The following is a 56,465-nucleotide window of genomic DNA, read 5'->3' on the forward strand; positions in this document are numbered from 1 at the left end:
GGAATATGAAGAAAGGCAGGTAATGATACTGCATAACCAAACCAAACAGCAGCAAGCCAACCAACTAACAATTGTCCTTCTACCCCGATATTAAATAAACCGGTACGAAACGCAAATGCTACCGATAATCCCGCTAGAATAAGCGGAATCATTGTACGAATTGTCTCTCCAATTGCACTAGGGCTTCCGAACATACCAGTCCAAAGTGCACCATATCCAACAATTGGATCATATCCACTAACTAACATAACAATGGCACCAACAAGCAAACCAAATATAACGGATAATACAGGAACTAAAATATTAATCGTTCGCTCCGTTAAAAACTTTTTAGCCATTTGTACTCACCTTCTCTTCCCCTGTTCCACCAGCCATTAAAAGACCTAATTGTTTTTCATTTGTCTCTTTTGTATTAACAATCGCAACAATTTTCCCTTCATAAATAACAGCAACGCGGTCACTCACATTTAAAATTTCATCGAGTTCTAAAGAAAGAAGAAGCACCGCTTTTCCCTTATCTCTCTGTTCAATTAATTTCTTATGAATAAATTCAATCGCACCTACATCTAAACCACGTGTCGGCTGCGCTGCAATTAATAAATCAGGATCACGATCTACTTCACGTGCAATAATTGCCTTTTGCTGGTTCCCGCCAGATAATGCACGAGCTAATGTTTGCTCGCTAGGTGTACGTACATCAAACTGCTCAATCAGGTCTTTTGCTTTTTTCTTTATTTTACTAAAATTTAAAATCCCCTTATTTGAAAATGGTTTTTTATAATATGTTTGTAAAACCATATTATCTCTAACAGAAAAATCAAGAACGAGTCCATGTTTATGACGGTCTTCTGGAATATGACCGATTCCTTCTTCCGTAATCCGTCTAACAGGCCAGTTTGTGATTTCTTTCCCATTAATTGCAATAGAACCTGACTCAACTTTTCGTAAACCAGTAATTGCCTCTATTAATTCACTTTGTCCATTCCCATCAATCCCTGCAATACCGACAATTTCTCCTGCACGAACAGTTAAGTCAAGGCCTTTTACAGCAGGTAATTGGCGTGCATCATGAACAACAAGATTTGCAATAGAAAGTACATCTTCCTTAGGCTTGGCATCTAATTTTTCTGTTTTAAAATTCACTTGACGTCCGACCATTAGTTCTGCAAGTTTATGTTCATCTGTATTTGCAACGTCAACCGTTCCGATTCCCTTTCCTTTACGAATAATCGTACAACGATCACAAACTTCCATAATTTCTTTTAACTTATGTGTAATAAGAATGATAGATTTTCCTTCTTGCACAAGCTTTTTCATAATTTGAATAAGCTCATGAATTTCTTGAGGAGTTAATACTGCCGTCGGTTCATCAAATATTAAAATTTCTGCTCCGCGATACAGCGTTTTTAAAATTTCAACACGTTGCTGCATACCAACCGAAATATCTTCAATTTTCGCATACGGATCTACAGCTAAACCATATTGTTCTGATAATTGTTGAATCTCTTTTGCAGCTTCATCAATAGCAATTTTCCCTTTTCTCTTCGGTTCATTTCCAAGAATAATATTCTCTGTAACTGTAAAATTATGAACAAGCATAAAGTGTTGATGAACCATACCAATCCCGAAGTCATTTGCAATATTAGGGTTTGTAATTTTTACAGGTTTCCCTTTAATTTTAATTTCTCCTTGTTCTGGCTGATATAATCCAAAAAGAACGTTCATTAACGTTGACTTCCCTGCACCATTTTCTCCGAGTAAAGCATGTATTTCTCCCTGTTTTACTTGCAGCGTAATATTATCGTTCGCTACAATGCCTGGGAATACTTTTGTAATATTATTCATCTCAATTACGTATTCCATTTTGTTCCTCCTTTTAGCAGGGAACAGTCCCCAATTACACTCTATTAAAAGTAATTTTATATATACAAAGGTTAGTTCTAAGAACTAACCTTTTCTATTTCTCTATTATTTCTTAAGAGCAGCTTCGTATTCTTTGTACTCTTTATCAGTAGCAGGCACCTTAATTTCACCAGCAGTAATTTTCTTTTCAAACTCTTCTACTTTTGGTAAAATTTCTGGATTTACTTTTTTCACATTATCAGTTGTTTTCGCAATGCCAACACCTTCATCTTTTAAACCAAACGCTTCTACTTTTCCGCCTTCTAACTTACCATCTTTTGCTTCTTGTGCTACTTTTTCAACCGCAACATCAACGCGTTTTACCATAGAAGTTAGCGTTACGTTTTCAGGCATACCTTCTTGATTTTGGTCACGGTCAACACCGATTACCCAAACATTTTCACCTTTCTTCTTACGGTTTTTCGCTTCAGTAAACACGCCGTTACCAGTACCACCAGCAGCATGATAAATTACGTCTACTCCTTGTCCGTACATTGCTGATGCAAGTGCAGCACCTTTTTCAGGCTTATCAAATGCTTCTGCATATTCAGATACAATCTCAATATTTGGGTTAACAGCTTTAGCGCCAGCTTTAAATCCATTCTCAAACTTACTAATTAAATCACTCTTCATTCCACCAACAAACCCAACTTTATTTGTTTTTGTTGACATCGCTGCTACTGCACCTACAAGGAATGATCCTTCATGATCCTTAAATGTAATACTTGTTACGTTCGGTTGTTTTACTACAGTATCTACAATTGCAAACTGTTGTTTTGGATTTTCTTTCGCAACCTCTTCAATTGCTTTTTCTAATTTATAACCAATACCAAAAGATAAATCATATTTATCTTTTGCAAATTTCTTTAAGTTTGGAATATAATCTGCTTCTTTTTCAGACTGAAGGTAACGATAGTTCGTCTTCTCTTTTAGCCCATTATCTTTACCGAATTTTTGTAAACCTTCCCAAGAAGATTGGTTAAATGATTTATCATCAACGCCCCCAACGTCTGTAACCAGACCTACTTTAATGCTCTTTTCATCTTTTTTATCTCCACTTGCTTTATCCGAGTTACCACATGCACCTAACACTGTACTCGCTACTAACGTTAATGATAATAAAAGACCTGCTTTTTTCTTCATACTAGAAACCCCTCCTAAAATGATATATAATTCATGCGCTGCTGTCCCTTTCTTCTTGCTGTCACCTCCCTAAAAAGGAACTTTATTACATACGTTTTCTTAATACGTGGAAGCTAAATTTATCTGCTCTGAAATAATTAATAGAATATAAGATTGGTTCATCATTTTGATCATAGTGCATTTGCTTTAAAATGAGCAGTGCTGTTTCTGGCTCACATTGTAAGATTGGCGATATTTTCGGATGATAACCAATTGGTTCAATATGAGCGACCGCATATGTAATGCGTTTGTGCGTGTTATTATGTATTACAGTAAGCAGCGATTCCTCATTGTAATCCGATAAATCAGGCAATATTTCTTTTGCCAATTTGTCAATACAATATACAACAGGTTCCCCATCTGCTGTACGAACACGCTCAATCATCACTGCTTCAAAGTCTTCTTCACTATTAAACTTTTCTTTTTCCTCTTCTGTTAAACTCGTAGTAGATGATGATAAAAAGACTGTTCCCGGTGTTTTCCCCACACTGGAAATCATATCTGTAATACTAGAAAGCTGTTCAATTCCTGAAGAAAATAACGGTTTCGCATTCACAAACGTACCCACACCATGTCTACGAATCACAACATTTTCTTCCTCTAAAATACGCAATGCTTCACGCAAAGTCGCTCTACTTACGCCGAGTTCTTTCGCTAAATCAAACTCTGAAGGCAACTTTTGTTTCTCTTTGTATGCCCCGCTTTTGATTTTCTCTTTAATATGATCGATCACCTGTAAATATAAGTGTCGACTATCGGATTTAACTGACATAAGACTCCCCCGCATTTCAATTATTCGACCTCTGATGTAAGACTTCTTTTCTCTCTTTTCAACCTACACACAGTTCAAATTTTGCAATACTAAAATAAATGAAACTTGCCGAATAAATGTTAATAATTTTTCAAGATGAAATTTTCTATCTTTATTTCATAAAAAAAACTTTGTACCACAAACATTTCTCATATAGAGAAAAAGTTCGGCACAAAGATCCCTCTTACATCCTTTGTTACACACTTTTCCCCTCATAGTCTAGCAATTCATGGTTGCCAGGTAGAAACTTATGGACCTTATCTCCAAGATTATATGAGGCAGTGATTCTTTTCGAAGTAATCTTACCACTTGCTCCCATATGTGTCAACATAATTCAACACTTTTCTACAACGAATATCGAACGTTTTCAAAAACAACATTAAAAGCATTCGTATTCTAAAGAACCACTCGGGATGTAAGCCCTTTCTTTACTGGTGACTATAGTATATAACAAAAACGTCATATAAAAAAGCCTAATTGCAAACAATTAGGCTTTTTTTATTAAGAACTTTTTTCTTGTATATCTTTAATCAACACTACTCTCGGTTTACTACCCTCATAAGGTCCAACTACACCATTCATCTCCATTGCATCAATTAGACGCGCCGCGCGTGTATATCCTACTCTAAATCTGCGTTGCAACATAGAAACAGAGGCTGTTTGCATTTCTACAACAAGTTGAACCGCTTCATCATACAATTCATCTTCAACTTCTTGTTTTGTTTCTGGCACATCTTGTGGAATCATATCTTCTTGATATTGTGCTTTTTGTTGCGCAACAACATATTCTACAACTCTTTCTACTTCATCATCTGATAAAAATGCACCTTGTACACGGACTGGTTTCGATGCACCAATTGGTATGAATAACATATCCCCTCGCCCTAATAACTTCTCAGCTCCACCGCCATCAAGAATTGTCCGAGAATCAGTTTGTGAAGAAACCGCAAACGCAATACGTGATGGAATATTTGCTTTAATAACACCTGTAATAACATCAACAGATGGACGCTGCGTTGCAATAATTAAATGAATACCAGCAGCACGCGCCATCTGCGCTAAACGCATAATTGCATCTTCTACGTCTGAAGAAGCAACCATCATTAAATCAGCTAACTCGTCCACAATTACAACAATGTATGGAAGTTCTGGTTGCTTAGCTTCAGATTGGTCATTATGCTGTCTAATATACTCATTATACCCTTCAATGTTACGTGTTCCGCTATGAGCGAACAATTCATACCGACGTTCCATTTCACTCACAACTTTTTTCAATGCTTGTGAGGCTTTTTTCGGGTCTGTTACCACAGGTGTTAATAAATGCGGAACACCATTATATACATTTAACTCTACCATCTTCGGATCAATCATCATTAATTTTACTTCATGTGGTTTTGCACGCATTAAAATACTAACAATAATCCCATTAATACATACACTTTTCCCACTGCCAGTCGCTCCAGCTACTAATAGATGGGGCATCTTATTTAAACGTGCTAACACGGCTTCACCAGTAATATCACGTCCAAGACCAATTAATAATTTTTCTTCTGGATGGTTGTTCGCTTTTGAATCAAGTACTTCTCTAAGCGTCACCATAGAAACCTCTGAATTTGGAACTTCAATTCCTACTGCTGATTTCCCGGGAATTGGTGCTTCAATTCGAATATCCTTGGCCGCTAAAGCCAGTGCCAAATCATCACTCAAACTAACAATTTTACTTACTTTCACTCCCATATCCGGATACACTTCATACTTTGTAACCGCCGGACCTCTATGTACTTTTGTTACTTTCGCTTTCACACCAAAGCTTTGGAATGTGCGTTCCAATTTACGAGCATTCTCATAAATTTCCGCATTTTCATTCGTAACTTGCTTATTCTTTGGAAATTTCAATATATCAAGAGAAGGAAGCTGATAATCTTTATTTTCCACATTGGAAAATTGCATTGGAGGCGCCTTTGTTTCCCCCTCTAAAGATTCAACTATCTTTTCGCCCCGTTTCTTTTTCGATTGTTCTTGTGGTTGAGATGGAATTTCTTCTTCAACAAACGGCGAAGTAATTAAATCGTTTGGTCTTTCTTCTTCACTGCGTTTATCCTGCTCCTCACTTACCGGATAATTCTCTGTGAAGTTTGAAATAATTGGCGGTCCGATTTCTATTTCTTCTACCGGATCGGCAATCTCTTCTTGGGTATCAAGACGTTCACTCCGCGTATGCCTTGACGTTTTTTTCTTTTCCGTTTGTTCAGCTGCACGCTTAGATTTCCAATCTTTGTAGTCCCCTTGCATCACTTGAAACTGACTTCTAAGTATTCTTCCTACCGGAGCAAGTACTTCTCCAATATGTTTATTTGTAATACAGAGCACACCAAGAACAACTAAAATAATCCCAATAATATAGGCTCCTACTTCATCAAATAAAAAATAACATGTCGCAAACATAAGAGCTCCAAACATGCCGCCACCTAAATGGACAGTATCTGGACTCTTTTTCATTTCTAAAAAGAACAAATCTTTTGTACTAACAATCACAGATGTATTTTCTACCGCTCCGTCTTTTGTAAGCAGGTTGAATAATGTGATATGACTAAACATTAATATCGCTGATACAATTAAATAAACACCTATTAACCGTTTGTTTAAAAGATTAGGCCATCCACGTTTTATCACAAATGCAATTGACAAAGCAATCACACCTAATACGCCAATTATGTACCATTCACCAAAGAAAAAGCGAAAAAATAACACAAACGATTTTCCTACAACACCTAGCTGTAAAATTGTAATGATTGAAAGTGCAAAAAGAGTCAACCCGACGATTTCGTAATACAAAGTCGGCTTTATCGTACGTCTTGCTTTTGCTTTCGTCCCTCTTTGCTTTTGTTTTGCCATTTCTTCACCCCGTGTTCTAAAATTAAATAAAACTTTCATTTACAAAATGATTTATTTATAAACCATTCCTTATATTCAGGTCTCGTTATCTTCTATTTTTACACTTCTTGTAAAATGCTAAATAAACAGAAGAAAGCAGCCTACTCATGGCTGCTCAACCGTCTTGTTTTTTATATTATACCATAGCTTTTAAACAAAATCCTGCTTTTTACTAAAAGGTTATTTTCTGTCCAGGCTCATATTGTAAGTAATGGGATGGATCCGTACTTAGCACGCGCACTATGGAATAGGATTGATTATTTTCTTCAGAAACAACCATCTCTACACCATTTACATTCACTATTTTTTGACTTTCACACTGCGAATAATCCGCTGGATAAATCACTTGTTCCGGCATAATTGTATATAAAATCATTGCAACAACTTCCCATCTTGTTTTCCATCCGCTTTCCTATCTATTAATTCATTCAATTTTCGAATTGCATCTCCAATACCACCAACATCATCTATTAAACCATATTTCACTGCGTCTCCACCAATTACATTTGTTCCAATATCTCGCGTTAAATTCCCTTTTGCAAACATAAGCTCCTTAAAACGATCTTCCGTCACTTTTGAATGCTTTGTTACAAATCGTATAACCCGTTCCTGCATCTTATCTAGATACTCAAATGTTTGCGGAACACCAATGACAAGACCAGTTAAACGAATTGGATGAATCGTCATTGTTGCAGTTTCCGCAATATATGAATAATTCGTCGATACCGCAATCGGTACACCTATTGAATGCCCTCCACCTAAAACAAGGGATACAGTTGGTTTTGATAGTGAAGCTACCATTTCAGAAATCGCTAGTCCAGCCTCAACATCACCACCTACTGTATTCAACAATAAAAGTAAACCTTCAATTTTCGGATTTTGTTCAATTGCTACAATTTGCGGAATTACATGCTCATATTTCGTCGTCTTATTTTGCGGTGGAAGTTGAACATGCCCTTCTACCTGTCCAACAATTGTTAAACAATGAATACGTGATTCATTCATTTGCGGCACATTCGTTTGACCAAGCTGTTGAATTCTTTCTACTACTGATGCTTCCTTTGAATCCTCTTTCGGATCAGCTTCTTTTTCTTCATTTGTATAACGATCACGCTCTGTCATATCGCATCCCCTTTCACTCGTATACAACTATTATTTCTTAAGTTATAAATTTCATTCGATAGGGATAAAAAAGAAAAAACCACCTATAAAGGTGGCTTTCTTATACTTCCATAATAATTGGTAAAATCATTGGCTTTCTCTTTGTTTCTTCATATAGGAATTGTCCTAATAATTCACGAATATTTTGTTTTAACATAGACCATTCAATAGAATATTCTTTAATTGATTGTTCAACAATTGTACGTACAATATCTGTAGATCTTTCAATTAATGCTTCTGATTCACGAACATATACAAAACCACGTGAAATAATTTCTGGACCAGAGATTATTTTTTTCTCATCTTTCCCAAGTGTTACAACAACAACTAAAATTCCATCTTGCGATAACATCTTGCGGTCACGTAGGACAATGTTACCAACATCTCCCACACCTAATCCATCAATGAGAACATTCCCTGCTTGTACTTTACCAGCTAGTTTTGCTTCTTCTCCTTCAAAAGCAATCACATCGCCTTTTTCCACGATGAAAATATTTTCTTTCAAAACACCTACATCTTCTGCTAAATACGCATGTGCTTTTTGCATACGGAATTCACCATGTACGGGTATAAAATATTTCGGCTTCATTAAATTTAACATCAATTTCAATTCTTCTTGACTACCATGACCAGAAACATGAACTTTTCTTTCACCATAATAGACAACTTCTGCACCAGCTCTGAATAGTAAATCAATAATTTTCGATACCGATATTTCATTCCCAGGAATTGGAGAAGCCGCAATGATAACTGTGTCTCCTTTACGGATTGAAATTTGCTTATGAGCTTGCTTCGCCATTCTTGAAAGAGCTGCCATTGGTTCCCCTTGACTACCAGTTGTTAAAATCGCCACCTTCTTCTCGGGGAAGTTATCTACCTCTTGCAATGAAATAATCATGCCATCTGGAACATCTAAATAACCAAGACGTCTTGCTATATCTACTACTTTCACCATACTACGACCTACTACTGCTACTTTACGCCCTGTTTCAACCGCTGCATCGAATACTTGTTGAATACGATGTACATTTGATGCAAAAGAAGCAACAATAATACGGCCTTCTGCACCATAAAATACTTTTGAAATTTCTATTCCAACTTCTTTTTCAGAACCGGTGTAACCAGGACGTTCAGCATTTGTACTATCAGATAATAGGCACAGAACGCCTTCGTTTCCAATTTGCGCCATCTTTCCAAGATCGGCTCCATTGTTACCAATTGGTGTTTGGTCGAATTTAAAATCTCCAGTATATACGATAGCACCTTTTGATGTATGGAAGCACACACCAACAGAATCTGGAATACTATGTGTTGTACCAAAGAATGAAACCGTTGTCGTATTAAATTCCACTGTCGAATTCGCATCAATTGTTTTTAAATCTACACGACCCAGCATTCCTGCTTCACCAAGTTTTTCTTGGATAAGACCTACTGTTAACTTTGTCGCATACACTGGGATTGAAAGTTTACGCAGTACATAAACAATTCCACCAATGTGATCTTCATGACCATGTGTAATAAATAAACCTTTTACTCGCTCTTGATTTTCTACTAAATATGAAATGTCAGGGATGACGATGTCAATTCCAAACATTTCATCTCCCGGAAACATTAAGCCTGCATCTACAATAAAAATTTCGGAATCAATTTCGACACAATACATATTTTTTCCGATTTCACCCACTCCACCAAGAGCAAATACCTTTACAGAATCAATCTCTTTTCTCTTCATGTTGTTGCCTGGTTTAAAAATCTTGCAAACACTGATTTCACTAAAATTGTAGAGACACCAGGGAAACTCTACAACCACCATATATTCACCGTCCGAGACGAATGTCCTTACCGTTATGCGATATCATGTTCTTGTTCACTTTTTAAACCAGGTTTCACCTCTCTTTCATTATATAAATCAAATATCTTATGCGATATGATATGAAAATTCCGTTAAATTATAAATTTTTCCAATTTTGCTAAGCATACCCGTACTAAGCTACTTAGCCATATTATAACTGATACAAGAAATAGAACACAAGTTAAATTATGAGAAAGAGCGAGGAAGCCTACAAATCCGAAACATTGATACAGTCATTTCAACTCAAAAAAAAAAAATGACCTAGTCTTATACTAGGTCATTTTTTCACCCTATGTTAACGAGGAATTGATTGCATTACACCCTGCAATGTTAGTCTTTCTTCTTCTGTTAACGGAAGAAGTGGTAGACGTACAGAGCCTACATCTAATCCAACCATTTGTAACGCTGTTTTTACTGGTGTTGGGCTCGGTGTCATAAATAGCGCATTTGTTACTTTTACAAGTAATTGATGCAATTTCTGTGCTTTTTTGAAATCTCCTGCTTGGAACGCCGTAATCATTTCTTGCATTTCATTTCCAATAACATGAGAGGCAACAGAAATAATACCTTTAGCTCCAACTGCCATAGCTGGTAACGTTAAACCGTCATCACCGCTGTATACAGCAAAGTCGTCCGCTGTTTTTTCAATGATTTCTGTCATTGATAATACATCGCCGCCAGCATCTTTAATTGCAACAATGTTTGGTATTTCTGATAAACGAACAACTGTATCAACGGAGATTTGTACAATAGATCGCCCTGGAACATTGTATAGCATAACCGGAAGTTCAGTACTTTCAGCAATTATTTTAAAATGCTGATACATTCCCTCTTGGCTCGGTTTATTATAATACGGTGCTACTAGCATAATTGCATCAACACCAACTTCTGTTGCCTTTTTCGTTAATTCAATAGAAGCATGTGTATTATTACTACCTGTTCCAGCGATTACGGGCACCCTTTTATCGACAACAGATACGACATGGCGATATAACGCTACTTTTTCTTCTGATGATAATGTAGGAGACTCTCCAGTTGTTCCTCCTACCACGATTGCTGTTGTACCGTTATCAATTAAATAATTTACCAATTTAGTTGTCTTTGCAAAGTCGACATTTCCGTTTTTATCAAACGGTGTTACCATCGCTGTTGCAATTGTCCCAAAATCTATCATGGTCTCACTCCTTATTGTTCCAGTTGCTTTTCTTTAGAAAGCTCAAATGCACTATGTAATGCATTCACAGCTTCCACTAAATCTACTTCTTTCACAAGCACCCAAATTGTCGTATGACTATCGGCAGATTGTAAAATTGTTACACCTTTTTCTGCCAGCGCTGTGACAATTTTCGCTGTAACTCCTGGTATACCTGCCATTCCCGCTCCTACAATGGATACTTTCGCACAATGTTCCGTTACGATTGGTTCATATCCAAGATTACGTAGCACGTCAACTGCAAGGCCCGATACATGATCATTCACTGTATAAGCCACACCTGTAGGCGAAATGTTAATTAAGTCAACGCTAATTCCTTCACTCGCCATTTCTTTAAAAACATGCTGTTGTAGATCATACGATCCTTCTTTTGCATGCACTTTAATTTGTGTCACGTTTGATACATGAGCGATCCCTGTAACAGGTCGCTCTTCTACATCACGGCCCTTTGTAGCACCATCATATGCGGCAATAAGTGTTCCTTCATTATCAGAATACGTAGAACGTACACGAAGTGGTACCTTTGCATGCATAGCGATTTCAACTGCACGCGGATGAACAACTTTTGCACCTTGATAAGCCATGTTACAAATTTCATTATATGTTACGTTTTGAAGATGACGTGCATCTTTTACAATACGTGGATCAGCAGTCATTACACCTTCTACATCGGTGAAAATATCAATATATTCAGCCTGAAGCGCAACACCTAATGCTGAAGCTGAAGTATCACTACCTCCGCGTCCAAGTGTTGTCGTATCGCCTTCTTTCGTTTGCCCTTGAAATCCAGTAACAACAACAACATCTGTGTTTTGTAACTCCTCATGTATACGATCACAATTCATTTCAATAATCTTCGCATTTGTAAAATCAGCATTTGTTACAAAACCAGCTTGTGCACCATTTAAAGCTGCTGCTTTTACTCCGTTTTCATTTAACATATTTGAGAAGACGATTGCCGAGATTAATTCTCCACATGATAATAATAAATCCTGTTCGCGTTTTGAAATACTAGATTTCTCTTGATTCACAAGGTTTAATAATGTATCTGTTGCATATGGTTCACCTTTACGTCCCATAGCTGATACAACCGTAACTACTTTATAACCAGCATCTAATGATTTTTTAATATGGTGAAGTGCATGCTTACGTCCATTTTCATCACGTACAGATGTCCCACCAAATTTTTGAACAATAATTTTCATTTTTTGCACCTTCTCTTAGCCGTTTACACTAATTGTAATTTTACTAATCGCTCTGCAATTTGAACAGAGTTCCATGCAGCACCTTTTAATAAGTTATCAGATACGACCCAAAGATGGAATCCTTTTTCATTATTTAAATCTTTCCGAATTCGTCCAACGAATACTTCATTTTTACCTACTGCAGTAGATGGCATTGGGTATAATTGTTCTGCTGGATCATCTTGCAGTACAACACCTTCTGCATTTGAAAGTAAGTTTTTCATTTCTTCTACTGTAACACCTTCTTTGTCCACTTCAATGTAAACAGACTCAGAGTGTCCTGATACAACTGGTAAACGTACGCATGTCGCTGCAACTTCTAACTCAGGCATATGCATAATTTTTTTCGTTTCATTAATCATTTTCATTTCTTCAAATGTAAATCCATTATCTTGAAACTTATCAATTTGCGGGATAGCATTAAACGCGATTTGGAAATGTTTTTTGTCACCTGATACAGGTAAAACACTCGCTTTTACTTCTTCCCCATTTAAGATTGCTTGTGATTGTTCATGAAGCTCTTCGATTGCGGCAGCACCTGCACCAGACACAGCTTGATATGTGGAAACGATTACTCGTTTTAAACCAAATTGCTGACGAATTGGTTCAAGAGCGACTACCATTTGAATTGTAGAACAGTTTGGATTTGCAATAATGCCATTATGTTCTTTTAAGTCATTTTCATTTACTTCTGGTACAACAAGTGGCACATTTTCTGTCATGCGGAATGCACTTGTATTATCAACAACAATTGCACCGCGTTTTGCTGCTTCTGGCGCTAATTGTTTCGATACAGATCCACCTGCACTAAAAAGTGCAATATCCACTCCCTCAAAGCTTTCAGGCGTTGCTTCTTGAACTGTGAATTCTTCTCCTTTAAATACAAGGTTCTTGCCTGCAGATCGTTTAGATGAAAGTAACGTTAACTTCCCAATTGGAAATTCTCGTTTCTCTAAAGTATTTAACATTTGTTCACCAACTGCGCCGGTTGCTCCAACTACAGCGACATGAAAAGTTTTTTGCTTTTCCATCACTATGCCCCTTTCTAGATACCAATCCTTCTATACTTAGAATTAGAAGGGGTATAAAATACCCCTTCTAATCTTAATAACGTTAATTTTATCATATTCTGCGGTAAGAATGATGGTTTCATAAAAAATTGTCTGTTTTTTTTCGTTTTTTAATTCATATATCTGAATTTTTCTACAACAACTGGTTGTAATTGTTTCCCTTCTAGCGCTTCTATTATTGTATCTTCAAGCAACTCCATGCGAGCTACCATTGAATTCGGCTTTTTCTCCGGTGCATCTTGCCCAAATGGAACAAAATAAATATGTTTGGTAGCGATTAAACGCATGAGGTTTACACCAACAGGGTGATGACGATATAAATGTGTATTTTTATTTCTTCCATTATATAAGATGCATCCCTTCTTTGACTAGAATGTTATGTAGATGTATTCTGTCCCCATCCCCTTAAAGATGTTGTGTACTTTGTATTGTAAATAACTTAATGGATAAGTTTTATTTTGATAGAAATTTCATGGGAGCATAATAATAACTTTAGAAATGGGGAATAAATCGTGAAAACTACTGAAGAAATGTTACAAGCTATAAAAGATTTTCAAAATAACAAAATAGAAGGTGTTACTCTTATGCATAGTGATTAAGAGGCTATGGATTTTTGTATCAAACTAGTTTATGAAATTTATGTGGAACAAAAGCATACTTTCGAATCCAATGTTGATAAATAATACCAATATACCTAAAGTTTGTTATAATAATGGCGTCATTATATCTTAGGTACAGTAGATGAATCTTTAAGTTTTGGCGATTTTAATCTAGTTAAGCAAGAACTTGATATTAGTGATGAAAAGGTATTCATTAAAAACCATACAAAATCATATAAAAAGAATGGGATAATGTATAGACATAAAGGAAGCATTAAAGATAATTGTATTTTACAAGCAGAATTATAAAAAACTAATGAAATTAACATGACTTATGATGAATATGTCAAAATGGATGAATTAGTAAGGAAATGCGTGGATGATTCATTAAAGAAACAACGTGGATTAGAGACTGGTGATATTTATTTTGGAATGGGGCCACATTTAATAGATGATGAAAATCGCATTGTTACTGTGATTAATACTAAAAAACGGAGTTTATCAGTTCAAATAATTAATAAATACGTTGTAAATGTAATTGGAGTTTTGAGAGATATCGATAAAACTAGCGTTTTAAAGGTGAATTTCGAAGAACTTCGACACATATTTACTAAACTATATTTCTTTTTCAACAGAACGGTTGCAAAAGAAAAAAACCAGGCTGTCCCAAAAGGTCATTGAATAATAACTTTTTGGGGCAGCTCCTCTTGTTTTACCTTTATATGGATGAGAAAGTGTGATATTGCATGATTGGAACAATTTTACATCATTCACGTAGGATCCGATTGTTTTATCTGTTTTGCCCTCTGAAAATAGCCTCTACTCCGATGATCGAAGTAGAGGCGTAGGTCGCTTGTTTATTGAACATTTAGTGTTCAATAAACAAGCATACATTCTATAAATATAATTTACATTTGAATATATTGTTATTAATAGTTACGTATTATTACTTTGGCAGTTTCTAGGCACATTAGCTGCGAGTAGGTGGACTTTTGGGAACAATATACTTTCCCCATTTACCCCAAAAAAAAGAGAAGCCTTAACTTGGCTACTCTAGAATAGCCCCTCTACAATTTGTGGCTGAGCAGCGTGTTGAATCGCTGTTGCATCAGTAGTACCCATCAACTTCCGAAGAGCCTCTCCTTGCTGTTTGGCATTACCATCGTCATTTTCATGACTAACATAGAAGCGTGTTGCTGCACTTGACCTTGGTTTAATGTCGTTGATATTAATATTATATCCATGAAAACATAACCTTTCTAGTTCTAATGAACAGCAGGTAATATCTTACTGCATAACATACTGAACTAAAGCACTCTGAACCGTATTTCTCCAAGCAGAAAAAGCTGGATACAAATATTCATTTATAACATTCATTTTTCTACCATAATCATCAAAATTCCCATCTAGCATGAAAGCTGCATCAGCCACATCACTAAAATTCGTGATTGCCTGCTGGAGTGATTCATCATCTGAAAATAACTGTTCAAATAGTAAGTTTGTGTGTGCAATACGGTTTAATGATCGAAAAATTTCAGATAATACTAGATCACCTTCCGTCTTGCTAAAATCAGTAAAACTAGCAATTACATATTCAAAGCCCTCTTCCATTTCACTAATCATATTTAAGTACTGCTGACATAAATCAAAGTTTTCTTCTGTTAGCTGTTTCATTCGGATCCCCTGTCTAATTTTTCACTAAAATTGCCATATAAGGCATTGTTGTAAACTCTTTTGCCTTCAGTAAAGTTAATATATTTTTTAGATAAGCATGGTCATGCTCAATTGCTTTTGCCAAAGATTGGATAAGTTTGATCACTAAATCTGTCGTTAATCCTTTATGAAAGCCTGCCATGCCGATTAAATGAAGTTTTATCATTGAATAGTGAATGACTAACATCACATAATCATCGAAAAAAGTTTTGTTTCCAAATGGGAACAAGTTTTTAAATACATAATTGACTAGATAGTTTTCTAAAATGTACTCATGTTCTGTCATAAATGGGTTATAAAATTCTTCATAGGCCTTTTTATAGTGCTCTGTAACCTCTGCTACAGTTGCTTCTTTTGTAAATTGAATACCTTCTAACATCTCCATTAAACAATCGAGGTATCGTTGACTTGTGATAGATTTGTTAAGATGATAAGCTACTAATTCGTTACACAATGTCATTTGCACAGCTAACTCAGTAGGTATTTTGTCAAGTGACTCTTTCATTCCTTGATTAGACATCCAATTAGTGAAATTAGCAATGACATTTGGAATTTCATGAACATCGCCTTTATCGATTTGCTTCTGTACATTTTGATAGAACATTCCTAAAATGATAAGACGCTCCGCTAACGTATAAGATCGGTCTTGTATAACTTGAATGGAAAAAATACGTAACTCCCAAAAGTATGCTTGTGGTTTATTAGCGATTTTCGGGTCATCTGTTTTTAACTGTTTTACAATGGATCCACGAGTACTAGCCGGTTCTTCCATCTCATCAAAATCAATTCCATTTGGATTCAAAAGGGCTAAACGTGCGGCTTCAGGACATGACATAGTGGCTGATTTTTCAATTACACCGTTAATACTATTAATACAGCGGGGGTAGACTGTACAAGTATTTGACAAATACTCTGCTCCTAGCTTAAATTGAACTTTGCAAAGATTCTCTTCAGATAGGAAGGAACATCTTCTTCCATCATCCATTTTAATTTTAGCGTAAAACATAGAAGAGGAGTTTGAACGTTGTCTTGTTACCTTATTCTTGAAAAGTGGCTTTAATTCTAAATCACGAGATTTTTTGTATTTTTTATAAGTATCTTCATCAACGTCCACTCTCCATCCAATGCAACAAGAATCTTCACACTCTGATCCTATACAAGAGAATTGTTGCATATATTGAGGAACAAGCAGCTTTCTATTTTTTGTGTTTTTAAGTGCCATAGTATGTATCTCCTTAATTAATATTCAATAATTTTTATAATTATATATTAAGAAGTAAATATTATCAATATTGAATTTGAGTTAATATTTTGGATACAAAAAAGGGCGGTTCTTTTTTATTTATATGCAAAAAACGAGGTGGCTCAAACGTTTCACTTTTAGAACAGCCTCGTTTTTGCTGAGTATGGTTTTACATTAAATATAATCCCAATACTAATTTTTAATCTAATCATGTTATAAAGTTTATCTAACAGTAAATCACTCGTATTGATACCACCAGTTTTTAGTATCTAACCATGCTGTAAACTTGTCCAATTCAGAACCAATTCTTCTTTCGGTACGAATACTAAATAATGCATCATTTTTGCCAGAAATAACGAGTGAAGCGCCATAACCTAAAGTATTAAGGAACCCCGCTACTTCTTTCATATGACCGAATCCAATACCACCAGTTGCAACTAGTTTATATCCATTTTCTTTCACGATGAATCCCTCCGTTTTAGTTAATTGAGATTTAAACCACTGAACCCTTCCTTCGTCTAGCATTCTATGAGGGCAATATTTTCCGTTTCTCTCTTGGTGCGTTTTAACTTTAGAGACTGAAATATTATGAGTATCCATCAGTTGACGGATAACCTTAATCGCATTCAATTCGGCTTTTCGGTATCTTTCTCCACCGTATTTTGAATAACAAATCTCAACAGAAATACTATGACGATTACCATGCCCATATGTACCATCACCAGCGTGCCAAGCATTCCGATTGAAAGGGATTAATTGGATTGCTTCTCTATCGTCTACAGCGATGTGAAATGAAGTACCCTGACTGTTATTAGCAACATTATTTCGCTCATTTAGGGCAGAAGCATCATTATAGGTGTTATGGAATGTGATTTCCGTTGGTGTCATTTCATATGGACATAAGGCTGGATAACGACTTTCCGGCACTAACATTTGTTTGATTTCCATTACTCAACATCTCCTTTTTGATTTTCTTCATGATCAGTCCAAATACCTAATGCAATACCAAATAAATAAACAGCTTGCTGTACCTTTTCTAAATTGCCTTCAAATCCTGTGATACCAAATACCGATAAAATCAATCCAAAGCATGAAAAAAGCGCAACCCATGTTTTCCAGTTGCGCAAACGTTTTTTGATATTTTCTTTTGTGAGTTCCATAATTAATTTGTCTCCTTTTCTAAATTATCAAGTCGCTTATGTGCTTGCTTAGTGCTTTCCTCAACTCGTGTGATTCGTTCACCTAGCGTAATCATTTGCTTTTCACTTGCCTTTAAATCAATTCGAATGTCATCCACACCCTTGCGAATATATCCAAGTTCAGATTTCACCTCAGCGCTTTGTTGACCATCGGTTCTAATTGTCTTTGTTTTATTTAATGAATATCCCAAATAACTAATAGCTAATGATAATGCTGCAATAAGTACGCCAACTTCAATCGACACTACCCCATCTCCTTTCAAAATAAAAAGAGACGCTTATTGCGTCTCCTCTTGCTCCATATAAAAGCACCTTTACTTTTTCAAGTTCTTTAGTATATTTCTCTTCTCAGCTTCAAGCCAATAAATACGTAATGCAGACTTTCGCTCTTCAATTCTATCTTTTCCATCTACTTCAAGGGCAAAGCCTCCAACCTTATCCCCCAGTGTATTTTCCATCTCTTTAATTGATGCTTCTAATTCTCTTATTTTTTTCAATACATCAGAATCTGTTACATATTCAACTTGTTTAGGTGAATCATTTAAATAACTCATATAATTATTCCTCCTTTATACTATTTGTCTTTTACAACGTAATTTTATTATATATAAACCCTGAAGAAAATAGATAAAGTACACTACCATGTTCTAGTATTTTGTTTTGTTTTTTAGCAAAATAAAAAAGCCTACTATTCAGCAGCGCCCTCATCTAATTTTTTATATACTTCTTCACGCAAGTTCGATAATTTTGGTACTTGTTCACGTTTGTATCGTCCATCCTTCACAGCTCCGGCCCAAATTGACACAGTAGCAGATCTTTGATTAAACATTTGTCATTCCTCCGATCATTGTAGTAAGTTCCATAATTGCCTCTTCATTTCTAATATTACGTTGTTCTTGTTCTGCTGCTAAGTTAGTCATTTCTAATAGCGATTCTTCTAATGATTTGTTACTTTGCACCAATTGTTCGATCGTTTGCTCTAGTGAAACTGCCTCTGGACGATTTTCTTGAAGGTTAATTTTAATAGCGTTGTATTCTTCTTTTGTAATTTGAATTAGATCACGACTAGTTTTCTTATCTTCTGGATACGCAAGAATACAATAGTTCTCTTTAAGGATGACCTTGTGATGTGGTAATACTTGGCTTCCAGCTACGATTTTATCAATATCCAATCCCCTATAATTGGGATTTCCGTTCTCATCTAATAAATTGTTTATTCTATAGTAAAAGCAATCCATAATATACCTTCTTTCTTTACTATTTTATGGTGTGAAATACAATGTTTTATAGAAGTCTGCCCTTTTTCTTATTTCAGTAATGGCAGTGCTACTGACAGGAGTAAAATCATAATTTAACAACATGTCATAATCACCAGCTCCACAACTTAACGTTTTCGATATATCATTAATCACTCTGATATACTGAATATTAGAAAATACTTTATTTAAAACACCATTTTTCGTATATCTCACCATTCTTGGCCACCCGTTACCCGTCCAAGATGCTGACGCATAATGGTAAATGTATCCGTCGTCGAGTAGTAAATAACAATTTCTGTCTGTTGATTCATCAAGTCCGTAACCAGTTACCTTTTTCTTTAAGGATACTAATGTGCCATTTTTATCATACTCATAATAATCATAATAAGTTTTAGAGTACGGAGGTTCTTTAATCAGTTCTTCATAAGATAAAAACCTTACAGCTCCGTTATCATTCATTTGATAGGGTATATTGGAATCAAAAGCCTTTAACAATACACCTTTATTGTTATATTTAATCACCTTATTTCCAGATTCTACGTAATGGTGTTTAGAATATAGAGCTTTTATTCTCCCGCCATCACCTTTAACCATTACATCGGTGATTTCGTCAATTTTATTAACTAGCGTTTGTAATGGATCATTTCCCGATGCACTTACATCTTTTGCTACTAATTTTTGAGCAAACGAATTTTTGATGTTCTGTGTTTTGCTTTTAAGTTGGGCTGATTTATCTGAAGCTGATAATGGACTGCCAATAACACTCGCCCAGTTCGCCTTCAAGTCATTGGCACTTATAAAAAGCTCATTTATCGCTTTAACAAGTGAATCTTTCTCCGTTGTTAGCAAAGTATTTTTATCCCCCATATTTTTTGCTAACACATATATTTTCTGTAAAATATTTGTTTCTGCATTTTCACTAAGCAGGTCTTGCAGATTAGTAAACCAGTTGAGAAATTCCTGCTGCTGTTCATTTTTCCATGCTGTTAGTTCTGCATCACCTTTTTGCTTTGTTCGCTCAAACCAATCTTGATACTGGTTGAAAATAGCTGTTGTATCGACCTGATCAACAACACCATGTACAATCCCACACAAATCTTTATTCAAGCGTAAATCAGTTATGTTTGCTTGGGTGATGGAGAGAGCGCCCTTTCCAATATAAATATCCGCTAATGCTATCTCATATGCATCTCCGTCACGTTTTAAGACAGGAGCAATGGGAGAACTAGCAAACTGTCCCTTTTTTACAACGGGAACAATTTCTCTATTTAAGTAATTTAATTGGAGAACTACACGGTCAATTCTATTCAAAACACCATCTGCAACATCAATTGCCATTTGATAATCATCAGTGTTTGTTACATAATAACCATGTATCCACGCTTGCCCAGCTTTAAGTGTTACAGTCATATCGCTATTAGATACAACCTTAAATCCGTTTGCAGGATTCGGGAAAACACCATTTCCAATGAACATTGAAAAATAAGATGCAAAATCACGAGCATCATATCTTCTATCGCCATTTACACTATTAAACATTCCACTTTTAATCATTTTGTCACCATCTTTCTTACTTTCTCCGGTAAGGTAGGAACAGATTTACCTACTTTCACAAAAATTTCTTTATGAGTTTGATAAACTTCATCAACTTCCACAACTCTGCTATTCATAATAATTCCTAATTTATCATCACGAATTGTGATTAGATCACCTAAAAAGAAATCTTCATTGTACTTTGTATTTTCTCTAGTTACATCGATCTCGCAATCAAAAGAAATGAATTCCTCATGTTCTAAAAGCTTTTGGAGTCCACGTTGCCTTAATAACAACATATACTCACTTTCTGGTATCGGAATATCTTCTTCACTTCCTCTTTTTGTATCCTGTATATCTCGCGCATCAACAAAAAACTCTCGTCTATCTAGACCATCACCTTGTTCAATAGCGGTTATTTTCCTTGCATTACCTTCGCCAGCACCAGCAATCAAGACTGTATTTTTAAAATCATTGTCTGCCTCTTCAAAATTCCGTCTTACAACATTAGAAAAACTTTTTGATAAAATACATCGAGGATTTTCACTTTGATTTACTGTTCGATCATGCCCTTCATACACTTCATAAAATAGCGATTTCCCATTAAAATTAGTTCTTATTCCGATTTCATACGTATTGCACAATGATTCTACTTGTTCTAATAATTCTTGATATAAAGATTGCATTTTGATAGGTGCTCCCAAATTTTTAGCATCAGCTAACTTAATTTGTGGTATCTTTCGCTCAATTTTACTAGGATTAATACATTCACTGGTAATCATGCTTCTAATTATGTTTTCAGGCGTATCTTCATAATTATATTTGCCCCACAAAATTCTACGGTCTAACCATCGAACAGAAGAAAAGCATTTAATAATTAATTGTTCTTTGCCATCTTCAGTTTCATCAAATCCGCGATAATAGATGAACATTGCTTCGCTATCATCTTTACGAAATAAAATGTGGCCTTTTTTTAATAAATTAATATTATCTATAGTCACATCAACATGTAATTCTGCTTCTCCGTGAGAGCTATAACGCTTGCGCCATAGTAAATAAGAAAACTTACCAACTATACCTAATCTATTAAAGTTTTCGTCACAAACATAAAGCATTTTTACACCCCCACATATTGTGGCGTGAAGTAAATACTAACTTCAAGGTTGTCCACATTTGTTTCAGCATCATATCTTAAAAGATTGTCTCCCGCATCAAGTGATAAATGTGGACTTGATTCTAATGAAAAATAATTGAATATGTTAGAAATCACTCCATTTCTAGTTAAACGAACATATTCATCTCCCCGTTCTGTATTAACCGTGATAACATCACCAGCAATCATTTCTTTTTCTATTAAAATTATTTCTCTTGTTTCCACATTAATGATGCTAGGATTTTTAACAGTCCCTAATGCTCTGAGTTCTAGTCGCAATGGCGCTGGGTTATCACTTGTATTATTAACATTCACAATAAGAGAAGGTTCTCTATAACCTAATTCAATCCCCACTCCCTGTGGTATTTCTAAAGGGAACTCGAACGAACCAATCCATAAAGCAATATCCGTTTTTATTTCTTTTTCATACCACCACGGCTTATGACAAAGAAGCGAAATCATAAAGTTTGGAAACACTTCTTTATTAATCACAGGAGATTTCTCAACTTTACATTTAATAAATCGCTCGATTTCACCATTTGTGTATTTTAATGTAAATGTATGTTTCGGATTAAAAAAGCGAATCATTTTCGAACGATTTATTTCTTTATCCAATCTAATACGTCCTTCAATAACAATATTCCGTGGTTGTATATTTGAACCTATAACAGAAGCGCCATCTTCGTTATAATTTTTAGTTGTATAAAAATCGTTTTCCATTGAATCTAACCCTTCGGCTTTATCCAAGAAAAAAGGGCTTAACACTGAAATTTCAAGTGTTTGCCCTTTATTATTATCGAATATTAATTTTTCCCTACTACTAAATGATTCCATTCAATCACCTCACACTTGTAAAGCTAATTCTCGAAGTGCATTTCTATTTAAACGTGATGTTTCATATGGATCGAGCGCTTTTGGAGAATTAAAAGTCATATTATAATTGTTTTCGATAGTCGTTGTTTGACTAGCAGGTGATATATCAACAGAGCTGACTCCAACGTTTTGAGAAGACACATCTAGCATAGCTTTTCTAACAATAGCTTCTAAATCTTCCAGCGCACCAACAAATTCAGGACGTTTTTCTCCTACACCGATAACTTGTGGACCGTAAAAAACCCCGCCTTTGTCATACCAATCAACATTTAATTTTGGAACTGATGGTGGATTCAAACTAAATTCACCTGAAAATGAAAAACGTGGAAGTTTAGGCATTTTTATCTCTGGAAAACTCCATGATAGATTCTTAAAGAAGCCGGTTATATCTTTAAGTATTCTATCTATGGTACTTTTCACTTCATTCATTTTATTTTCGGCATCTCTTTTCATTTCATCGATTTTTTTACCTGGCCATTTCTTGATTTCTTCCCATTTATTTTCAGTATCTTTTTTCATTTGTTCCCATTTATTCGACGCTATTGTACCAATAATATCCATAGCTTTGCCGAAATCCTTTTTAAAAATTTCCCACTTGGAAAGTACTTCTCCTGTTTCCCAGTTAACTTTATCTACGTGTTCATTTGCTTGTTTTTGTGCCTCACTTACAACTTTTTGGTGCATATCTTCCGCTTTTTTAACAGTTTCATTTTTTTGCCTTTCAGCTTCTTCTATTAACTTCTTCGCCTGATCAGCAGTAATAGTACCAGCTTCATCACGTTGTTTGATAATCTCGGCAATTGTTTTGTTGTATTGGTCATTCGCTTCTTTTACCACGTCATCTTTTTGTTTCACAGAATTTTTAACTACTTCTGCTGCTTGTTTAGCTGTAATTTCAGTAGCTTCAGTTTTTAAACGCTCCAAAATCACTTTTTGTTCACGCTCATTTGTGGACATATGTTCAACAGCCTTTTGAGTCATTTGTTCTTGAATACTATTAATTTCTTGTCGCTCAGCATCTGTAATAGCGCGTTTTTCCTCTTTGGCCGCGTTTAATATTTCTGCAATACGAGCTTTACCATTCGTGATTACGTCCTGTTGTTGCTGTTGATTTGTTTGCATTTTAGCAATAATTTCAGCTTCTTCTTCATCAGTTATGGCCGCACTAGAATCAAAGAATGTTTGTATCGTTGCTAATTGTGCAGCATGGTCTTCTTGCATTGCTGTTAAAACTTGGTCTCCCATTTGCGAAAATGTATTCACAATTCCATTTGCCATTTCTCCAGTTACAGTTTGACCACTCCAAGCTAATTGATTTAAAGCGACTGTAGCTTGATCATTTAATTTTAAGAAGCCGCCTACAGCCTTTTCAGTTGATTCGGAAACCTTACTGCCAAAGAGACCGACCTCAATCGATGATTGTTTAAAATGGTTATATAGGGCAATTCCACCTGCTGTCAATCCTGCAATTGCGGCGATTGCTAAACCAACTGGACCCGTAAGAACGGCTAATGCACCACCAAATACAGCAGCCGCACCGCCAGCTCCTGCTATAGCACCTGACAAGGCTACAAAACCGGGAGCTAATGCGGCTATAGCACCAATTACAATACCCATTGCTATACTTATAGCTGCAATAGTAGATGCAAGTTTAGGATTTTCAGCCGCCCATGTTGCAATAGCACTAATAACATCAGCTATAACTAATAACAATGGTTCGAATGCAGTTTTTAATTCAACCATAGCTTGTTGCATTTTTACAGCTGGAGATTGGTCTAATTTTTTTACTGATTCGTTGAGTTGATCTTGATTATTTTTAAAATCTACCACTTTGTCTTGAGCATTTAACAATGTATCGATAATGTTTTGACCTTGATCTTCATACATTGTGCCAAAAAGCTTTACCCCTATCTCGTTTCGTTTCGTTTCATCTTCAATTTCATTTAACGCTTTAGCGATATCTGTCATAGCGGCAGAACCTTCTTTTCCACCTTTAGCAACAGATTGCCCCCATTTTTCTAACTGTTCAGCAGAAATTTTAGTACCTTCAAGGGCTTCCTTCATAGCCTTATCGACACCTTGACCGAACTCAGCGGCTTTAATTCTTCCTTCTTTTAGACCATCTAATAGGTTGTCTATATTCCATGTACCGGTTTCGACGCCAGCTGCCATAATGGCTTGGACTTCTTCAGCGCTGTATCCAGCTCGCGTTAACTGTCCTCCATATTCAGCAATAATATCCAATTGTTCAGGAGGAAATCCGATTTTTAAAAGAGCGTTTACTAATCCTAAAGCATTGTCATTAGTTATACCTAATTCGTTTGCAATTTCATTTGTTTCTTGAATTAATTCAGTAAAATCTATATCTCCATAAGCTGCGGTAATAGCTGCTGCACCTTTAACAACTGCCGCATTAGCCTCATCGCTAACATTTTTGTTTAATGTCCATTGTCTTCTAACCCCTTCAAGGGCTGCTTCTGCATCAACACCATACGTTTCAACGCCTCGGATAGCTGCTTTTACAGATTGCTTTGATGCCTCTGGTACTTCCATCGAAATTTCGATCTTAGTATTCAAATTCGAAACATCTAAAGCTTGTTCAATTGCAGTTGCAATTCCACCACCTGCTACTAATGCGCCAGCTACATTTTCTAACTCTATACCAAATCCATCTACAGCTTTTTCAGCATTACGAGCTTCACGAGTAATGTCATCTAATTCTCTACTTATTTGATCTAAGTCCGCTCCATCGTGAACGCTTCTCAAAGTTGCTCTGAATCGTTCTAAATCAGCATCGCTTCCTAAAGCTCTGCGACCAATGAGATCTATTGCTTTTCCGAGTTGCTCTGAAGATGCAGTTCCGTTTTTAATGGCTGCTGTTAGTTCAGAACCTAATATATTTGAAAACTCGTCCACACTTCTGCCAGAAGCATCAAATAACACGTTTAACTCACGGGTTGATTTCTCTACCCTGTCTTGTTCTTCCGTCGTTTCCTTCAATTCATTTTGCAATTTCTTCATTGCTTCTTCTAACTGTGCTGATGTGGCTGTACCTTGTCGAATAGCCGCGGTTAATCGACTTCCTAATGCACTTTCGAATTGATCTACACTTGTACCAGTTGCATTAAAAATAGCGTTTAATTCCTGTGTAGCACGCGCGGCTCGTTCTTGTTCATCTCTCATACCTTTTAATTGATTTTGTAAACCGCCTAATGAGCCTTCTGTGTACTCAATCTCACGCCTAAATGCTCGGTATTGCTCTTCTCCAATATCTCCACGTTCAAACTGTGCCTGAACTTGCTGTTCTGCCGCTTTTAATTGGTTCAGCTTTTCAGTTGTAGCTTCAACACGTTGTGTTAATAGTTGCTGCTTTTGTGCCAATGCTTCAACGTTACCAGGATTAAACTTTAAAAGACGTTCAACATCTTTTAACTCCTTTGTTAAGTCATTACTACGCTTATTTACATCTTGTAAAGCGTTCTGTAAGCCAACTGTGTCGCCACCAATTTCAATTGTAATACCTTTAATTCTTCCTCCCGCCATAATTTCACCCCTCTTTCTTAAAAAGCATTAAAGTCTTTTTGAGTCGCTTTTCTCACTGTTTCTTTTTTTGGATTGTTTAATTCTAGAAATGTTTCAATGTAATCCAAACAATTCCCGATTGTCATCATTTCTAAATCTGCATTTGTTAGTTTTACTTTATAACAAAGAGCGAAAAACGTATCAGATGACAACCCTTTTTCACCTTCTGTTTCTCGCTCTTGTTCATTTTTTGTTATTTTTTTTTTGAAGTTTTCAATGACTTCATTATCAAGTCTTGAATATCAATGACGATTTCATAAATAGGAAATTCACCAAACGTATCTAGCCATTTCATTGGATCAGGAATTTCATTATCTGCTGTTTTAGCATAAACCCAGACTAAATTATAAATGACATCAAAATCTAGTTTACTAAAATCTGTTTCACTAGAAATCTCGCCATTAAGTATAGGCATAAAAGCTTGTAAACTAAACATATCAGCAAACATATCTCTTCCAAATTGTGCTTTATAGCGAAATCCCGCTGCTGCTGTGGTTTTTAATCGAACATCCTTACCATCTATTACAATTGTTTTTTCCATCTATTTACGCTCCTTGTGGCGTTGTTGTTTTTACATAAACTTTTTTGTACCAATTATCGTAAATTGCTGGTGTTGTTTTAGAAGTTGTCTTTGTTTTAACCATACGCTTTCCTTTAATATCAATTGGACTAGATACAAATTTAAGTTCATTTGTATTTGGTTCAGCAGAACTTGTTTTTGTTTTAGATGCAATTGTAGGTCGACTTGCTGTACAACTGAACATAACGTGTCGAGTCGCATTAATATCACCATCAAACTCAAACAGTAATGCAAATTGCTTCCCTTTCGCATCAGCTAACTCATTTAATACACCATCTGTTTCATCTAGCTTCTCGCCTAATGCATCAATGGAAAATTGTTCTGGCACAGTAGCAATCGCTATTGTGCCATCGTAACCCTGGTTATTACTTGCAGAATAAAACAACATATCATCCGCATAAAACTCAATTAAATCCCCACGTGGTTCAAATGTTAACTCAACCCCACCTGGCATTGGAATCGGTGTTCCATATGTTACTACACCATCTGTTACTTCGTATGGAGCATAATGAACGTTTTTTAAACCGAAACTTACTTTATTTTCAGCCATCTACATCAACCTCGTTTCATATATTTTTTGGAATAGTTTCTCAGTATCAATAAAAGTCTCAAACGATTCATAAGGTATCTCATGATTGTCTAAGACTTGTTCAAGCTTGGCTTCTGCAACCAAATCTTTTTTAGTTGTATAAAGCTCAATGTTGACATCATTTATTTTTTGATAAACCTTGTTATCAGCCGTCATGTTAGGCGAGCCCTGCACAAGGAAACAAATATAAGGCGGCTTAGGTACTGGGTTATCTGGTGTTGCTGTGAAATGCGAATAAGCCACAGGATAACCTGTAGCATCAAGAAATTTCTTTAATTCACCTAATGTCATTGTCTAATCGCCCTTTCGACACGCTCTAAATAATCATTTATCGCATGTTCTTCAGCCGGAGCAATGTGGACTTGAGCTGGAACCCGTCCGCCATTTGCTTTCGCATGTCCTTTTTCTAACAAGTGTGTAAGTTGTGGCTTTAACACATTATGGACAATGATTGACTTTCCATCCTTCTTTGCGCGCCATCCCTTGCGATAATTACCTGTCTTTTTAGGACTTTTTTGCTTTAACTCGTCCACAAGATTCTTTGCAACTTCTTCTTTAGCAACTTCTAGTTCTTCTTCTACTAAGTTAGAATACCGTTGCATTTCTCTCGCAATCTCGTTTGCAAGATTGTTAATACTAGCCACCAGCTTTCACCTCACAATACAGTTCAATCTTTTCATCATTTCTCTCGTACGTGCGGTAAATGCTATATTCTTTCTCTCGATACTTTACTTTTTGTTCTTCTTGATAATCCAGTGTGTAAACTATTAATGCACATTTAGGCTTAATTCCACTTTGTCCCGCTTGAAAAAATTCAGTTTGTGGAACAGATTTCTTCTTACAGAAGACTTGTTTACTAAAGGTTTCAATTTCTTCTTTTTGTCCTAAATCATCCTCAACAGTTGTAATCTCAGGGAAGAATAGAATATCATTCATTGGTAATCACCTGCTAATGTTAGGTGATTTTTAAGCATGTTATAAGATGATTGAAAACGGTCTACTTCTTTAACATCAGCGATAAAATTAGCTTTAACATACGTAATAACCGCTCTTTTAATTAATGGATCTTCATCATCATTCACTTTAGTTTTTGAAACCCCCGACAACATTAAGTCGTGCCGGGCCGCTTCGATTAAATCTTCAATTTCATCATCAAGTGAATCATGAGAAATACGCAATGATTTTTTTACATCTGTAAGCATCATTCCTCACCTCTTAATGATTTTTCAAATGCAATAGCATCTTCTTTCCCTTGTACCTTTTCACCGTTAGATAATTCATACCAACCGCCACCAGTGTGTTTAGGGACATCAGAATAAGTTTCATTACTTTTTAAAAACCCTTTTTCAACTAAAAAGGCAATACGCTTTGAATCATTCGATTCATACATATCTTCCTTTGAGTATCCAACTTTAGTTTCCTTATCAATGAAAGCTTTCAAAACTGGAAGTTTCATCGAATCACTCCTCCGTTAAGCTGCTGGAGCTTTTTTTAACACAACTAAAGAATTTTTATCTACAACTTTACCATCCACAATCATAATAGCTTTTGTAACAAGATCATCAGTTTCGTTGTCTTCATATTTCTTAACACCCATTTGATAGTTAGTATTAAGAATATAGTCTTTGTAATTAAACAAGAAAGCAAATGGAGTCCCTTCAGTAGCTGTTGCAAAGCTGTCAACATAATTACATAGAACAACTGGACGTCCTAATAAAATACGTTCTGGTTTACCGGAAATTCCATAATTAGTACGTGCAATTGGTTGTCCTGAAGAATCTACCATAGCTGAAAATTCCATAAATGTCTTTTTAGTCATTGTCCAAACAGCACTGGCTTCATACTCAAGGGGTAAAGCAGATTCTGCATCTGTTAAAGTTTTGTAATTGATTTTCGCAACATCTAACGCTTGTCCCTCAATTGATGTTTCTGCTAGAATCCCTTTTGGTTTTCCAGATCCATCACCGCTAACAATAGCTTGTTCAATAGCTTTTGTCATAGCTTCCACAACGTTATTAATTAATGTCGTTTCGAAAACTGCTAGAGACATCGTATCCGTTTCAAGTGAAATTGCTACAGCACAACGTAATTTATGGTAGTTAAAAGTAATGCTTCCAGTAGTCTTCTTCTGCTTGTCACTTCCAGAACTTTCAGCAACCCATGTAGCAACTGGTTTAACCGATGAAGTTGGTACTGTCACGCCCCCCTTAATAGCTGTACGAGTAACTAAAGGTAGAATCATTCCTACGGCTTCAATTTTTTCAACAATCTTATCTAATACTGTTTGTGGGATAACAGAACCAACATCACCTGTTTTTGTAACTGCATTCGCACGAAGTTCAGCCGGAATTTCCTCACCACGCAATACATAATTCATGAAAGCATTACGATATTCAGGAGAATCTGTACCAAGTTCACGTTGCTCGTTTTGTTTATTCGTATTAAAAGTTTCAATCTTATGAGCACCTGTTGCATTACCATCATTAATAGATCGTGCTTCATTTAGAAGTTGTTCACGTTTTTCAATTGCTGCTAACTGTTCGTTAATATCTCGTAATTCTTTTTCGATATCATTTAAATTATCAATAGAGCGAGTTTCATCACCTAGTAATTCGCTGATTTCAGATTTACGTTTTAATAATTGTTCTTTATTCATGTTAATGACCACCTTTTATAATAATGTTTGTAAATATAATCTTTTACGCTTTTCCGAGCGTTTTTTTTCTTCTGTAAAATGCTTATACGGATCATATCCCCTAGCACTTACTTCTGAATCCGGATATGCCGGAAAAGCAACTGCACTAACTTCTAATAATTTCGCTTTTGTAACAGTTCGTAACATAAGATCATCGTCAGGCTCTTCAATTTCTTCGCTTATCATGCTAAATCCAAACGAGACGCCATCCACATCACCGCGTTTAATTGATTTGTAAGTGTCATTACCTAAAGTTGTATCTGGTAAATCTAATTCAAAACGTAAGCCCACAGCATCCTCACTTAAACGCAAAGTATTATTTTTCGTTCTACCTAATACTTTCGATGTATCGTGGGACCATAAAAAACGTTGGTCATCATTTTGCAATGTTTCTGTAAATGCTCCATTTTTGAATTGCTCACGAAACTTACGGTAATATCCCATGACTAAAGATTTCTTTTCCCACTTTACTGCATAGCCTATAAGTGTCCGATTTCCATTGTCATCTTCTCTGATTTCAATCTTCTGCGTTACTATTTCCCTTGTCTCCGTCTTGTCCATTGTCCCCACCTCCTTTATCAGTTACCTTTCCGGCTTTAACTAGTGCTGTATCTAGTCTTCGAATTGGTTTATCTCCACCTTCAATCGGACCCAATGAAAGAATGGAACGCCATTCATTCGGTGTCATTGCTCCTCTATCAACCATTTGAACTAAATTCATCTTTGTTGACATAGAAGCATATTGAAGGCTCGCTGCTTCGAAAATGATTTTGTTACCAAACCCACGTTCACGACGTGAAAAAAGCCTCCTGGTAAATTCTCCAGCAAGCTGCATTGCTAATGGTTCAATTTCAGATTCATAATAGGCATTCCATTCATCTTCCGTATACTTACTTTGTATAATTTTTTCGTTTGTATTGAAGAAGTTGTAAATTCTTTGAGTTGTTTCTTGCATTTGCTTAGAATCCGGAACAAATGCTTCTGGTTTAACTTGTTCTAAATCATAACGTGGATCAGAAGAAGCTGCGCCACCGTTAACATTATCAATGCTTAAGTAATTGTTAATAAAATTTTGAACCTGCATATCAATGTCCTCTTGCTTTAGAACAGATTTGAATTTTAATATCCATTTCACCACTGCACTATTTTTAATTGCTTTCACAATTCCTTGATCAGTAGTTGTGACAATGTCCATTAATGAAGATAATGCTTTACCTGGATGTTCACCGAAAAAATCATCTTCATTGAAATCTTTTCTTAGATGAATAACATCAACATACGGAACAGTCATTCTCTTTCCATTTTTAAAATAAAAAGTTAGAAAGATATCGCCTTGTATTCCTTCTACAACTTCTACCGTTACACAGGGTATAGGGTAAATTTTAGTTACAAAGCCGAGTTCATCACGTTTAATATAAGCAAATGCGTTGTGATTCAATTCTAATTGCACGGTCATTTTTTCTTGAAACATTTGACCTGTCATTAATGGATTAGGTTCTTCTAAAATAAATCTGATATACGACTCAGGATTCACTTTAAATTCATTTGCATTATCCCTTATATGTTTAGCAACTAGTTTGCCAACAGCCTTTGCTTTAGGACGTATACAAGCTCTGATAATATCACTCTGATAGATATCCCCATTCCATGAAAAAAAGCCCCCTCCATTGTCGTTTATCATTTCAAAACGAGTTGTAGTAGGTGGTTGCTTCTTACCAAATATCTTGTTAAATAACCCCAATTTCTCACCTCCCTTAAATCATGTTCAGATAATCATTACGTTTTTCCTGAAGTACCACATAAGCATTTAAAAGAGCTGCGGTCCCATCGATCCTTCTACGCTGATTATTTGTTTTGTTCGGCTGTATATTAAGGTTTTTATCAACGTCAATAGCTGTGTTTGATAAACACCATTTATCAATAGGATTATTATTATAATTTACTAAATTTGATTCTAAATCTGCACCTAATAACTTCATAGGGCTAGAAAGTGTTTGTTTACCTTGGGCAATTGGAATCATCGCTTCTTTACCGAAATATCCCTCCATTTCTTCGACCCAATATTTTGCGGACCACCTATCATATCCAATCCAAGGGATATAGATACCATATTCATCCCGTATTTCTAAGAACCATTGAGTAACAAATTTATAATGAACAGAATTTCCTGGCGTAGTTCTTAACAACCCTTGTTCAGCCCATAAGTTATATGGGATTTTATCCTCTTTGCTTCTTTGTTCAAGTAAATCCTCCGGAAGCCAATACATTTGTAAGACATAAATATGTGGATCGTTTGGAAGCACGAAAATAACCTTCGCTGCGGTTAAATCGGTTGTTGAAGATAAATCACAACCACCAATCCCATAAGAAGGCTTTAAATTTGCTATATCAAAGATAGCTTTATTATTTAATTGTTCAAATGTTAACCAAGCTTCTGTACTTGTTTCACGAATATTAAAATCTTTTGTTAATAAGTTTTTAACTAATAACGAATTCGCTTTTGCTTTATTCACTTTTGTTTCAAGTTGATCCGTCTTTTTGATTGTACCTAAACCAGGATTAGCTTTTGCCCATTTGGTATTGTCGGTCCATTCATCTCTTTTATCCAATTCATATATAATTGGCAAGAAACGATCATCTTTATAGCCATCCGGATCATCCAAACCATTTAAAAGCATCTCAGCTTCTTCATATTTCATATCATAAACAGATTCACGAATAGTTCCAGCTGTTGTAATCATAAAAATCATCGGTTGTTCCCTTGCGGAAGTACCATCCACTATAACGTCATATAGGTTCTTATCTTTCCAAGCATGAATTTCATCCATCATTGCCCCATGAACATTAAGACCGTCAAGTGTTTCTGAATCACTTCCCAACGGTTTAAACGTACTGTCATTAAAATCTGCGTTCAATTCACGAACAAGCGGTTTAATTCGCTTTAATAATACAGGTGATTTCTTAACCATCCTTTTTGCATCTAACCAAACTAATTTGGCTTGATCTAATTTAGTAGCAACAGCATATATTTCTGCACCAGGTTCTCCATCAGCTACTTGTAAGTACAATCCGATTCCAGAAGCAATGGTTGATTTCCCGTTTTTACGGGCCACAATTAAAAGTACTTCTCTATACTTTCTTGTACCGTCAATCTTATGAACGAATCCAAATGAAGCTGCTAAAAATGCTTTTTGCCATAACTCTAATTCAATCGGCTTACCGCCCCATTTACCTTTTGAGTGTTTGCAAAAATTCTCAATGAATTCTATTACATGATTCGCTTTCTTAGAATCATATTCAAATACAGAAGAAGTATCATACACATCGTTAACAAGCTTCTTATATATTCGCCTAACCTTATTTGATACGATTTCTTCTCCAGATTCGATTTTATTATAATACTCAATAATTGAATTATAAGTTAACGGATACTGCTTTCTTACTCGTTTACTCATTTATCAGCCACGAAATCATCGAATCCATCATCCTCTTCTTTAGGTGTTTCTTTCGGGAGTAAATCTGTTAATTGCTTCATGACCTGAACATGATTTTTTATCATAGTGTTATATACTTCTACAGCTGATGACTTCTTAATACCGAATTGGTTCGCTCCATTTTGATATTGTTCCGTGACACCATTCTTATTTATTTCTTCTTGTAAATCTTCTAAAGTGACAGCCATAAAAGCAGCATTTTTTATGAGTGAAGAAACAGCCCTTTTTTTCTTCAGTTCTAAATTCTTCAATAAACTGTTTAATCGTGTCATCTCTTTCTTAATTCGTTTTTCTTTTTCTATATCTAGATTATCGCTCATAAAATTTCACTCCTTTCATGACCACACCCCCTATAGAAATAACCTGTGTGTTACGTGAAGCTCCCCCCTCGGTCCCTATTAGACCTTAAAATTTATTTTTTATAGGGGGGAGTTTGGGATAAAGCTAACAAGGCGATTGATTTAGCCTGCATCAAAGAACAATAAGAATCTGTTCTATCTAAAGATTGTTCTCTTGATACATCAACAGTCTTATCGATATCTTTGATATGTTCTGTAATTGTTTTCTCAATCACTTCTTTCATCCCTCCTAATCAAATCACCATTCTCATCAAACATTACACCTTCAACAACAGGACTATTCTTCTCATGGTGCTCACGGTTGTGGCAATCCTGGCACAATAGTTCTAAGTTACTAAAGCTTAGTGCTATCTCTGGATCATTAATGTTCTCAGGTGTTATGTAATCTTTATGGTGAATTATCTTCCCAGTACCTTGGCACCTCTCACATAATCCGTGTCTTAGTTTGAAATATGATGCCCTACACTTCTTCCATGCTGTTGACTTGTAGAACTTCTTTGCATATTCCTTTGCCATCATCCACCTCACTTAAACAAATTAAAAACCGCTATCCAATAGGATAACGGCTTTCACAATAGACAAGTCATGTTTGTGTGCTTCACATCTCGTTAAGTTTGGTTAAGGTGTTTTCACGCCTCTCTCAATCGCTAAACAGTATATATCTTTCCCTAATACACATGTCTCTGCATTAGCGACTGAAAGAAGAGCAAAAGCCCTTCTCCATTTTCAAGGCAACATCATGCAAACAATTGCTGCGAATAACATGAAACGGCATCCATTCAATCCGCAACCATCCCTCATTTATCATGACAATCCATTTCCAAATATAAAGGAATATGAAAAATGTTTTCCGCCATTTCTCACAATACAAATATATCATGTTGAAAGCAAAACAACCGGCACATTTACGGCCAAAAAGCGGTCACGACTCTGCCATTTATTTTATTCTCTCTAACTATATCTTGCTCTTGTGTATTTCTCTCTAATGAGTTACCCATATCTTATATTTTGTGTAACTGCCCCAATCTCTGAATCCCTTGCCATACTTAACTTTATCAAACCTTTTATTTTGAGTTACACAACACGTAAAAAATGGGTAATTATAAAAAACAAAAAATAAAAAGATATCACTATATCTTAAATTTGGTCATTGCTTTATCCATTGCATCTTGGTTCACGCCTATGTATCTTAATGTCACCTTTTCAGATGAATGATTAAATATCTCCATCAACAAAGCAATATTCTTTGTTTGCATGTACATATGATATCCAAATGTTTTACGTAATGTATGAGTCCCTATCTCCTTTAATCCAAACTCCGCCGCTGTGTTTCTAAGTATTTTATAAGCCATACTGCGTCCAATCGGTTTATTTGTTCCCTCACGACTTTTAATCAAATACTCATTATCTTCTCTTTCATCGATATACCAACGTAATTCTCTTTTTAGTGATGGAGTTAATTGAATCCGCTTTTGCTTACCTGTTTTCTTTTCTCTCATTGAAATATGGCTACCCTTTAAATCACCAACTCGTAGCTTTAAAATATCACTGATACGTAAACCTGTATTAATTCCCATTACGAATAAAATATAATTACGTTCGTTCTTTTCTTTTAGATATTCTTTAATGTACTGTATTTGCTCTGGATCTCGAATTGGTTGAACGAAATTCATAGTTCATTCCCTCCGTTATGCTCTTCTGTTTCATACACTTCTAATCTAAGTGCAAAAGCTAAATTATAAAACGCTCTGGATTTCCAACGACGATAAGTACGTTCAGCCATTCCAATCTCGTTATAAACCATATAATCACATACGTCTTCTTCTTCTAAATAACGTTTATTGATAATATCCCTCTGAATACTTCCCGCACGCCCATTACCTAAACGGCTTAAAAATTGATCAATACGGAATGATATATTTTTAAGATATTGCTCACGTTTACTACGTTCTATATTTTCTAAGGCTACATCTTCTAATGGATTTCCTACTGTATTTGTAGGACCGTGATATCTCACTTCATATGAAGGCGTTACTTTCATTTCCTCTCGAACCATCCCAAACTGTTTATAAATACGTACTTCTTCAAGAAGACTTTCTAACTTTGACTGAGTAGCTGCACGATCTATTTTAGATAAGAAAGTTAATTGATTCATATATAAACGCTCCTTGTCTATTTTTTAAATACAAAAAAAGCGGACACCAAGCTACAGAGCAATATTGCTAATGCTCTTATAGTTCGATGTCCGCTGGTTCTTCCAGTAGGACTAAATATTTAATAGTTATTATCATGTCATTTTCTTATATTTTTTAACCTTGTAAAGAACCTTATTAAAAATACTAAATCTTATATCTCACCACTTTAAGGATAAAACCCTATTGAGTATCACTATGTATGGTGCACATTACATTTATATTTTAATATGTAAATATAAATGTAAACAGAAGTGTTTATGAATAAATCCTGTTGTAAATTTAATTGTTAATTGTTTGGCTACGGAATATGATATAATTTTTCTCAGAAAGAATTTTTTTCAAAATATCTTTTTTTCGATAAAAGCTACTATCTACCATTTCTGTATGACAAGTTAAAAAGATAACAATTGACAGATCCAAAATCTCATTAAATTTTTCCAAAAAAACATTTACATTTACCGGATTTTCAAAGTCATTCCTTTCTAAGATGGACTTTAAAAATTCGTTTATCTCGTCACCAGAATTTATATTACTGTGTACAAACAAACAGCATTCAGAATAAACTGCTTCTAACTTTTCATACGAATCACTGATTTCATCATTTTCTTCAATCATTTTTTTACCATTTTTAAAAAGTCTTATTACCCCTGTTGCATCTGTATCCTCCAGTTGTAACAAGGATCTAAAGAAGTTCTCAATATAAGAACGTAATATAAAATAATAATAACGTTGTGACTTTTGGCAAAGTGAATCTACTATAGACAAAGAATCTTGCACTAAACATTTAAGGTAATGTTTGTTCTCACTTGTGTCTTGCAGGCATTTAAAAAAAATTGTCCCATAGGCTATTTTCTGTAAATTGTCTGTGTTCCACGAATTCCCGGCTGCATTTAGTATTTCTAAAAACTTCTCTATATCTTTATCTATATTTTGCACAATTACATTCCCCTTAACCAAGAATCTAATTTATCATTAGCATTCTTTTTCTTATTTCTCTTAATTTTCTTGGTCTCCTTTGTCTCCTCAGCTTCCCTTGAATTATCAAAGATTACAGAATCGAAATAAATTAAAATAGACTTATCAATACTTCTAAACTCTTTTTCTTCTTTTTTAGCTAATGCTCTTCCCAATTTAGCAGCCACAAGCGTTCTACTTTTTATTACGTAAGGTAAGTACGATTCATCAAAGACATCACTTAAAAAAGAAACAATATCTTTGTTGTTTTTAAAAACTTCTTTTGAATAAATTAATAACGTAACAGTACCAATAGTATAATTTTTATTTTCTTTTTCTAATTGTACATGCTTTTTAAATTCTAATAATATATTATTATTCATTAGAATCATCCCTACTATTTGAAATTCCCTCTACCCTAGATAAAAACTCCTCAGCGACTTTTTCAATATCTTCTTTGGACTTTGTATATTTAGAGGAAATGTTCCCTTGATATCCAACCATTAAATCGTTTACTATTACAGTTGAATTTGTAAATATACCCAATTGAGAAACATTTGCATCAGATTCAAAACGTTTTTTTATTTCATGTGTTTTTTTAGTATCAAATCCTGGTTTCCTCATGGTATATACGATACCCAATGGAGTAATATCTATTTCCTCATCATATTTTAAGTTTTCTATCACATTTTTTAACATTTTTATCCCTAAAATAGAATATCTATCAACTCTTGTTGGAACGATGTAATAATCCGAAGCGTATAACGCTGCATCTGTATAAAAAGAAATAGTTGGTGGGCAATCAATAAAAATAAAGTCATATCTCTCTTTTAATCGATGTTCATTAATAAATTTATTCAACCTTTTAAATAATGATTTATTAGAAGTATCATCTTTAATAATATCTATAGTCCCACAAATCAAATTAATATTCGGTTCAGTATCAAAATTAAGTATAACCTCTGAAACATCTGGTAACTTGGGCCGCTCAGAAATAGTTTTGGTATCTTCAAAAACTTTTCTAATAGTGATTCTATGACGAAAATCATCCATATATTCATCTTCATTATCTGTTAGATCCATAATAGATTGAGTCGCATTAAATTGTGGATCTAAATCAATAAAAAGAATTTTTTTCTCCTTGAAATTTGCCAGATATTCTCCAATACCAATACATAATGTAGTTTTTCCTACTCCGCCTTTCATATTAATAAAAGAAATCACTTTACCATTCTTAGATTGATTACTCATGAGTTAAAGCTCCTTTATAAACATAATAAACATATTTTAACATATAAACCAATGTATTTTTACATATATTCTACTATCTTTTTCAAGTTTAAAACCTATTATTTTTGTAATCTTATATACTACATATTCATGTCTGATAGCCACCTCATATGCCATACTACAACTCAATAACTTTTATTTTCTAAGTATAACTTTTAATGGTTATAGTTCCTTTTCTACAAGAGGATTATTTTGTTTAAATTTACCTTAAATCGTATTCCGCCAACCTAACCACAAGATGACTTCCTGTATAATACAATTAAGTAATTCATAGGAGTGTTATTCATGTCAGATATATTAAGACTCGTTATCTTTATTGTTATTGCAATTGGTGCAATCATTAACTTATACCTAGAGTTTAAAAAACCTAAAAAAAGTATATTCTCAATAGTTTTTCTATCGATACTCCTAATTGGAGCCACAGGATTAATCAAAGATATTTTATCTCGACTTTTATAGACCCCTGAATAAATCTCGACATTCCGTCAATACTGTAGATATCTTTCTCCCTATTCCCTGGGGCGAGCGGTTAGCTTTTGCTAGCTGCTCTTTTATTGAGTCACCACATAAACTTCCGCAGCATACGATTTTCCTGCTAAATAATTATCGATAGAGAAGTAATCGTTTCTACATATATTCAATATCAATTCGTTTAATCTGTTAATTTCACAAGAATCATGATGTGTGATTGGCCCTAGCTGTTTGTATTGTCTTGCTCCTTCTTTCCATTTCACAATTACAACATCACTCTTTTGCAACTGATCAAATTGTTCTTGTGCTTCAAGCTTTACAAAATTCATATCCATTCTCCTTTTCTACAAAATGAAATTTTTGTATAGTCTTCTATTCGTCATCCAATGGAACCATACGCATTCGTTTCACACTATCACCGCATCGTTTTTCATAGATTGGAAAAGTCATATATCTAAGAAAATTTATCGACTTATTTGTTTCCTTATGGATCTCTGGGATAGTTCCTTCCGTGATGAAACGCTCTCCTTTATAAAGAGCGTATATCCTTTCCTTCCATGGAATATTCATCTCTCATTCCCCCTTCCTCTCAAACAATGTTTTTTCACATTACTTTCACGTGTATTTCACAAATATAAGAACTTCAATATGTTAAACTAATTACATCCTTTTCCAAGGAACTATATGCCGATATATAAATCCCTAGCTTTCTAGGGATTTTTTATTTAATAAGGATTTTGTATTAATTCCCCAATAGTTCCGGATTATCATAAATGTTTTTGTTAAAACCATCATCTAATCTATTAAGCCAAAAATTATTTAATGGAATCTCCCAATTAAATGGCTCAACTGATTTATCTATCGGATCCAAATACCATCCAACAGCATTATCTATAATTCCACCTGTTTCATGTTCTCTTACCGGGAACTGACCCATTTTTACGATATAAAATCCATCACTATCATTTTCATAAATTTCTTTACCGTCCTTGTCTAAAAAACCTGTAAAACCATCTCTTCCAATTAATTGGTACCCATGATTTGCGTTAAAGCATGGAGACAGTTTTTCTACCTCCCGCTCTTCTAATTGCTTTAATGTATAAACTTTCTTCTCAATATTCCCTGTACCAGTGTGTTTGAATGTATAACGAAACATATTTCTCATTTTCATTCCCCTTTTCTCTCAAATAACGCTTTTATATGAAATCCGTACACATTTTTGACACATCAACTACCACTATATCCTGAAAATTCGTGATAATATTAATTTGTTGAATATGCCAATTTTCGACATTGTACGACAATACTATCTCCCTTAGTGAATCCCTGTCCCCCAGGGGTTTTTCCTTTTATTCATTACTTTTTATTTCACTAAACTTTCATCCTGAACAGAATTAAAATTGTATTAGGTTATCTCTTCATATATCCTTCTGGATCCAATGCATAATCAGTACCTATATTCATAATTTCAATAAGGTCATCAGTAGGAATGTTTTCTCTTCCTGCACCTTGATTGATTTCAGCAACTGTTGCTAAAGCATTGAACACAAAATTGTTTCTAATTTTTTCTTGTTCAGGTGTCAATTTAAGACCCTTTAATTCTTTAGCACTTCTCATATAGCACGCCTCCAATTACATTTCTATTAAATCAACTGTGTTTTCCGTTCATCCATACGAGTTACTTTTCCACTTTTATATACAAACGATTGCTCGCCATGCCCAGTTGTCGGCGGTTCAATCGGGTGAATTTGTCCATCTTTCACAACATAAATCATATTTTGATCTAATGAAATTTCAGCTGTCATTTCTGTAATATTTTCTTTAATAATTCCCACCGAAACCACTCCCACATGTGTTATAATTACTTTGTCGAAGTAAGTCGAGAGTGGTCTCGGCTTTTTTTATCTGTCTACAAATATTGCACAACATTTTCTGGAACAAATGATTGTTCAAGTGATAGATGAAGCCGTATTGGAATCGACTCTTTTTCATCTCTTGCTCGCTTGCATATTTGTTCCGCTTCTTCCCAATCAAACTGCTTATCCTCCGCTCGTTTATATCTCCAAATCCCAATCGCATATTCTTCGAATAGTTCGTATCGATCATCAGGTGCGGTTGTTGGTTTCAACTCATCAATCGCTTTTACTTGGCGTGGTATTTTCACAACTACATCAGCAAAACGTAATTGTGAATTCAAACGATGGATATTCGCTTTCTTAGGATTGAATGAAACAACAGGTTCGACATCAAATATTGTTAATTGCTTTGGCATTGTTCTTTCCCTCCAGCACTTGCAAACTTGCTGTTAAAATTCCTTCAAGCTGCGTTAACGTTAATCGGTCTAATGTTTGCCCATTTATTTCAGATAACCCCAATCCTAGCAATTTACGGATAATGAACAATTTTCTTAGTTCAACTTCTTGACGTAATAACATCACCGTTCCTCCTGCTGATTATCGTATCTTCTCTCTAAATTAATGAATTTGCTGAACTCTTTAACAAAAGCAAGCTCTACTGTACCTACAGGTCCATTCCTTTGTTTAGCTAGAATGATTTCAATAACATCCTTATTGGCCGTCTCCGCATCATAATAGTCCTCACGATATAAGAATGCGATTAAATCCGCATCTTGCTCAATTTGTCCGTTCTCACGTAAATCAGATAACATTGGTCGTTTATCCTGTCTGTTCTCCACAGCGCGACTCAACTGCGACAAAGCGATTACACATACATTTAATTCCCTAGCCATCAATTTCAACTTGCGGCTAATCTCACCAATTTCTTGCATCCGATTCCCTTTGTGCTTTGGATCACCAACGATAAGTTGTAAGTAATCTACCGCTATTAATACTTTTTTATCTGGATATTTCCGTTTTAATTTTCGAGTCTTCGCATAAATCTCTTGCATGGTTACATTTGCCTTGTCGTATATTTCTAGTGGCAAATTATTAATCAACCCCATAGCTTGGCTAATTTTTTCCCAGTCTTTTATGTTGCAAAGCTTTTTAGGATTTTTCATTTTTGTCGCTTCAACATTTCCGGTGCTAGAGATCATTCGCTTGAGCAATTGCTCTTCTCCCATTTCAAGTGAGAAGATTCCAGTCGCCGTATCTGAACTTGCCGCATGATAGGCAACGTTTAACACAAATGCTGTTTTCCCCATTGAAGGACGTGCTCCAACAATGATTAAATCTCCCTCCTGTAATCCAGAAGTCATTCGATTAAAGTCGTTGTATCCAGTGTTTATACCTGTTAAATCACCAACATCAATTTGCATTTTTTTATACAAATCTACAAGAGTCCCTTTTAAATCAAACTCACTTGAATAACCTGTTTCCTCAATCGCGCTTAGTTCATCGATTGTATTGCTAATTGCGCTAATATCTTTGTCTTGCTGAAGGCGGTTATATAAGTTCCCAGCAACTTCTTGAGCATGTCGCATTTTCCATGCTTCTATCACCAAACCCTCGTGATATGAAAAGTTTTTGGTTGTTGAAACACCCTCGGCTAAATTAACCAAAAATTGAATGCCACCAATTTGGTTTATAAAACTATCTAATTTTTCAACTACAGTCACAAGATCTATAGGACTTTCAGCATCTTCAAGTTCTCTCATCACTTTAAAAATAGCTTGATGTGTTGGAAGAGAAAACTGATTTGGTTTTAACTGACAATCCTTTATCAAATCCCCTTCCATAAGGATGCTCCCTAAAACGCTTTGTTCAGCTTCTACATTACGAATGATATCGTTACTCATTGTTGCATCCATCCATTCTGCTGATTAAGCGTTGCTAATTCTTCGTCTGTAGCAATGTTTTGTTTCCAAGAATCTTGTTGCTGCAATACTTGCTTAGTAGACTCAGACATAACAACTGGTTGGTATGCTGGCTGTTGTTTTACTTGTGCTGTTTGTTTAGCACGAAATGCTTTATTAGCCACTTCAACATCTGCTACTGTTTTAAACCCTTTAAGATGCCAATCTCGTAAAATGGAATTTACGTAATTCATGTTTCTAGTATTATTTTCTAAAGCAATCTCCATAGCTTTAACAACTAGCTCTGCATTTAAATCATCTACCCATGCATGAATACCTTCTGCAATAAAAGGTGTAATGAATCCGAAGTTTTTTTCATAAAAATAAATTGGATTAACTTCAACAACATCATCGCGCGCTTCTTGTTGTTGTTCTTTTTCTTGTTCTTTTTCTTGTTCTTTTTCTTGTTCTTTTTCTTGTTCTTTTTCTTGTTCTTCTTCCTTGCTAGGGTCTTCTAAGCCCCTTACAAGCCCCTTCAAACGGACTGATAAATACTCCTTAATACGAGGAATTTTAAAATCTTGCTCTCGTTCTAATTGCAAACATGTTTCATAGAAATCTACTAAGAAATCCTGGTCTTTTACAGATTGAATTTCTTTTAAAACGCATTTTTCAATGTTTACATTTTTAATAGGATTGAACTTTAACCAATTGATTAAAAACAACTCTTTTGTTTTTTGGTTATAATTAATTTTTCCATACTCAGCAAAACGCTCTAGTAGCTTCATAACAGTTTCACGGTTGTATCCTGTATCAGTTTCAATAATACGAAGTGGAAGCTCGTAGATACCTGATTGAGACGTTTTACTGTTTGTCATCAAGTAAAGATAGAAATACTTTTCCTCCGGTGTAAGATCTAAAACAAATGAATCCTGCCAAAATGAAACGTGTACTGGTCTATAAACTGCCATATTATTCATCCTCCCGTTTACATATCGCAAATCCGTCCTCTATACGTAATAAGCGATAATTCTTATATCCTGTTGCAAGGTATTTCTTTACTAAATAAACAAGGTGCTGTTCTGATGTTGATTGCTGTATTAATTTAGGATTCAGCAATACTTTATGTACTGATTTGTCTAAAAGCATGTAGCACCCTCCGTTGTTATACCAATTCCGATTTGGTATAATTAACCTAAATTAAATTTGAAAAGAACTTTTCTTCTATCACTCTGCCAAGTGATAGATTTTTTTATTTATTACGAGTTACCAGTGAAGCTTTAACTCCCCTCGCTCGAAGGTCCGTGATTATCACACGATAGCTTTTAGATACCTCATGTTCTTCTTTTGCCTCACGAAGCATTTTAAATTCTTTTGTGCATCGATTAAGTTCATTTTCCCAGCGGTTTGCTTCTTCAATTGATTTTGCATTAAACATGTTATGGACACATGCTGCCATACAGTTTTGCAGTTTATTAGCAAATGAAAAATCACCTAGAAGAACAAGATCATGAAGACGATTATTTTTAGTTGTCATAGATTACACCTCTTTTCTTTTTTAGATTGATGCTGTACGCATCGTTACAACCAGAAAGGAGAATCATTTTTAATGGGATGGGGTAACAATCCTTTCTGGTCCTAACGACAAGCACAGTGCTTGTCCATATAATTAATAAAATGTTATAATTGCTTTATCAAAGTTTTTCTAAGCTACTGTTTCCTAGGCGGTAGCTTTTTCTTTTGCCCATTTATGTTTTAAAACAAATGATGCTTCAATAATTTTGATTCGAATGCCCACTAACTTCTTCTCTTTTCTCAATTCATCTAAGCTTTTATGATCTGCAAATGTTTTTGCTATTTTTATTTCACCTGTTAACTTTGCATCAAGACGAATTAGTTCTTTATACTCTTCCAAACTAGGATTCTTATAATCTACTGTCACTGTTACTTCCTCCTTACATCACTCTTGTTAACTTCAATAAACTATCAACTGAACGAACAACTACACTCTCTGAAATTGCTTTTCTTAACCAATTCCCTTTGACTTCCTCAAGCAATCCGCTATGTACACCTTCTAACGATTGAATGACACATTGAGTAGCTTGAATCATGTCATAAATCTCTGTAGCATGCTGTGCGTATTCTTTTTGCTTTGAGTCATCCATTTGCCAAGGCCTTGTTGTAACTTGCAATTTTATAATTTCTTTTGCTGCTCGAATACCATCTTCGGCTTGCTTAATGTAGTTCATCAGTTGTAAGTTCACATCACTTGTAAGCCTTGGATCTGTAGGTGGTAAACCGACACCATAAATATGTTTAATTGCTTGTTTGTTTAACGGTGCTGCCGTCGCATCACACCAATCCATTGCTAGTTCAAATGGAACTTGTGCTACCCCAGCTTCAATATTTTTCAAACGTTCATATGTAATTCCAAGATGCGCTGCAAGTCCTTTCTTTGTTGTTAACGTTGGATCTTCACAACATTCTCTGGCACCTCGTAATAACATACCTACCGATGAATTACAATATATGCTTGTTCCCATATTTGTTCGCCTCCATATTAAGTTGTTAATGTTTTAGAATCTTTAGTACATACATGACCTGTCTATTTTCTATGTAAAAAGAGAGGAACTAATCCCCGATATTTTCTTTTGTCTGTATTTCATCGATGATGGCCCAACCAGACTTATAATATGCTCGAAGAATTTTATCAATTTCCTTTTGTGGTTTCGGTTCAGGAGCCACAACATAAACTTTGGTCTTTCCAAATTCATAAGATGCTGCATATTCTTCTTGTTGGCTCATGGTGTCACCTCTTGAAGTGCTTTCTATATTTGTATGCTGCCAATCTGTTGGTACTGCCATTTGAGTTGATGACATTTTTTCACCCTCTTCCTCAACTTTTTGCGCACTATGGTTTACATGCGTTCAAAAAAAATATCTTCAACCTTTATATTTAGTGCTTTAGCAATTTTGATTGCAATAATGACACTAGGTTGTTTTTTCCCGTTTTCAATCTCTGATAAATATTGTCTTGATATCTTAACTTCTTTTGCTAATTTTTCTTGAGACATTCCAATCTTCTTCCTGGCCTGGGCTAAAAGATTCATTTAATCACCACCCCGATGTTCTTCATGAACCAATTGTAAACCAAAGTGCGCAAAAGTGTCAACCATGGAATGCAAAAACTTTATGGATTTACTGTAAACTATTGTTTACAATATTATATAAGGAGGTGTACATATGAATACACTTGGAAAAGTCATTTCAGATTATCGTTTAAAAAACAAGCTTTCACAAAGAGACTTCGCTACACTTTGTGATGTTAGCCACTCATATATAAATAAGCTTGAAAAAGGAGTAGATCCTCGAAGTGGCAAACCTGTAGAACCTACTTTATTAATGATTGAAAAAATCGCTAAGGCGATGAAAAAAAGTAAAAATGAATTATTAGAGGAGATTGGTTACCTAAATAAGCCTGGTCAAATATCCCTATCTTCCAAAGAAGAACGAGATATTGCACGTGATTTAGAAAAAACATTACAGGATTTAGAAAACAGTGAGGATGCCTTAATGTTTGATGGAGAACCAATAGACGACCATACAAAAGAAATGATTCGTATTTCTCTGGAGAACTCAATGCGCATGGCAAAACAATTAGCAAAACAAAAATTCACTCCAAACAAGTACAAAAAAGATTGAACGGAGCGAGAAATGGAAATTAAAGAATACGCACTCAAAATCGTAGAAAAACATGAAACAACAAATCCATTTGAAATTGCTAGACGAAAAAATATTATAGTGTTGTTTGAAGACCTTGGGAATACTCTTGGTTTTTACAACACATATAAACGCTTTAAATTCATTCATATTAATAATCAAATTGATGAAACTACTCAACGTTTTGTGTGTGCTCATGAACTTGGACATGCCCTATTACACCCAAAAGCAAATACTCCATTTTTAAGAAATAAAACTCTGTATTCTGTAGATCGGTTAGAGATTGAAGCAAATACATTTGCTGTGGAGTTGTTACTTACCGATGAAATAATTTTCACTTATAAAGATACTCATTTATCTATTCAAGAGGTCGCGGAGATTCACGGTGTTCCTGGAGGGTTCGCTCATTTAAAAACTTATGTTTGTTAAAAAAGTACGTGAATTTCTATTAACTTGTGGAGGATTATACTGAAGAAATTGAGAATTCATCTTTATCTCAACAATAAAAGTTCGTCCTAAAAGTTTCTGCTACTGAGTTGATTATGGTAACGGGAGTGACTTAAACAGACAAAATAAAACCGACGATATTAACTTATTCAGGTCTAAGATTGCAAACTATGATACTGAGCTAAAAACTCTATAATAGTTGACCTTAAATACTACAAAAACTGGTGAATAGGAGTAAAATTAATGAACACAATAATTGAGTTTATTGGAAGCGCCTTAAAAACATTGGGGCCATTAGCAATTATTTTTCCATTCATATTTGGATACATTTATAAAAATGACTTAGACATTATTTTTGAACAAAAACAAGGACGTTTTTTTAAAAATTTCGCAAACTTTATAGTTGCCTTTATTACTTTCTATTTCAAATAACATCGTTTACCCTATATGCTCTTGTCTCTGCTTTTTCTTTCTTGTCTCACCCTATTATACAGTTAATAGCTATAATCATTATTATTTTAGCCATATTAATTTATATCCTATATATTTACGCTTGGCCCTTTACACAAGTTGAGCAAACTAGGGAAGCCATGCAAAAAAAACGATATAAACTTTCAAAATGGATTATTGATACCTTTGAAAAGCGGCTATTATTTATATCCGTATGTATAGTTTTTTTTACTTGTAGTTATTTTCACACTTTACATATAAACACCTTACTTTTGAAAAGTAAAAATATAAGCAAAACAATTGAAGGTAATTTAATGACCTTTATAGGAGACCCTATCTTTTTCGTTTTATTTACAGGGTCAGTAGTTTTTCTTTATCGTTTTAACAAACGACCTAAACGCTTTTATACTATGAATTTGATAGACTATGATACAATTCAAGAAAAAAATGTAAAACTTATCCATCTTTATACAAGGAAAGATACCCAATGGGTTCTAGTAGACCCTCAATATCGTATTGATTTAAAAGAAGTTTATTTATACAATCCAGATAAAGATAAATGGTACTTCTATAAAGAAATTGATGAAACAGAATTAAATAGCTAAATATAAAGAAAGAAACATATTTTCACCTAAAGAATTTATGTTTCTTTCTTTATTATAATTTTCATTTCAGCTTATCTTCACCTATACTAAATTAAAAAAGGAGGGCATATTATGAAAACCGCAATCTATCTAAGAAAATCTCGTGCCGATCTCGAGGCTGAAGCGCGTGGAGAAGGCGAAACTTTAGCAAAGCATCGTACTACCCTACTGAAAATCGCTAAGGAAAAGAACTTAAATGTTTTAGCTGTCCGAGAGGAAATTGTTTCTGGTGAGAGCTTAGTAAAACGTCCTGAAATGCTGGCACTTCTTGAAGAGATTGAAGACAATAAATACGATGTTGTTCTGTGCATGGATATGGACCGCTTAGGACGTGGCGGTATGAAAGAGCAAGGAATCATCTTAGAGACGTTCAAACGCTCGAATACGAAGATTATGACACCAAGGAAGACTTACGACCTTAATGATGAGTGGGACGAAGAGTACAGCGAATTTGAGGCGTTTATGGCACGTAAAGAGTTGAAGATTATCACTCGCCGTATGCAACGAGGCCGTATTGCAAGTGTAGAAGCTGGTAATTACCTCGGCACACATGCTCCATTCGGATATGATATCCATCGTTTAAATAAGCGAGAGCGTACGTTAACTATTAATCCAGAAGAAGCTTCTGTTGTAAGAATGATATTTGAATGGTATGCAAATGAAGATATGGGCGCCTCAACGATTCGAAACAAATTAAATGATCTTGGCTACAAAAGTAAGTTAGGGAACGATTGGAACCCGTACAGTATATTAGATATGTTAAAAAATAATGTGTACATCGGAAAAGTAACGTGGCAAAAACGAAAAGAAGTGAAACGCCCAGATGCTGTGAAACGTAGCTGTGCAAGGCAAGATAAATCAGAATGGATTATTGCTGATGGAAAACATGAACCAATCATCTCAGAAAGCTTATTTGAAAAAGTACAGGAAAAATTAAATGCGAGGTACCATGTTCCTTATAATACGAATGGATTAACGAATCCACTAGCTGGGATTATAAGATGCGGTAAATGTGGTTATAGCATGGTACAAAAGTACCCAAAAAATCGAAAAAAAGCAATGGATTGTAAACATCGTGGTTGCGAAAATAAATCCAGTTATACAGAATTAATCGAAAAACGTTTACTCGAAGCTTTAAAAGAATGGTACATCAATTATAAAGCTGATTTCGAAAAACATAAGCAAGATGATAAATTGAAAGAAACACAAGTTATTCAAATGAATGAAGCTGCATTACGAAAACTTGAAAAAGAGTTAGTGGATGTCCAAAAACAAAAAAATAATTTACATGATTTATTAGAGCGTGGCGTTTATACTGTCGATATGTTTTTAGAACGTTCTAACGTTGTTTCTGATCGTATAAATGAAATTACTACAACAATGGAAAACTTAAAGAAAGAAATTAAAACAGAAATTAAAAAGGAAAAAGTGAAGAAAGATACTATTCCTCAAGTGGAGCATGTCCTTGATCTGTATTTCAAAACAGATGATCCGAAAAAAAAGAACAGCCTCCTAAAATCGGTTTTAGAAAAAGCTGTTTATAAGAAGGAAAAGTGGCAAAGGCTCGATGATTTCGAACTTGTGCTTTACCCTAAGCTCCCTCAAGATGGCGACAAATAAGCGTTTGTTCTTTGTCGTCACCTTGTTGGCGTAATTAGGTTTACCCCATTGAGCCCAAGGGCATCATTCGTTGAAACAGCTAATACAACCGGCTTTCCATTTCGGAGCGTTGCCTTCGCTGCCATTAAAACTGGAGAATCTGTCATTGCATTCGCAAATTTACTCATTGAATTTCCTGTTAATGGAGCAATCACCATGCAATCTAACGGGATTTTCGGGCCAAGTGGTTCTGCTCCTACAATAGAATTAATAACCTTGTTTCCTGTTATTTCTTCAATTTTTCCAATCCACTCTTCCCCTTCACCAAATCTAGTATTTGTCGTTTGTACAGTGTAGGAGACAACTGGCAATACTTCCACCCCTTCTGCAATCAATTTCTCTAAATGCGGTATAACTTCTGCATACGTACAATGTGAACCTGTAAATCCAAAACCAATCCGTTTCCCTTTCAAGCTCATTTCCCATTCTCCTCTCTTGCAATCATATCTACTGTTAATAGCTGAGAAAGAACATTAGCCAAAATTTGCCCCGCCGTTTTCGGTGCAACAATTCCCGGAAGACCAGGTGCTAACAAAGCTTTAACTCCTCGCTTCTCCGCATAACGAAAATCCGTACCACCTGGCTTAGAAGCTAAGTCAATAATTAAAGTGTGCGCTGGCATCCGTGAAATAACTCTTGCCGTTACAACAAGATGCGGAATTGTATTAATCACAATATCAATGTCACTTACTTCCTTCTCAATATCCTGCATATAAAAAGGAGAAAACATCATTTCCGAAATACGAGCGATATGTTCTGAACGCCTTGCTCCTACTTTGACATGCGCTCCTAATGATTGAAAAACTCTAGCTACACTCATCCCAGTTCTACCAAATCCTAAAACCATGACATTCGAACCATGAATCGTATAGTCTGTATGTTGAATAACCATCATTAATGTTCCTTCTACTGTTGGAATAGAATTGTAGATTGCTACATCATCACGATCGAATAACTTTACAAGTTTTCGATTTGTAGTAGCTACAATACTCTCCAAATATGGTGTACCAATCCCTGAATATATAGTAAAATTTGCTGGTGTTTTTTCAATTTGTTCTTTTGTAATCGAAACTTTTTCATTTGAAAAAATAGTATCTACTTCCCCTTTTGCATTTGTTCCTGCTACCGGCAAAATAATTGCATCTAAAGAAGTGAAATCTAGATCTTGCATACTCTCTTTTGCTGCCCCTGTAAAACCATGATCTAATTGGTCAAACCCTATTAATGAAAGTTTCGCATCAAGTTCAACTAACTTGCGAATCACCTCTAGCTGTCTTGCATCTCCTCCTATGACAGCAATGTGCATCTCAGTCAACATTCTCTAATTCACCTTCTTTTTCTTTCATTTATATGAAAAGCGCCTACTTTTTCTTTTTCCTCCACATCATATGTACCGTACGAGTTAGAGGTGATTGAAAAACAAACAGCATACATTATTTCTAAATATTTGATAGTTTATAAAGTGAAACTTTAATCAGCAAGGATTTTACTTGCAATTGATCCCCCGTCTAACTTCTTTGCTTTCGCTGCACTTTGAGGTGATAGATTATGATCCACGAATAGCAGGATAAAAAAGAAAAAGACAACCAAAATGGTTATCTTTTATTTTGACTCCAAATGATTCGCAAGGTCAAAAATAATCATATCATGCCCAACTTTCTTAATCCTGCTCCACTCTACCCGCACTTCCTGCTGCTCCCTTTTAAACCCTCCCCATTTTCCAACAGGTATGATGAGAGCTTGAATCTTTCCATCCTTCTCATTAATTTCTAAATCTGCATGGCCTAAAACTCCCATTTTTTCCGCACGTTCCAAGTCTACAATTTCCTTTCCACTTAATTCACTCAAACGCATAGGACTCACCCCCTTATTCAGCTCATGTGAAGCAACACTCTATAATAAGTACCTATTCTACATGCCTAAAAAAAATAACCAGAATTTTACGATCGATTTATCTCTTTACTTCCACTGAATTTTGAAATAGGCACCTTACTGCCTGCGAATAACGGGATAAAAAATAACCGTATCTCTTTAACACGAGATACGGTTATTTCTCTTTATTTCATTCCCTTTGGCAACTCGCCATTTGGACTAATAAGCGCTGCAGAAAATTCATTTGTAAACATATCGCGGATCAATGTATCTACATTTGTTTTCGTCACACTGTTTACACTCTCAATAATTTCATCAAGAGAACGATGCTTTCTAAGAAGTAATTCATTTTTACCATTTCGGCTCATACGACTATTTGTGCTCTCTAAACTTAGCATTAAGTTTCCTTTAAGCTGTTCTTTACTATTAACGAGTTCTTTCTCCGTGATACCTGTATTTTTCAATGTTTCTAACGTTTCTTGCATTGTATCATACAGCGTATCTAATTGTTGATTTCCTGTCCCACCATACAGTGTTAACATTCCAGTATCTTCATAAGAAGAATGATAAGAGAACACGGAGTATGCTAAACCGCGTTGTTCACGTACCTCTTGGAACAAGCGACTACTCATACTGCCACCTAATATATTATTTAGCACAATTAAGTTATAAATATCTTCATGCCCCATTTGCAATCCTTGGAAACCTAAGCATAAATGTGCTTGCTCTGTTTCCTTCTTACGAGCAACCTTATTGAAATGGAAAATTGGGCTATGTACTTGTTCACGATTTGTTGTTCCTTCGTAGTTACCAAAATATTGTTCCACTGTTTGCACAAATGTTTCATCAATATTTCCAGCAATCGATACAACAACATTTTCAGGTGTATAATGATCTTTAATATATTGACGCAGTGTATCACCCGTAAACGTTTCAAGTGTTTCCTCTGTTCCTAAGATTGGATATCCTAGCGGATGCGTTTCATATGTTGCTTTCGTTAACATATCATGTACGATATCATCTGGCGTATCTTCATACATTTTAATTTCTTCAAATACAACATTCTTCTCTTTTTTCAATTCTTCTTCATCAAATGTTGAATTAAAGAACATATCCGCTAAAACATCTAGTGCATATTTCGCATGCTCATCTAACACTTTTGCATAATAGCATGTATATTCTTTTGAAGTAAATGCATTTACTTGCCCACCAATGCTATCAAACGATTCTGCAATTTCTCTCGCACTACGCGTCTCTGTTCCTTTAAAAAACATGTGCTCTAAAAAGTGCGAAACCCCATTGTTTTTCTCATTTTCATTTCTTGAACCTGCATGGATCCATATACCAATCGCAACTGAACGGACAGTTGGGATATTCTCCATAACGATTCTTACACCATTTTTACAAGTATATTTTTTAATCAAAAACTTTCCTCCTAATGCCAGTTTCTCTAAATAATTGCTATTATTTAATGATAACAAGTTTGGGCATGAATGTCATGCAAATGTATTTAATCGATGCGTTTTTCATCTAGTAATTCTGTAATATTCCCTACTTTATACCCTTGTTTTTTTAGTTGCATAATCATCGTATCCAATGCTTCCGTTGTTGAGGAAGTAGGATGCATCAATACAATAGCACCCGGATGTATTTTTCCCATGACCCGTTGCAAGAGCACCTCAGGGCCTGGATGTTTCCAATCAATTGTATCAACCGTCCACATAATCGTTCCCATCTTTAAGTCATCTGCTACCTTTACAACTTCATCACGAAAGCTTCCACTCGGTGGTGCAAACCATCGTACTTTTTGATTAGTAGCTGCCTCAATGATTTGATTTGTCTTTTGTAATTGTTCTTGTATTTCATTTGTAGATAGTGTTTTCATATCAGGGTGCGTATAGGAATGATTCCCTACCTCTTGATTTGCATCCACAATCATCTTCGCAAATCTTAAATTTTCTTTTACCCAGCGACCTTCTAAAAAGAACGTTGCCTTTACATCATGTTTTTTCAATGTTTCTAATATACGCGGAAGATATTCATTGCCCCAAGCAACATTTATCGTTAATCCAACCATTTTCTTCTGTGGATGCCCACGATAAATTGGAGATGGTGATAAATCTTCTAAATGAACACTAGGTGATACTTCCCGGAAGACAAGTTTCTTTTCATCAAACTTCTTTAACTTCTTCATATTATTATATGATGCCTCAGTATCAATTTCTTTCCCATTATACCCTGGCGTCGCTTTCCAAATTTTATCAATCATTGCATTTTGAGGAGCAATTAAATGCAGCTTCGCCTGTTTCTGAATTTCTTCATACAGATCATCATTGGCAAACACCGAATACGAACATACTCCTATACAAAAAAAGAATATAGATATACATATGAATATACGAGTTCTCATATAAATCCTCCCATTAACTATCCCAAAAGAGAAAATCCATTCTCTTCTTATTCTTTGTTAATTTGAGCGTTATGCTGAAAACTATACCTTCTTATATAAAAATCTATATTGCTTATATTTTTTTATATAAGAAAAAAAAGCCAAAATTTGGCTTTTTTCTTATTTTTGCTCTTGTGTATTTTCTTCTTTTGCTGCTTCTTTTTCTTGCTCTTCTTTTAGCAATACTTTTCTAGATAGATTTACACGACCTTGTTTGTCAATCTCGATAACTTTTACTGAAATCTCGTCACCGATTTTCACAACATCTTCTACTTTCCCTACACGCTCAAGTGCAAGTTCAGAAATATGAACAAGTCCATCTTTGCCACTGAATAGTCCAACGAAGGCACCGAATTTTTCAATACGTTTTACTTTTCCTAAGTAAATTTCGCCTACTTGTACTTCGCGTACGATATCTTCAATGATTTTCTTCGCCTTTTCATTCATCTCTTGATCAATTGATGAAATAAAGACCGTGCCATCTTGCTCAATATCAATTTTCACGCCAGTTTCTTCAATGATTTTGTTAATTTGCTTACCGCTTGGTCCAATAACATCACGGATTTTATCCGGATTAATTGTCATTGTAATAATTTTTGGAGCATATGCAGATAGCTCTTTACGAGGCTCAGCAATAGCAGATAACATATGATCTAGAATGTGCATACGACCAATCTTAGCTTGTTGTAATGCTTCTTCTAAAATTTCACGAGATAAGCCATCAATTTTAATATCCATTTGTAGCGCTGTTACACCTTGTGCTGTACCTGCTACTTTAAAGTCCATATCACCTAAGTGATCTTCCATACCTTGAATATCAGTTAAAATTGTGTAGTGCTCACCAGATTTCACTAGACCCATTGCAATACCCGCAACCGGTGCTTTTAGTGGCACACCAGCATCCATCATCGCTAAAGTACTACCACAAATACTTGCCTGTGAAGTAGAACCATTCGATTCTAAAACCTCAGATACAAGACGAACTGTATATGGGAAGTCTTGCTCGGATGGAATAACTGGTTCAAGAGCACGCTCACCTAATGCACCGTGACCAATTTCACGACGACCTGGTCCACGCATCGGTCTTGTTTCACCAACACTAAAGGATGGGAAATTATAATGGTGCATAAAGCGTTTAGATTCTTCTACACCTAGACCATCTAAAATTTGTACATCTCCTAATGCACCTAGTGTACAAATACTTAGTGCTTGTGTTTGTCCACGTGTAAACAAGCCAGAACCATGCGTACGAGATAAAATACCTACCTCTGATGCTAAAGGACGAATTTCATCACCTTTACGTCCATCTGGGCGGATTTTTTCAACTGTAATAAGACGACGTACTTCTTCTTTTACAATTTTATATAAAATCTCATTTACTTGTCCTAATGTTTCAGCATCAGCTTCTTGCGCTTCATAATGCTCAATTACACGTTTTTTCACTTCATTAATCGCATCTTCACGTGCATGTTTTTCGTGCACTTGAATTGCAGAATGCATGTCTTGCTCAGCCATTGCACGTACTGCTTGATTAAGCTCAGCATCCACTTCATAAAGTTGTACTGCTGTTTTCTCTTTACCTACAGCTTGTACAATCTCTTCTTGGAAAGCAATTAGACGTTTAATTTCTTCATGACCAAACATAATTGCTTCTAACATTGTTTCTTCAGGTACTTGATCCGCTCCCGCTTCTACCATGTTAATTGCATCTTTCGTACCAGCTACAACAAGGTGAATATCGCTTTTCTCTTGTTGTTCTACTGTTGGATTAATAATGAATTCGCCGTCAATACGACCAACTGTTGCACCCGCGATTGGACCTTCAAATGGGATATCTGAAATCGATAACGCTAATGAAGAACCAAGCATAGCTGCCATCTCAGAAGAACAATTTTGATCAACACTCATTACGATGCTGACAACTTGTACTTCATTACGGAAACCATCTGCGAAAAGCGGACGAATTGGTCGGTCAATTAAACGACTTGCTAAAATTGCTTTTTCACTCGGACGGCCTTCACGCTTAATAAAACCGCCTGGGATTTTTCCGACTGCATATAAACGTTCTTCATAGTTTACTGTAAGCGGGAAGAAATCTACATTTTTTGCCTCTTTTGATGCAGTTGCTGTAGATAGAACCGCTGTGTCGCCATATCTTACTAATACTGCTCCGTTTGCTTGTTTTGCAAGCTGACCGGTTTCAATTGTTAGCTGACGACCAGCTAAATCTATCGAGAAGACTTGCTTTTCTTGACTCATTTAAGTACCCCTCTCAATTTAAAATATTCAATTCTTCTATGTAAATGGATAGTCTATCACA

Annotated in this window: 70 protein-coding genes, 2 pseudogenes and 1 riboswitch (1 of these 73 only partly in view); of the genes and pseudogenes, 6 read left to right on the forward strand and 66 right to left on the reverse strand. The window is 35.2% G+C overall.

Annotation, left to right across the window (positions count from 1 at the left end):
* The 12 genes and pseudogenes from ACIQ7L_RS16795 to spoVFB form a co-directional block, all read right to left on the reverse strand.
* On the reverse strand, positions 1-338 hold the start of the coding sequence (locus tag ACIQ7L_RS16795; RefSeq protein WP_400570632.1) for an ABC transporter permease. The gene continues 721 nt to the left of window position 1, outside the view; the window shows 338 of its 1,059 coding nt (coding positions 1-338); the start codon lies at positions 336-338; its stop codon lies beyond the left edge, outside the window.
* Complete coding sequence (locus ACIQ7L_RS16800) at positions 331-1,863, reverse strand: ABC transporter ATP-binding protein (RefSeq protein ID WP_400570633.1); 1,533 nt, start codon at positions 1,861-1,863, stop codon at positions 331-333. Before ACIQ7L_RS16800 ends, ACIQ7L_RS16795 begins: the two co-directional genes overlap by 8 nt.
* Positions 1,864-1,968: 105 nt before the next feature.
* Complete coding sequence (locus ACIQ7L_RS16805; protein ID WP_400570634.1) at positions 1,969-3,045, reverse strand: BMP family lipoprotein; 1,077 nt, start codon at positions 3,043-3,045, stop codon at positions 1,969-1,971.
* Positions 3,046-3,130: 85 nt separating this feature from the next.
* Entirely contained in the window at positions 3,131-3,856 is a 726-nt protein-coding gene (locus tag ACIQ7L_RS16810; protein WP_400570635.1) for a GntR family transcriptional regulator, read from the reverse strand.
* 234 nt (positions 3,857-4,090) lie between these two features.
* Positions 4,091-4,192, reverse strand: a riboswitch (purine riboswitch).
* 204 nt (positions 4,193-4,396) lie between these two features.
* Positions 4,397-6,790, reverse strand: a complete 2,394-nt coding sequence (locus ACIQ7L_RS16815; protein ID WP_400570636.1) for a DNA translocase FtsK — start codon at positions 6,788-6,790, stop codon at positions 4,397-4,399.
* Positions 6,791-7,001: 211 nt separating this feature from the next.
* Positions 7,002-7,205, reverse strand: coding sequence for a YlzJ-like family protein (locus ACIQ7L_RS16820; RefSeq protein WP_097895266.1), 204 nt, complete (start codon positions 7,203-7,205; stop codon positions 7,002-7,004).
* Entirely contained in the window at positions 7,202-7,951 is a 750-nt protein-coding gene (locus ACIQ7L_RS16825) for a ClpP family protease (protein ID WP_400570637.1), read from the reverse strand. Before ACIQ7L_RS16825 ends, ACIQ7L_RS16820 begins: the two co-directional genes overlap by 4 nt.
* Before the next feature lie 100 nt (positions 7,952-8,051).
* A complete protein-coding gene (locus ACIQ7L_RS16830) occupies positions 8,052-9,722 on the reverse strand; it encodes a ribonuclease J (RefSeq protein WP_400570638.1) in 1,671 nt (556 codons plus the stop codon).
* Between the two features lie 415 nt (positions 9,723-10,137).
* Entirely contained in the window at positions 10,138-11,016 is an 879-nt protein-coding gene (gene dapA, locus ACIQ7L_RS16835) for a 4-hydroxy-tetrahydrodipicolinate synthase (RefSeq protein WP_400570639.1), read from the reverse strand.
* Between the two features lie 11 nt (positions 11,017-11,027).
* Positions 11,028-12,260 (reverse strand): aspartate kinase, encoded by a 1,233-nt coding sequence (gene dapG, locus ACIQ7L_RS16840; protein ID WP_400570640.1) that lies wholly within the window; start codon positions 12,258-12,260, stop codon positions 11,028-11,030.
* Positions 12,261-12,283: 23 nt separating this feature from the next.
* The gene (asd, locus tag ACIQ7L_RS16845; protein ID WP_400570641.1) at positions 12,284-13,330 is read right to left on the reverse strand and encodes an aspartate-semialdehyde dehydrogenase; all 1,047 of its coding nucleotides are present in this window, start codon (positions 13,328-13,330) and stop codon (positions 12,284-12,286) included.
* Between the two features lie 149 nt (positions 13,331-13,479).
* Positions 13,480-13,668, reverse strand: a pseudogene (gene spoVFB / locus ACIQ7L_RS16850) (dipicolinate synthase subunit B); the annotation flags it as partial.
* 651 nt (positions 13,669-14,319) lie between these two features.
* Between spoVFB and ACIQ7L_RS16855 the strand changes: the two are divergent.
* Positions 14,320-14,649: a hypothetical protein gene (locus ACIQ7L_RS16855; RefSeq protein WP_400570642.1), complete on the forward strand. Its 330-nt coding sequence runs from the start codon at positions 14,320-14,322 to the stop codon at positions 14,647-14,649.
* Between the two features lie 440 nt (positions 14,650-15,089).
* Here ACIQ7L_RS16855 and ACIQ7L_RS16860 read toward each other — a convergent pair whose 3' ends face one another.
* From ACIQ7L_RS16860 to ACIQ7L_RS17095, 48 genes are all read right to left on the reverse strand, one after another.
* Positions 15,090-15,212: a hypothetical protein gene (locus tag ACIQ7L_RS16860; protein WP_400570643.1), complete on the reverse strand. Its 123-nt coding sequence runs from the start codon at positions 15,210-15,212 to the stop codon at positions 15,090-15,092.
* A gap of 43 nt (positions 15,213-15,255) precedes the next feature.
* Positions 15,256-15,642: a DUF8042 domain-containing protein gene (locus tag ACIQ7L_RS16865; protein ID WP_400570644.1), complete on the reverse strand. Its 387-nt coding sequence runs from the start codon at positions 15,640-15,642 to the stop codon at positions 15,256-15,258.
* A gap of 13 nt (positions 15,643-15,655) precedes the next feature.
* Positions 15,656-16,903, reverse strand: coding sequence for a flagellin lysine-N-methylase (gene fliB / locus ACIQ7L_RS16870; RefSeq protein ID WP_400570645.1), 1,248 nt, complete (start codon positions 16,901-16,903; stop codon positions 15,656-15,658).
* Positions 16,904-17,161: 258 nt separating this feature from the next.
* Positions 17,162-17,872, reverse strand: a complete 711-nt coding sequence (locus ACIQ7L_RS16875; RefSeq protein ID WP_400570646.1) for an N-acetylmuramoyl-L-alanine amidase — start codon at positions 17,870-17,872, stop codon at positions 17,162-17,164.
* Entirely contained in the window at positions 17,872-18,084 is a 213-nt protein-coding gene (locus ACIQ7L_RS16880) for a hypothetical protein (protein WP_400570647.1), read from the reverse strand. The genes ACIQ7L_RS16875 and ACIQ7L_RS16880 overlap by 1 nt, the downstream gene beginning before the upstream one ends.
* 2 nt (positions 18,085-18,086) lie before the next feature.
* Positions 18,087-18,368 (reverse strand): hypothetical protein, encoded by a 282-nt coding sequence (locus tag ACIQ7L_RS16885; protein WP_400570648.1) that lies wholly within the window; start codon positions 18,366-18,368, stop codon positions 18,087-18,089.
* Positions 18,369-18,437: 69 nt separating this feature from the next.
* The gene (locus ACIQ7L_RS16890) at positions 18,438-18,677 is read right to left on the reverse strand and encodes a hypothetical protein (protein ID WP_400570649.1); all 240 of its coding nucleotides are present in this window, start codon (positions 18,675-18,677) and stop codon (positions 18,438-18,440) included.
* Between the two features lie 134 nt (positions 18,678-18,811).
* Positions 18,812-18,952 (reverse strand): hypothetical protein, encoded by a 141-nt coding sequence (locus ACIQ7L_RS16895; RefSeq protein ID WP_400570650.1) that lies wholly within the window; start codon positions 18,950-18,952, stop codon positions 18,812-18,814.
* On the reverse strand, positions 18,945-19,361 hold the full coding sequence (locus ACIQ7L_RS16900; RefSeq protein ID WP_400570651.1) for a hypothetical protein: 417 nt from the start codon (positions 19,359-19,361) through the stop codon (positions 18,945-18,947). Before ACIQ7L_RS16900 ends, ACIQ7L_RS16895 begins: the two co-directional genes overlap by 8 nt.
* Before the next feature lie 24 nt (positions 19,362-19,385).
* Complete coding sequence (locus tag ACIQ7L_RS16905; protein ID WP_400570652.1) at positions 19,386-20,936, reverse strand: hypothetical protein; 1,551 nt, start codon at positions 20,934-20,936, stop codon at positions 19,386-19,388.
* Complete coding sequence (locus ACIQ7L_RS16910) at positions 20,933-22,030, reverse strand: siphovirus ReqiPepy6 Gp37-like family protein (protein WP_400570653.1); 1,098 nt, start codon at positions 22,028-22,030, stop codon at positions 20,933-20,935. Before ACIQ7L_RS16910 ends, ACIQ7L_RS16905 begins: the two co-directional genes overlap by 4 nt.
* A gap of 2 nt (positions 22,031-22,032) precedes the next feature.
* Complete coding sequence (locus ACIQ7L_RS16915) at positions 22,033-22,902, reverse strand: phage tail family protein (protein ID WP_400570654.1); 870 nt, start codon at positions 22,900-22,902, stop codon at positions 22,033-22,035.
* A 9-nt stretch (positions 22,903-22,911) separates the two neighbouring features.
* Positions 22,912-26,484 (reverse strand): phage tail tape measure protein, encoded by a 3,573-nt coding sequence (locus ACIQ7L_RS16920; protein ID WP_400570655.1) that lies wholly within the window; start codon positions 26,482-26,484, stop codon positions 22,912-22,914.
* 17 nt (positions 26,485-26,501) lie between these two features.
* Entirely contained in the window at positions 26,502-26,675 is a 174-nt protein-coding gene (locus ACIQ7L_RS16925; protein ID WP_400570656.1) for a hypothetical protein, read from the reverse strand.
* A gap of 41 nt (positions 26,676-26,716) precedes the next feature.
* On the reverse strand, positions 26,717-27,064 hold the full coding sequence (locus ACIQ7L_RS16930) for a hypothetical protein (protein WP_400570657.1): 348 nt from the start codon (positions 27,062-27,064) through the stop codon (positions 26,717-26,719).
* Positions 27,065-27,068: 4 nt separating this feature from the next.
* Positions 27,069-27,653 (reverse strand): major tail protein, encoded by a 585-nt coding sequence (locus ACIQ7L_RS16935; protein WP_400570658.1) that lies wholly within the window; start codon positions 27,651-27,653, stop codon positions 27,069-27,071.
* Entirely contained in the window at positions 27,654-27,983 is a 330-nt protein-coding gene (locus ACIQ7L_RS16940; RefSeq protein WP_400570659.1) for a hypothetical protein, read from the reverse strand.
* Positions 27,980-28,336 (reverse strand): HK97 gp10 family phage protein, encoded by a 357-nt coding sequence (locus ACIQ7L_RS16945; protein ID WP_400570660.1) that lies wholly within the window; start codon positions 28,334-28,336, stop codon positions 27,980-27,982. Before ACIQ7L_RS16945 ends, ACIQ7L_RS16940 begins: the two co-directional genes overlap by 4 nt.
* Positions 28,329-28,628, reverse strand: coding sequence for a phage head closure protein (locus tag ACIQ7L_RS16950; RefSeq protein WP_400570661.1), 300 nt, complete (start codon positions 28,626-28,628; stop codon positions 28,329-28,331). The genes ACIQ7L_RS16945 and ACIQ7L_RS16950 overlap by 8 nt, the downstream gene beginning before the upstream one ends.
* Positions 28,625-28,897: a head-tail connector protein gene (locus tag ACIQ7L_RS16955; protein ID WP_400570662.1), complete on the reverse strand. Its 273-nt coding sequence runs from the start codon at positions 28,895-28,897 to the stop codon at positions 28,625-28,627. The genes ACIQ7L_RS16950 and ACIQ7L_RS16955 overlap by 4 nt, the downstream gene beginning before the upstream one ends.
* Entirely contained in the window at positions 28,894-29,148 is a 255-nt protein-coding gene (locus tag ACIQ7L_RS16960) for a hypothetical protein (RefSeq protein WP_400570663.1), read from the reverse strand. Before ACIQ7L_RS16960 ends, ACIQ7L_RS16955 begins: the two co-directional genes overlap by 4 nt.
* A 15-nt stretch (positions 29,149-29,163) precedes the next feature.
* Positions 29,164-30,348: a phage major capsid protein gene (locus ACIQ7L_RS16965; protein WP_400570664.1), complete on the reverse strand. Its 1,185-nt coding sequence runs from the start codon at positions 30,346-30,348 to the stop codon at positions 29,164-29,166.
* 15 nt (positions 30,349-30,363) lie between these two features.
* A complete protein-coding gene (locus ACIQ7L_RS16970) occupies positions 30,364-30,948 on the reverse strand; it encodes an HK97 family phage prohead protease (RefSeq protein WP_400570665.1) in 585 nt (194 codons plus the stop codon).
* Positions 30,905-32,128, reverse strand: coding sequence for a phage portal protein (locus tag ACIQ7L_RS16975; protein ID WP_400570666.1), 1,224 nt, complete (start codon positions 32,126-32,128; stop codon positions 30,905-30,907). Before ACIQ7L_RS16975 ends, ACIQ7L_RS16970 begins: the two co-directional genes overlap by 44 nt.
* 13 nt (positions 32,129-32,141) lie before the next feature.
* Complete coding sequence (locus ACIQ7L_RS16980) at positions 32,142-33,842, reverse strand: terminase large subunit (RefSeq protein WP_400570667.1); 1,701 nt, start codon at positions 33,840-33,842, stop codon at positions 32,142-32,144.
* Positions 33,839-34,201 (reverse strand): hypothetical protein, encoded by a 363-nt coding sequence (locus tag ACIQ7L_RS16985; protein ID WP_400570668.1) that lies wholly within the window; start codon positions 34,199-34,201, stop codon positions 33,839-33,841. The genes ACIQ7L_RS16980 and ACIQ7L_RS16985 overlap by 4 nt, the downstream gene beginning before the upstream one ends.
* A 92-nt stretch (positions 34,202-34,293) precedes the next feature.
* Positions 34,294-34,464, reverse strand: a complete 171-nt coding sequence (locus tag ACIQ7L_RS16990) for a hypothetical protein (protein WP_400570669.1) — start codon at positions 34,462-34,464, stop codon at positions 34,294-34,296.
* Positions 34,448-34,756, reverse strand: a complete 309-nt coding sequence (locus ACIQ7L_RS16995; protein ID WP_400570670.1) for an HNH endonuclease — start codon at positions 34,754-34,756, stop codon at positions 34,448-34,450. The genes ACIQ7L_RS16990 and ACIQ7L_RS16995 overlap by 17 nt, the downstream gene beginning before the upstream one ends.
* Positions 34,757-35,370: 614 nt before the next feature.
* Entirely contained in the window at positions 35,371-35,913 is a 543-nt protein-coding gene (locus ACIQ7L_RS17000; protein ID WP_400570671.1) for a site-specific integrase, read from the reverse strand.
* A complete protein-coding gene (locus ACIQ7L_RS17005) occupies positions 35,910-36,395 on the reverse strand; it encodes an ArpU family phage packaging/lysis transcriptional regulator (RefSeq protein ID WP_400570672.1) in 486 nt (161 codons plus the stop codon). Before ACIQ7L_RS17005 ends, ACIQ7L_RS17000 begins: the two co-directional genes overlap by 4 nt.
* A gap of 319 nt (positions 36,396-36,714) precedes the next feature.
* Positions 36,715-37,371: a hypothetical protein gene (locus ACIQ7L_RS17010; protein ID WP_400570673.1), complete on the reverse strand. Its 657-nt coding sequence runs from the start codon at positions 37,369-37,371 to the stop codon at positions 36,715-36,717.
* A gap of 2 nt (positions 37,372-37,373) precedes the next feature.
* Positions 37,374-37,772: a hypothetical protein gene (locus ACIQ7L_RS17015; RefSeq protein WP_400570674.1), complete on the reverse strand. Its 399-nt coding sequence runs from the start codon at positions 37,770-37,772 to the stop codon at positions 37,374-37,376.
* The gene (locus tag ACIQ7L_RS17020) at positions 37,765-38,640 is read right to left on the reverse strand and encodes a ParA family protein (protein ID WP_400570675.1); all 876 of its coding nucleotides are present in this window, start codon (positions 38,638-38,640) and stop codon (positions 37,765-37,767) included. The genes ACIQ7L_RS17015 and ACIQ7L_RS17020 overlap by 8 nt, the downstream gene beginning before the upstream one ends.
* A gap of 590 nt (positions 38,641-39,230) precedes the next feature.
* Positions 39,231-39,479 carry a hypothetical protein gene (locus tag ACIQ7L_RS17025; protein ID WP_400570676.1) on the reverse strand — a complete coding sequence of 83 codons (249 nt, stop codon included), beginning with the start codon at positions 39,477-39,479 and terminating at the stop codon, positions 39,231-39,233.
* Between the two features lie 43 nt (positions 39,480-39,522).
* Complete coding sequence (locus tag ACIQ7L_RS17030) at positions 39,523-39,720, reverse strand: hypothetical protein (protein ID WP_400570677.1); 198 nt, start codon at positions 39,718-39,720, stop codon at positions 39,523-39,525.
* 172 nt (positions 39,721-39,892) lie between these two features.
* Positions 39,893-40,315 (reverse strand): hypothetical protein, encoded by a 423-nt coding sequence (locus ACIQ7L_RS17035; protein WP_400570678.1) that lies wholly within the window; start codon positions 40,313-40,315, stop codon positions 39,893-39,895.
* Positions 40,316-40,560: 245 nt separating this feature from the next.
* Positions 40,561-40,767, reverse strand: a complete 207-nt coding sequence (locus tag ACIQ7L_RS17040; protein WP_400570679.1) for a hypothetical protein — start codon at positions 40,765-40,767, stop codon at positions 40,561-40,563.
* A 26-nt stretch (positions 40,768-40,793) separates the two neighbouring features.
* Complete coding sequence (locus ACIQ7L_RS17045) at positions 40,794-40,985, reverse strand: DUF3954 domain-containing protein (RefSeq protein ID WP_400570680.1); 192 nt, start codon at positions 40,983-40,985, stop codon at positions 40,794-40,796.
* A gap of 74 nt (positions 40,986-41,059) precedes the next feature.
* Positions 41,060-41,422, reverse strand: a complete 363-nt coding sequence (locus ACIQ7L_RS17050; RefSeq protein ID WP_400570681.1) for a cell division protein SepF — start codon at positions 41,420-41,422, stop codon at positions 41,060-41,062.
* Entirely contained in the window at positions 41,397-41,585 is a 189-nt protein-coding gene (locus ACIQ7L_RS17055) for a hypothetical protein (RefSeq protein WP_400570682.1), read from the reverse strand. The genes ACIQ7L_RS17050 and ACIQ7L_RS17055 overlap by 26 nt, the downstream gene beginning before the upstream one ends.
* Positions 41,585-42,907 carry a replicative DNA helicase gene (gene dnaB, locus ACIQ7L_RS17060; RefSeq protein WP_400570683.1) on the reverse strand — a complete coding sequence of 441 codons (1,323 nt, stop codon included), beginning with the start codon at positions 42,905-42,907 and terminating at the stop codon, positions 41,585-41,587. Before dnaB ends, ACIQ7L_RS17055 begins: the two co-directional genes overlap by 1 nt.
* Entirely contained in the window at positions 42,904-43,875 is a 972-nt protein-coding gene (locus ACIQ7L_RS17065) for a DnaD domain-containing protein (RefSeq protein WP_400570684.1), read from the reverse strand. The genes dnaB and ACIQ7L_RS17065 overlap by 4 nt, the downstream gene beginning before the upstream one ends.
* A 1-nt stretch (position 43,876) precedes the next feature.
* The gene (locus ACIQ7L_RS17070; RefSeq protein WP_400570685.1) at positions 43,877-44,053 is read right to left on the reverse strand and encodes a hypothetical protein; all 177 of its coding nucleotides are present in this window, start codon (positions 44,051-44,053) and stop codon (positions 43,877-43,879) included.
* A gap of 103 nt (positions 44,054-44,156) precedes the next feature.
* Complete coding sequence (locus ACIQ7L_RS17075; RefSeq protein ID WP_400570686.1) at positions 44,157-44,441, reverse strand: hypothetical protein; 285 nt, start codon at positions 44,439-44,441, stop codon at positions 44,157-44,159.
* 183 nt (positions 44,442-44,624) lie between these two features.
* Positions 44,625-44,846, reverse strand: a complete 222-nt coding sequence (locus ACIQ7L_RS17080) for an RNA polymerase subunit sigma (protein WP_400570687.1) — start codon at positions 44,844-44,846, stop codon at positions 44,625-44,627.
* Between the two features lie 13 nt (positions 44,847-44,859).
* The gene (locus tag ACIQ7L_RS17085) at positions 44,860-45,447 is read right to left on the reverse strand and encodes a sporulation sigma factor-processing peptidase (RefSeq protein WP_400570688.1); all 588 of its coding nucleotides are present in this window, start codon (positions 45,445-45,447) and stop codon (positions 44,860-44,862) included.
* A gap of 88 nt (positions 45,448-45,535) precedes the next feature.
* Positions 45,536-45,784 (reverse strand): hypothetical protein, encoded by a 249-nt coding sequence (locus tag ACIQ7L_RS17090; RefSeq protein ID WP_400570689.1) that lies wholly within the window; start codon positions 45,782-45,784, stop codon positions 45,536-45,538.
* A 38-nt stretch (positions 45,785-45,822) separates the two neighbouring features.
* Positions 45,823-46,014, reverse strand: a complete 192-nt coding sequence (locus ACIQ7L_RS17095; protein WP_400570690.1) for a helix-turn-helix transcriptional regulator — start codon at positions 46,012-46,014, stop codon at positions 45,823-45,825.
* Between the two features lie 133 nt (positions 46,015-46,147).
* Between ACIQ7L_RS17095 and ACIQ7L_RS17100 the strand changes: the two genes are divergently transcribed.
* From ACIQ7L_RS17100 to ACIQ7L_RS17120, 5 genes are all read left to right on the forward strand, one after another.
* The gene (locus tag ACIQ7L_RS17100) at positions 46,148-46,606 is read left to right on the forward strand and encodes a helix-turn-helix domain-containing protein (RefSeq protein ID WP_400570691.1); all 459 of its coding nucleotides are present in this window, start codon (positions 46,148-46,150) and stop codon (positions 46,604-46,606) included.
* Positions 46,607-46,618: 12 nt separating this feature from the next.
* A complete protein-coding gene (locus ACIQ7L_RS17105) occupies positions 46,619-47,053 on the forward strand; it encodes an ImmA/IrrE family metallo-endopeptidase (RefSeq protein WP_400570692.1) in 435 nt (144 codons plus the stop codon).
* Positions 47,054-47,314: 261 nt separating this feature from the next.
* A complete protein-coding gene (locus tag ACIQ7L_RS17110) occupies positions 47,315-47,503 on the forward strand; it encodes a hypothetical protein (RefSeq protein WP_400570693.1) in 189 nt (62 codons plus the stop codon).
* A gap of 332 nt (positions 47,504-47,835) precedes the next feature.
* Positions 47,836-48,126, forward strand: a complete 291-nt coding sequence (locus ACIQ7L_RS17115) for a hypothetical protein (protein ID WP_400570694.1) — start codon at positions 47,836-47,838, stop codon at positions 48,124-48,126.
* 111 nt (positions 48,127-48,237) lie between these two features.
* Positions 48,238-49,785: a recombinase family protein gene (locus tag ACIQ7L_RS17120; protein ID WP_400570696.1), complete on the forward strand. Its 1,548-nt coding sequence runs from the start codon at positions 48,238-48,240 to the stop codon at positions 49,783-49,785.
* A gap of 32 nt (positions 49,786-49,817) precedes the next feature.
* Here ACIQ7L_RS17120 and dpaB read toward each other — a convergent pair.
* From dpaB to pnp, 6 genes and pseudogenes are all read right to left on the reverse strand, one after another.
* Positions 49,818-50,243 (reverse strand): annotated as a pseudogene (gene dpaB / locus ACIQ7L_RS17125) (dipicolinate synthase subunit B); the annotation flags it as partial.
* A complete protein-coding gene (gene dpaA, locus ACIQ7L_RS17130; protein WP_400570697.1) occupies positions 50,240-51,142 on the reverse strand; it encodes a dipicolinic acid synthetase subunit A in 903 nt (300 codons plus the stop codon). The pseudogene dpaB and the gene dpaA, both read right to left, overlap by 4 nt.
* A 284-nt stretch (positions 51,143-51,426) precedes the next feature.
* Entirely contained in the window at positions 51,427-51,678 is a 252-nt protein-coding gene (locus ACIQ7L_RS17135; RefSeq protein ID WP_400570698.1) for a YlmC/YmxH family sporulation protein, read from the reverse strand.
* A gap of 203 nt (positions 51,679-51,881) precedes the next feature.
* Entirely contained in the window at positions 51,882-53,120 is a 1,239-nt protein-coding gene (locus tag ACIQ7L_RS17140; protein WP_097895249.1) for a M16 family metallopeptidase, read from the reverse strand.
* A gap of 86 nt (positions 53,121-53,206) precedes the next feature.
* Positions 53,207-54,106 carry a polysaccharide deacetylase family protein gene (locus tag ACIQ7L_RS17145; RefSeq protein WP_335359017.1) on the reverse strand — a complete coding sequence of 300 codons (900 nt, stop codon included), beginning with the start codon at positions 54,104-54,106 and terminating at the stop codon, positions 53,207-53,209.
* A 159-nt stretch (positions 54,107-54,265) separates the two neighbouring features.
* Complete coding sequence (gene pnp / locus ACIQ7L_RS17150) at positions 54,266-56,404, reverse strand: polyribonucleotide nucleotidyltransferase (protein WP_400570699.1); 2,139 nt, start codon at positions 56,402-56,404, stop codon at positions 54,266-54,268.
* Between the last annotated feature and the right edge of the window lie 61 nt (positions 56,405-56,465).

Origin of the sequence: Bacillus sp. NPDC094106 (assembly GCF_044764345.1) — a bacterium.
Taxonomy (GTDB): Bacteria; Bacillota; Bacilli; order Bacillales; family Bacillaceae_G; genus Bacillus_A.

Bases quoted from the DNA above. Each gene is read 5' to 3' on its own strand.
- ACIQ7L_RS16800 (WP_400570633.1), bottom strand. From the start codon at position 1,863: ATGGAATACGTAATTGAGATGAATAATATTACAAAAGTATTCCCAGGC.
- ACIQ7L_RS16805 (WP_400570634.1), bottom strand. From the start codon at position 3,045: ATGAAGAAAAAAGCAGGTCTTTTATTATCATTAACGTTAGTAGCGAGT.
- ACIQ7L_RS16810 (WP_400570635.1), bottom strand. From the start codon at position 3,856: ATGTCAGTTAAATCCGATAGTCGACACTTATATTTACAGGTGATCGAT.
- ACIQ7L_RS16815 (WP_400570636.1), bottom strand. From the start codon at position 6,790: ATGGCAAAACAAAAGCAAAGAGGGACGAAAGCAAAAGCAAGACGTACG.
- ACIQ7L_RS16820 (WP_097895266.1), bottom strand. From the start codon at position 7,205: ATGATTTTATATACAATTATGCCGGAACAAGTGATTTATCCAGCGGAT.
- ACIQ7L_RS16825 (WP_400570637.1), bottom strand. From the start codon at position 7,951: ATGACAGAGCGTGATCGTTATACAAATGAAGAAAAAGAAGCTGATCCG.
- ACIQ7L_RS16830 (WP_400570638.1), bottom strand. From the start codon at position 9,722: ATGAAGAGAAAAGAGATTGATTCTGTAAAGGTATTTGCTCTTGGTGGA.
- dapA (WP_400570639.1), bottom strand. From the start codon at position 11,016: ATGATAGATTTTGGGACAATTGCAACAGCGATGGTAACACCGTTTGAT.
- dapG (WP_400570640.1), bottom strand. From the start codon at position 12,260: ATGAAAATTATTGTTCAAAAATTTGGTGGGACATCTGTACGTGATGAA.
- asd (WP_400570641.1), bottom strand. From the start codon at position 13,330: ATGGAAAAGCAAAAAACTTTTCATGTCGCTGTAGTTGGAGCAACCGGC.
- ACIQ7L_RS16855 (WP_400570642.1), top strand. From the start codon at position 14,320: ATGGATGAATTAGTAAGGAAATGCGTGGATGATTCATTAAAGAAACAA.
- ACIQ7L_RS16860 (WP_400570643.1), bottom strand. From the start codon at position 15,212: ATGGATATAATATTAATATCAACGACATTAAACCAAGGTCAAGTGCAG.
- ACIQ7L_RS16865 (WP_400570644.1), bottom strand. From the start codon at position 15,642: ATGAAACAGCTAACAGAAGAAAACTTTGATTTATGTCAGCAGTACTTA.
- fliB (WP_400570645.1), bottom strand. From the start codon at position 16,903: ATGGCACTTAAAAACACAAAAAATAGAAAGCTGCTTGTTCCTCAATAT.
- ACIQ7L_RS16875 (WP_400570646.1), bottom strand. From the start codon at position 17,872: ATGGAAATCAAACAAATGTTAGTGCCGGAAAGTCGTTATCCAGCCTTA.
- ACIQ7L_RS16880 (WP_400570647.1), bottom strand. From the start codon at position 18,084: ATGGAACTCACAAAAGAAAATATCAAAAAACGTTTGCGCAACTGGAAA.
- ACIQ7L_RS16890 (WP_400570649.1), bottom strand. From the start codon at position 18,677: ATGAGTTATTTAAATGATTCACCTAAACAAGTTGAATATGTAACAGAT.
- ACIQ7L_RS16895 (WP_400570650.1), bottom strand. From the start codon at position 18,952: ATGTTTAATCAAAGATCTGCTACTGTGTCAATTTGGGCCGGAGCTGTG.
- ACIQ7L_RS16900 (WP_400570651.1), bottom strand. From the start codon at position 19,361: ATGGATTGCTTTTACTATAGAATAAACAATTTATTAGATGAGAACGGA.
- ACIQ7L_RS16905 (WP_400570652.1), bottom strand. From the start codon at position 20,936: ATGATTAAAAGTGGAATGTTTAATAGTGTAAATGGCGATAGAAGATAT.
- ACIQ7L_RS16910 (WP_400570653.1), bottom strand. From the start codon at position 22,030: ATGCTTTATGTTTGTGACGAAAACTTTAATAGATTAGGTATAGTTGGT.
- ACIQ7L_RS16915 (WP_400570654.1), bottom strand. From the start codon at position 22,902: ATGGAATCATTTAGTAGTAGGGAAAAATTAATATTCGATAATAATAAA.
- ACIQ7L_RS16920 (WP_400570655.1), bottom strand. From the start codon at position 26,484: ATGGCGGGAGGAAGAATTAAAGGTATTACAATTGAAATTGGTGGCGAC.
- ACIQ7L_RS16930 (WP_400570657.1), bottom strand. From the start codon at position 27,064: ATGGAAAAAACAATTGTAATAGATGGTAAGGATGTTCGATTAAAAACC.
- ACIQ7L_RS16935 (WP_400570658.1), bottom strand. From the start codon at position 27,653: ATGGCTGAAAATAAAGTAAGTTTCGGTTTAAAAAACGTTCATTATGCT.
- ACIQ7L_RS16940 (WP_400570659.1), bottom strand. From the start codon at position 27,983: ATGACATTAGGTGAATTAAAGAAATTTCTTGATGCTACAGGTTATCCT.
- ACIQ7L_RS16950 (WP_400570661.1), bottom strand. From the start codon at position 28,628: ATGAATGATATTCTATTCTTCCCTGAGATTACAACTGTTGAGGATGAT.
- ACIQ7L_RS16955 (WP_400570662.1), bottom strand. From the start codon at position 28,897: ATGATGCTTACAGATGTAAAAAAATCATTGCGTATTTCTCATGATTCA.
- ACIQ7L_RS16960 (WP_400570663.1), bottom strand. From the start codon at position 29,148: ATGAAACTTCCAGTTTTGAAAGCTTTCATTGATAAGGAAACTAAAGTT.
- ACIQ7L_RS16965 (WP_400570664.1), bottom strand. From the start codon at position 30,348: ATGAATAAAGAACAATTATTAAAACGTAAATCTGAAATCAGCGAATTA.
- ACIQ7L_RS16970 (WP_400570665.1), bottom strand. From the start codon at position 30,948: ATGGACAAGACGGAGACAAGGGAAATAGTAACGCAGAAGATTGAAATC.
- ACIQ7L_RS16980 (WP_400570667.1), bottom strand. From the start codon at position 33,842: ATGAGTAAACGAGTAAGAAAGCAGTATCCGTTAACTTATAATTCAATT.
- ACIQ7L_RS16985 (WP_400570668.1), bottom strand. From the start codon at position 34,201: ATGAGCGATAATCTAGATATAGAAAAAGAAAAACGAATTAAGAAAGAG.
- ACIQ7L_RS16990 (WP_400570669.1), bottom strand. From the start codon at position 34,464: ATGAAAGAAGTGATTGAGAAAACAATTACAGAACATATCAAAGATATC.
- ACIQ7L_RS16995 (WP_400570670.1), bottom strand. From the start codon at position 34,756: ATGGCAAAGGAATATGCAAAGAAGTTCTACAAGTCAACAGCATGGAAG.
- ACIQ7L_RS17000 (WP_400570671.1), bottom strand. From the start codon at position 35,913: ATGAATTTCGTTCAACCAATTCGAGATCCAGAGCAAATACAGTACATT.
- ACIQ7L_RS17005 (WP_400570672.1), bottom strand. From the start codon at position 36,395: ATGAATCAATTAACTTTCTTATCTAAAATAGATCGTGCAGCTACTCAG.
- ACIQ7L_RS17015 (WP_400570674.1), bottom strand. From the start codon at position 37,772: ATGAATAATAATATATTATTAGAATTTAAAAAGCATGTACAATTAGAA.
- ACIQ7L_RS17020 (WP_400570675.1), bottom strand. From the start codon at position 38,640: ATGAGTAATCAATCTAAGAATGGTAAAGTGATTTCTTTTATTAATATG.
- ACIQ7L_RS17025 (WP_400570676.1), bottom strand. From the start codon at position 39,479: ATGAATTTTGTAAAGCTTGAAGCACAAGAACAATTTGATCAGTTGCAA.
- ACIQ7L_RS17030 (WP_400570677.1), bottom strand. From the start codon at position 39,720: ATGAATATTCCATGGAAGGAAAGGATATACGCTCTTTATAAAGGAGAG.
- ACIQ7L_RS17035 (WP_400570678.1), bottom strand. From the start codon at position 40,315: ATGAGAAATATGTTTCGTTATACATTCAAACACACTGGTACAGGGAAT.
- ACIQ7L_RS17040 (WP_400570679.1), bottom strand. From the start codon at position 40,767: ATGAGAAGTGCTAAAGAATTAAAGGGTCTTAAATTGACACCTGAACAA.
- ACIQ7L_RS17050 (WP_400570681.1), bottom strand. From the start codon at position 41,422: ATGCCAAAGCAATTAACAATATTTGATGTCGAACCTGTTGTTTCATTC.
- ACIQ7L_RS17055 (WP_400570682.1), bottom strand. From the start codon at position 41,585: ATGTTATTACGTCAAGAAGTTGAACTAAGAAAATTGTTCATTATCCGT.
- dnaB (WP_400570683.1), bottom strand. From the start codon at position 42,907: ATGAGTAACGATATCATTCGTAATGTAGAAGCTGAACAAAGCGTTTTA.
- ACIQ7L_RS17065 (WP_400570684.1), bottom strand. From the start codon at position 43,875: ATGGCAGTTTATAGACCAGTACACGTTTCATTTTGGCAGGATTCATTT.
- ACIQ7L_RS17070 (WP_400570685.1), bottom strand. From the start codon at position 44,053: ATGCTTTTAGACAAATCAGTACATAAAGTATTGCTGAATCCTAAATTA.
- ACIQ7L_RS17075 (WP_400570686.1), bottom strand. From the start codon at position 44,441: ATGACAACTAAAAATAATCGTCTTCATGATCTTGTTCTTCTAGGTGAT.
- ACIQ7L_RS17085 (WP_400570688.1), bottom strand. From the start codon at position 45,447: ATGGGAACAAGCATATATTGTAATTCATCGGTAGGTATGTTATTACGA.
- ACIQ7L_RS17090 (WP_400570689.1), bottom strand. From the start codon at position 45,784: ATGTCATCAACTCAAATGGCAGTACCAACAGATTGGCAGCATACAAAT.
- ACIQ7L_RS17095 (WP_400570690.1), bottom strand. From the start codon at position 46,014: ATGAATCTTTTAGCCCAGGCCAGGAAGAAGATTGGAATGTCTCAAGAA.
- ACIQ7L_RS17100 (WP_400570691.1), top strand. From the start codon at position 46,148: ATGAATACACTTGGAAAAGTCATTTCAGATTATCGTTTAAAAAACAAG.
- ACIQ7L_RS17105 (WP_400570692.1), top strand. From the start codon at position 46,619: ATGGAAATTAAAGAATACGCACTCAAAATCGTAGAAAAACATGAAACA.
- ACIQ7L_RS17110 (WP_400570693.1), top strand. From the start codon at position 47,315: ATGAACACAATAATTGAGTTTATTGGAAGCGCCTTAAAAACATTGGGG.
- ACIQ7L_RS17115 (WP_400570694.1), top strand. From the start codon at position 47,836: ATGACCTTTATAGGAGACCCTATCTTTTTCGTTTTATTTACAGGGTCA.
- ACIQ7L_RS17120 (WP_400570696.1), top strand. From the start codon at position 48,238: ATGAAAACCGCAATCTATCTAAGAAAATCTCGTGCCGATCTCGAGGCT.
- dpaA (WP_400570697.1), bottom strand. From the start codon at position 51,142: ATGTTGACTGAGATGCACATTGCTGTCATAGGAGGAGATGCAAGACAG.
- ACIQ7L_RS17135 (WP_400570698.1), bottom strand. From the start codon at position 51,678: ATGCGTTTGAGTGAATTAAGTGGAAAGGAAATTGTAGACTTGGAACGT.
- ACIQ7L_RS17145 (WP_335359017.1), bottom strand. From the start codon at position 54,106: ATGAGAACTCGTATATTCATATGTATATCTATATTCTTTTTTTGTATA.
- pnp (WP_400570699.1), bottom strand. From the start codon at position 56,404: ATGAGTCAAGAAAAGCAAGTCTTCTCGATAGATTTAGCTGGTCGTCAG.